Origin of the sequence: Rhodococcus sp. 05-2255-3B1 (assembly GCF_002258545.1) — a bacterium.
Lineage (GTDB): Bacteria > Actinomycetota > Actinomycetes > Mycobacteriales > Mycobacteriaceae > Rhodococcoides.
Window position 1 is genome coordinate 1 of sequence record NZ_NOZC01000021.1, and the last position, 56,694, is coordinate 56,694.

A 56,694-nucleotide genomic window follows, 5' to 3' on the forward strand; every position below is an offset into this window, starting at 1 on the left:
AAGGGTGGCCCTTGTCGTGGGCGAGTTACGACAGGACTCGCCGAGCACCTACATATGAGGTTGTACGGGGACCATCACGTGAGGGTGTACACCGATACCACGCTCCAAACCGATCATCAAGCTGCGCCGAGCACCGCTCAAATTCTGTGCGACGTGATGATGCTCGAGCGAACGTGCATTGTTCTTGCAGAGCTGTTCGATGCCCTGGACCACGGCGCAAACGGCACCCAGAAGCGCGGGAGCCCACTCGGGAGCAGGCGTCACGAGCAAGACGGGTACTGCCGCCGCAGAAGCGATCGAAATGCAGGAAGAGGAGACGTAGAGCCTCCGGCACCTGCGCCCCAATCTGCTGTGAGTGACCAGCGCGACATCCACGAGCGCTTTGTAAGCCTCGAAGGTCGGATTTGGCGGTATAGGTAGTGGGGGACGTCTAACTGCACCACCGAACTCTCCCTCCTCCTCTCCCTCTTCCTCCTCGGTGAGGAATAACGTTCGGGCTATCGCAGCGATGGTGGCGAATCTCAAAAGGCGGCTTACCAGGTGGTTCAGCACATTCACTATTCTTCTGCCAGCAGCGCGCAAGCGATTCATGGGACAGATTGTCACATCAGGGTCAACTTGCGGTCGGAGCCGACGGGTGTGATGTCAGTTGGGCGAGGTTGGGGTCTGCGAGGTACCGGTAGGCGGTGGACAATGAGCAACCCAGCATGTTGGCGATTTCCTGCGTGGAGATGCCCTTGGACCTGAGTTCACGTGCCCTTAAGGCGTGAACGTTGTCGACCTTGCGAGGGCGACCACCTCGCCGGCCATTCTTGGCTGCCGCGGTCAGTCCAGCACGGGTTCGTTCGATCATCGTGTCTCGCTCAAGTTGAGCGAACGCAGCCATGATGGTGAGCATTGCTCTACCCATGGGTCCATCCGTGTGGAGGCCCTCCGTGATGCTTCGGAAGTCAATCTTTCTTGCCGTGAGTTCGGAGATGACGTCGAGCACATGCCGAGTGTCTCGACCCAAACGATCAAGCTTCCACACTGTGAGCATGTCTCCTTCTCGAAGGTGGTCGAGACATGCAGAGAGCTCGGGTCGATCGGTCTTGCTGCCACTGACCCCGTGGTCTGTGAAGACGCGTGTGGCTCCGGCTCCGGACAAGGCGTCCAGCTGTAGTTGTGGGTCTTGGTCAGTTGTACTCACCCTTGCGTATCCAATGATGGCCATCCTGCTCCAATTCTCAAAAACCCATGTCCGTCTGGGTTTTGAGAATATAGCTTTTGAGACGGGATTTCAAGAATCTGCCACCGCTGGTCCGGACGGGGTCGAGCTTCACGGACCCCGATCGCAGTCGTTCTCATAAACCCATCGTTTTTGAGACAGCTAGCCCGAGGCTTTTGGGGATTGTTTTTGAAGCAGTGTCGTTCAACTGAATGATTTACTCTCTTGACGGCAGACCGAGGCCATCGGCTGGTTTATCGCTGCGCTTGGTTCTGCCACAGGCAGTTCCCGGTGCAGAGGTGAAGCCGAGGCAGTGTGATCGTGAAACGGCCGTCACCAGGGTCGCACGCGGGAGGCGGCTTTTTGAGCTAGAACGATCACGAGCCCGTCGCAGGCGGATTGGGGCCACCACAGCTTGGGTCATCCCCGAATAGCGGCACTTTGTCGGTCATACCCGCTAATGTCCTGTCGTGCCCGACACCGAACCGATCCCAGCAGATATATACGGCGCAGATCCGATGATCTTGGTTACTGGCGATGCTCACATGGCCGCCCGCAGGATCGGGGTGGTGGCTGCCTTCGCGAACACAAACCTATGGACGACGCTCGGCAGAAGCACAACAACCCACTCCAAAGGTGATCTTGCGAGTCCTGCGGACCCAACCTGTCAGCTGGACAAGCCCGGCTGGTGGTCGGAGAGGTTCCAGCACACGATTGATGGAGCAACCTTCGGAGACGACGTGCTCTGTCCGTTCTACGGGCACCTGCAGGAGCCTGCACGGAGCGCATTTCTCGACTTCTGCGAGCGTATTGGATACTGATCCGAAACGGTTTTTCTGGTGTACCAGCACACTGACAAGAAGGAACGTATGCAACACCTGAGCCTGGACAAGGCTCCAGACCTAATCCCACTTCAGGGCCGCCGCGCCTGGGAGGTCGGAAGCACTCCCCAACCAAGCGTAGGGGAGCTCTGGCTGCTCAGCTGGGATGGTGCTGCCGTGGGTCTGGTGCTGATTTCCCGAGTTCGGGACGACTACGTCCTTGCCTGGCCGGTGACGGTTCTTCCTGATCCCGCGGCGTGGCCAGCACTCAGATTGCCGAGTGCCGATCTCCACGCGGAACTCGCACTCTGGCCTGTCGCTGAGACCGGCCTCGGACGACATCTGCTGCATCGGCGCGTCGGACTCGGTCTTTCAACCGAAATGGTCGAGGAAGTACGGACGGCGGTCCGCGCTGGTCATACGCCCCCGCTCGAGGCCTTCGGAGGGGAGCAGCCCGTCCAACCCTCCTTCATCGCTGAACTGCTGCGCCAGTACCAACATCTCTGCTTCAACGAGTGGCCTACTGATCTGCCCGGCTACGGCGTGCTCAGGCGGGACGTTCTATTGGAGCAGGGTGCCAACCTGAGCCAAGTCCGAGAATCGCTTGGTGTGACTGTTCCCGATGCGGCCAGTTTGTTGAAGCAGGACCGCGTCCCCACCAAAATGCAGGCTGAGTTGCTTGCGGACGCATGGGGTCTCGATGTGCGAGAGATTCTTGAGCCCGCATCGGGCGAGTGGGTGAGAGAGTTGCGAAAGCCCCATTACAAGGACGACCTCAAGGCTGTCGGCGAGGCCCGCAACCTGCCTGAGCTGGATGTCCGGCTTGCGCTGCAGTCAGAGTTCGCTCTGGCCGCTCGCACGGCAACGGGCACCAATCGAACTGCCGAGTTGATGGAGGACGCAGTACGTCGCATGAAGGAGGGGCAATGACCTTGATTCCGGTGGTGGAGTCCAATGACATGTGGCGTCGGCAGGACATCTTGGAGCAGCTCGCCGCTCGGCTTCGAGAGCGTTCCCTATCGGTTGATGGCATCCCAAGCGACGCACTTTTCGAGAATCCCGTCAATGCGATTACTGAGAACTCGACGATCCGAGTTAAGACCACGGACCGGAGTCTCAAGGGGTGTTCGGTCGATGGGTTATATCGCCCCGATCCACCGACCATCACTCTGGCGCGAACCGGAAGTGGACGCGACAACTTCACCGTCCTGCACGAATTTGCCCACCACCTGCAGGCGTACGACGAAGAGTGGCAGGACATCCTCTGGCAAGTCGGTCGGCCTTTACGTGGGTGGATCGAAGAGAGCCTCTGCGATGTCTATGCCTCCACCGTGCTGATACCTGACCAACTCTTAGACCCAACTGCAGAGTTGTCGTCTCAGGCCTTGTCATCCCTCTTCGACAGAACGCAGGCATCGCGGCAGGCTGTACTGACACGGGTCGTTCGTTCCTACGGTGACGGTGGGCAGCTTTTCGCGGTGGTTTGCGATCTGTCGGGCCGCGTCGAGTTTGGGATGTCGACGAACGATGCTCTTGCCCAGCCGCCTCGAGGCTTGGTGCAACCTGACATAGGGCGCTTAATCTCCAAGGTCTTGGAGGATGGTTCCAGCAGTGGTCGTACCAACACCACCTCTGAGATCGTCTACTCCACCGGAGCCACCCGCGATGATGTCTTGCTCGATGTCTCTCTAGCGGGAGGAACGTACGCTTTCGTTGTGGGGCGCAAGTTCGAGCGCTATGCGGACGACAGATGGTCGGTGTCGGAGCGGGTGTGCCCCTCCGACGCCTGCAACGAGGAATTTGCTGTGACGGCGGGATCCGAGCGATGCCTAACGTGTACCGAACCGATCTGTCCGTCCTGCCGCCGATGTGACTGCGCCTCTGAACGTGCACCTGCTGGCATATGCCCTCGCTGCCGCATCGCCCTGTACCCCGCAGATGTTGCCGCTGGGCGCTCCGAACACGATGAGTGTTTCTAGTTCCTGGTAACCCTTAGCTGCAGCGCTGTTTGCTAAGTCCCTCGGTGTCATGCTTCATGCCGGGACGTGGAGCGCATCTAGCGGGCCCAGAGGTTGGTGTACCTGCCGTCGCCATTCCAATGAATTGTTGGTGGTTGTCATGGCTCCCGCGGCCTACGGAAGTGAAGTAAGCACTTTTACGGCGGTGGTGCCGAGCGCACGTGCCACGTGCTCAAGCTCGATCACATCTAGTCTGCGTTCGCCCGATTCGTACTTGCTTACGAATGATTGGGGGACGCCGAGTTTTGCTGCGACGTTGACCTGCGTCAGTCCTGCTTCGACCCTCAGCTTGCGGAGCGTCAGACAGAGCTGCCTGTACTCATCTGAGTAGATCGATTTCTCCACCCCGATAGGGCACCGTTGTAACGATCTATATCCCAACTTCGGATAATCAGATGGCCTGCCTACTAGCCGAGTCCGTTGGACTCCGGGCACGTCTGCTTCGGAGGGAGTCTCTTCATATGGCGTTCGACGAATCTCGCAACCGATGGTCGAAACGCACAATTCTGTGGGTCGCGCTGGGCTTGGTCGGGGCCCTGGCGGTAGTAGTGATCGTCGGTGTGTATAGAACAACCTCTGGTGGCCCACCAAAAGTTGAACCAGACCTGTCCGTGCTTCCACTGAGTTTGCATTGCGAGATTGAGCCCTACGCGACTCCGGACACCGATCTCGGTGAGACGAATCTGCGTCCTCCGTATGTTGCTCAGAGCGCCGGAGTGCAGGGCTTCGACAACGGCACCGTCAGCTTCTCTGTCGCGTTTCGGGGAGTGCTCCCGTCGGGACCACAGGAGACATCCTCTGCCCGGCTAGGAACGTTTTTGGTGGGCAGCGATTTTGGCGTCACGGTGCTGCTGCAGGGCAGCGAGGGCCCTGCAATCTCGGTCGATCGAGACACAGGTTCGCCTGCGGGGTGGTCGTTCACAGAGACTACGGATGACGGCACTCAAGCCGTGACCTCCAAACGGTCGTCTGTCACCGTTAACCCAAGCTCGCTCATCGTGGTCATCGCCCTTGATGACTTCACGCTTACCGGTCCCCAGATCGAGCCGTCGATCGAGGTCAGCGCGTTCGAGTTTCGTCCTCCAACTTCCAAATCGAGTCAGATAATGTACCCGTATCAGGTGTGTTCCTGACCTAGAGCGGCAAAGTGATCGCCAGGTGTTCTCTGCTTGCGGAGCCAGTTTGCAACCTCGGCTGGCCTTCTGGGGTCATGTGCTCAGTGCGTGACTTGGTTGGAACGATTCCGGAGATGCGAAATCGATGGCAGCCGGGCTTGATGAGTTTGGCAAGACGGGAGTATCCCGGAATTGACATCCGACCTGTGACGATCGCTTCTCACGGTGGAAGGATGTACCCATGCCGAAAGCAATCAGCGAGAAGTGCGCCAGATGACCCCGTCGACAATCCCAGAGTCAGGTGAACCTTTCCTTCGCGACTTCTTCTACGTGGATGCAGATCGAGTGCGCTCGCTTCTTGCACAGCTGTACGAGGGGGTTCCCGAACAAGTAAAGCAGTCAGAGGAGAGCCATAAGAAATGGATGGTCGGATTGCGCGGTCTCGGAACTGTCCTCCGTGAAAGTGACTCATCTGCCGCCGCTGAAGAGACGCGAGCACTTTCCGATCTGCATTTCGCGATGTTCGAGGAAGCTGCGGAGGCAACTGGGTTCCTGACGGACGTGACCGATATTGCGAGCGACCCCAAACGGTGGAAGCGGAGCAAACTCCATAGGGTCCTCCACGAGGGCGACCTCGTAAGGTTCAGTGCCCCGACAAGGATCATCGATCCTCGTCACATCACGTCCACTCTGCAGCGACAGGATGCTGCGTTCGGTGGAACAAACCCGAAGCCTGGCGGCGTGGAGTTCTCGCAGGTCAACAAGTTCGTAGAAGCCCTTTACGGCCCTGGAGTCGTAGTTCGCAGCTTCCCAGCCGGACTTGAGGAACCTGAGTGCAATTTCGTGGGCACACTCCTGGACGATCCCCGCTACATCGAGCAGGAGAGGACTTCGCTCTTCGTCCGACATGGAGTGGATGCGCAGCAGTGGACCGTTGTGGGCCAGATTGCACGGCTTCCTGTTCAAGGCCCGTCAAGCCAGTTCGCTCTCGGTAGCTTTCAGGACATGTTCTCACAGGGCACCCAAAGTCTCGGACGAGCGAAGCTTGAAGAGTTTCTCTCCCAAGTCGTAGGGATGATTGAGAGGACCGGTCTGTCAGAAGCGCCGCAACATCCCGGGATAGTGATCACGCCCTTGGCCGTCTATCGGGAGATTCAGGTACCAACTCACCGAACTTCCCTTGGCGACGCGGACTAATACACAGAAGCCTTTAGATGCGGCAACCTAACGGTCCGCGGTTCGCGAACTCCTGCCTGGTTGTGTCCGAACCCCATGCCAGGGCACTGCGACGGTACGTTCGAGTGCCCTGGAAGTCGCGCTCAGATTCAAGCTCCGCTCGACGTCACGGTTGAGGCCGAATGGGGCCCAGCGGAACCGATTCCGACGACGTGGAGTTCGACTACAGCTACGTGAATGGCCAGCGCCACCTCATGCACCGCCTGCAGCTCCACCACCCGTCGACTGATCATGCCAAGGCCGTATCTCAAGCCTTCGACGCACGCGAAAAAGGTGCACGGAGCGCTGGTGCAGCGATGAGCTTCGTTGCGTTTACTCTGCTGAGGCCGTGGATGTCATGGGCGACGGCGTCCTGACACCAGCCTGGCGTGTCGCAGAGACAATTGATGTTGACCACCCCGAGGAAGCCGCTGATCGACTACGTCAGATTGTGAGCTGAGCGCACCAGGCTGTGGTGGCGATCGTGACGGTACCAATATCCCTATGTGCCTTATCAATCGTCCACACCTGGGCGGGCTACGCTGCATTCGGAACAGTATCGAGCAACCTTTGGTAATTGTGCTCTATGTATAACCGGATTGTAATGATTTCGGACAGTTCTGGTACACAATGAAGTCCAGTCGTGCACGTCGAAGGTCGCTGCAAAGTCCGCAGCGATTCGGCAATTATCGAGCAACGGATTGGTGGCCTAGGAACACCAGAAACCGCATCTTCAGACAACAACTGAGGGGATTGGTCAATCCGTGTTTTCTTGCATCGACCATGTTGCACCCCGCTGTAATCGGCCACCGGATCGACGAACCTCTCGGTTGCAACGCACACCACCTGAGACGGACCAGCGTGGGGCATGAGCAGCGGAACACCCATAGTGTTCCACACCGGAGCCTCTGGGAGTAGTGGCTGTCGACGGTCACCCGAGCTTCCGTGAAGGCATGCAGAGTCCGTTTAGCTGGCGAGGCTAGCTATTTAGGTCGCCTTGTAATAGAACTGTATAAGAGCTGTACCTAAGGTGTAGCAATCGCCGTACAATCTCCGGTCTTTCTGGCTATTGATCGATGGTTGTTTTATGATTGGTACAGCTCTCCAGCCGCCAAATTTCTTTCCCTTGGGCACTTCGGCTGGAGAGCACTTCGATGTCTTGCATGTACCGATTTTCAGGTGTAACTTCGTTCTTAAGTGCTTAAGGGATGCAATTCCCTTCGTTAACGAAACCTAGCTCGTAGGACAACAGCAAGACGTCCTTGGGCCAGGTAGTGCTGCCACAAAATTCCACAGAGTACTCGTCGAGGTCGCGGCTCAATGCTTTTCATAGCTCCTACGGAGCTACCATAAAGCTCTACTCACTGCGTTCGTAAAGAGCTAATGACTGAAGGTCGTAAGAGCACTCCTTCGTCGCTCCGCTCCTCAGTCGGCTCTCACTCCCAAGACCTCGGACCTACGGTCCTCGGAAGAACAGTCCAGACAAGAGCAAACGCTCCGCTCTGTACCAAGGGATAACAAGAGAAAACAGTCAGTACTTCTAAGTGCTTCAACCTGTATGCGCGCCTGCGTATTACGCGTGAGAGGCGGCGCAGAAGTTCCACACTGTCTCTGGTGACAGCGGTTAGGTCTCGGTCATCAGCCGGAATGCTCAGACATCTGAACCCCAGGGCCCGAAATTCTCGATGCGCCCACAGAATTGACGTCATACGATCGGGGGATTGCCCGGCAGTGCCTTCCGCTCATAGGCTCTTGTGGTCCAAGTTGCTAGACCGCAACCATCGGAGACGGCATGTTCGCAATCCCGTGGTTCGGGACAGTCTCGGACTTGTCCGATCGAATGACCACTTCGTACATGCCAGGCTCGCTGACGATGGTGGCCTTCTTGGTGCGACCGGTGGTGTCTTGGATGGGGTATGTCTGGCATACCCAATCATCCAGCCGTTCCTTGAGTTGGGTGACGTTTTGGATAACGAGCACCTGCAAAAGTCAGCAAGAACAAGCCGTGGCTCTCCGTCGATCAGGAGGTTCCGCATGGTGGCTCGCTGCAGTCAGCCCAGAGGGGCGTCCGACGGAAGCTCGTCTTGTCCGTCTGGGTCGTCTTCTGCCACGTCCTCGGCACCGACGGAACTTTGGGCCTTGTAGTCTGCCAGGGCATCAACGGGTGCTTGGTTGAAGTGGTTGTTGCTGCACTCTGGCAAATAGAGCTGCGAAGGCCACCCCTCACTGGTGTAGCACGCCATACAGAGTGTGTACAGATGATTGGGCACTGGGCTTGGATTGATGGTTCGAAGAGCCGTGTGTACTGCATCGTCATGTTGGGTGTCGATGGCGAATATTGGATACTCCCGACCCCGCCACACCCCCTTGAGTTCGATGGTCCGATGCAACACCAGATCGTCTACTGTGAAGTCTTCTTGCCCGAGATCGGGGGTGAGTTGCCTACTCAGCATCGCCAGCGCAACTTCCACGGACAGTGTGAAATAACGTGAGTCGCACTGACTCGTCACTCGGAAGCCTGTGTCGATGCTCGGCCCAAAATAGTCGTAGAGGTATTGGTCGTGGTCACGTTGTCCATCGAGAGCCTGACGGTTGAGCATCACGACATCGGCATCGGAACTCTCGATTGTGGGATTGCGGGGAACGGTCGATTCGCTGTCGGGGCCTGGAAACGTCGCGACAAACGCACCTCCTTTGGTCCCCATCGAGGTGTCATCTTTGAGGGTCCCCTCGTAGTAGTCCTTCATCGCCCGCGTCCATATACGCACGGCTTCGTAGATGTCTCGCTCGGACCGCACATCACACGTGTAGATCAGCTCGTCGCCAACCGGCTTCCAGAGATCGAACTGAGGTCTTGAGAACCCGAGTTCATGTTGGGCAGTCGCCACTGCCTGGGGGAACTCTCGGTAGAAGCTGAGAAACACCTTCTGCCAGGGTGCCTTGGCGTTGGGCTTCAGATTCTGCTTGAAATTGGTGGACCCCGTCAGATCGCATGAGAGGAACAGTCTTGAGACCGGGTTGCCGCTACTGGAAGGCTGCACGCGTCCCCAGAACCTCAGCGCGGACATCGGCGGCCTTCGGAGAAACACCGAAAATCGATGCTAGAGACCACGTGTCGCCGTTGCACAGGTGGAACTGCCGCTTGAAGTATTCTTCGGGCATAAGCAGCGCTGATGCGAATACGTTGGCTTCAGTCTCCGCACGGTCCCGGCCACCTCGCCCGAAGGCTTTCGCCGCAGTCTCTCGTTTGTACACATAGTGAAGGAAGTAGTGGCCGAGTTCGTGTGCCAGCGTGAAACGATCTCGTCTGGACGAGGTGAACTGGGGAATGTAGACGGTGAAGTTACCCGGCTCGAACACATGGAGCGATTCGTCATCCATGGCGTACTCGATCCGGCCACCGAGCATCTTCAAAAGACCGTCGACGTCGGCGTGGCCATCGACCGAGTAGATCTGGTGATGTTCGCCAATGCGTTCGGCATACTTTTGTATGGCTGCGTTGGTGAGCCCGGCTGGCTCGGCGGTGAACCCGTTCACAGCACTTGACCTCTGATCTCCCTTACGGCGTGGGCTTGGACTACATCATCCATAGTAGGCGGCAGTACATCGGTCCTTGACAAGGCGTGCCGCAGCTGAATCAACAGTAGTGCCATGGTTTCCCTCTCAAGACGTCAGACGAACGTGCCTGCCCCACGCATAGATTGTAGCATTTGTAGAACATTCGTTCGAACAATTTGAGGTAACTCCGTCGGCTTGTTGCAATCGTCGGTCATGCCGTGCATCGGCGCATCACTTCTGAGGCGAGTGCGGCAGGTCGGTGTGATCGATCAACCCCGGAATGAGCGCGGAGATGGCAGAGTGAGGCACGTGGCAATTGGTGGAACCTATCTAAAGCAGTTCGTGGACAAAGCAAATGAGGTGTCTGAGCGAATCGAGGCGCATCTGAAGGGCGGCGGTCTCGACGGCGCAGCGACGGGTGGTTCCGAAGGAATCGATAGTGCGCCTGTGGACGAATCGAAGCAACGGCTGCTAGTTGACGATTTGCATCAAGCTCGTCGCTTGGCCCAGGCGCAACACTATCCACCGTTCCCTCAGTCGGAGCTGCATCGACTTCGTGACTTGTGTGCAAGGTATGGAATCGAGCAGTTGCGACCACCTGATGGTGCAAGCTAGCTCGACCCAACGCTTTCCCAACACTTTGCCCCCCGATCGGGCCCGAAAACAGGCGACTAGGCGCGATCGTCTGCAACCACTCGAACCGCATTTAATTGCAGCTCAGAGTGGGTAAGGACGAACGTTTGCGATCAGTAGAAAATCGTGGAAGCAGCTACGAAGGGTTCCTGGTTCGAGTCCAGGTGGGGGAGCGCAGTCCCCGTCCGGTTCGCCGGGTGGGGATTTTTGCTGTCGGGGGTAGGCCACCGGAGCCAAGGCGCGGCGCAGGAACGTACCGGACATGTGGTACCGCGAGTTCGAGCTAGATAACAGATCGTGACGGTTATTTCTGTATATCGAATGAATGAATCCCGTCGACCGATGTCAGTTTTGTCGGTCGTCCGCGACATACTGAACGAGCGATCCCGGTGGCTCGACAGTGCTGTTAAAAACCGGGTCGGTCGGTTTTAAGGGGCTTCATGAGTTTGAGTTACGCAGCAACCGTTCCACGACACCTCGTGCATCGGCGGTCTCCGGCCGACGTTCTGTTGACCGATTACGAGACCGTCGACGGCACCCATCGGGCGGCGGTCCAGTTCCCCACATCGCATCGCATGTTCGCGCCGGTTCGCCGAACCCACGACTCGTTGATGGTGGCCGAGGCTCTACGCCAGGCAATCAGCCTCTTCTCTCACGTCAACCACGGCGTGCCACTCGATCACGTGGTGTTCATCGAGCACTCTCGCTTCGAGATCCTGGACCCGCTGTCGGTCGACGACATCGAAGACTCGCTCGTCGCAGAGTCGATCACGACCGACGTGACGTTCGAGAACGAGTCGCTGGACAACATGAAGCTCTCGGCCCGACTCCTGAACGGCACCCACCTCGTCGCGTCGGGGACGGCGTCGGTCCGGACCATCGGACCCGAGGTGTATTCGCAGGTTCGGAAGTCGACCGTTGCCGACCCCCACTTCCGTTTCCTGCCGGCCGGAACCGAGGTGGTCCCGCCGTCCTCCGTCGGACGCCTCGATCCGTCCGACGTGGTGCTGGCGCGGCACACATCCGACGGAACCATCGTCGTCGCGCCGGATCCGCGCAACCTGGCGATGTTCGACCATTCGGTCGAGTACCTGCCGGGCGTCACGATGCTCGAGGCGGCCCGTCAGGCTCTACGCTTGGCCACCGGAACACCGGCCTTGGATTTCACCTCCTGCGAGGTGAGGTTCATGGGATTCGCCGAGTGGACCAACCCGTGCTCGGTGATCGTCGACACGGACTCCACCGACGGCGTCTTCCGTATTCAGTTCGAGCACGACGGCGCGGTGCTGTCGGCGATGTCCGTCACGGCGACGTCCGAACCGTGGTTGGCTCCTACCGATCGCTCCAGTCGATAAGGGCGTCCTCGGCAACTGACATCGCCCGCGGGAGGCGTCGGCGCGGCACCACAGCGGGCAGCAACATCTGCCACATCTCGGTCAGCCGCTGCTGTAGATCGGCACGTCCGGTCAGCATCTCCGAGACCGTCTGCACGCCGGTGAACGACGCGACGATGTAGCGGCCGAGCGTGAGTGCGTCCATACCGTCGACGATGTCGCCCTCGGCCTGAGCGCGTGCGGCCAGATCGCCCATCTTGCCGACCCAGTCCTCGAACGCTTGCGCATTGGGACTGCCCACGATGGCCGACTCCAAAGTCAACCGCATACCCCCGCGGGCGATCGATTCGGTCTGCAGTTGGCGTCCCAACTCCTTGCTCACCAGGATCAAGGCGTCCAACGCTTTCGGCGTCCGCTCGATGACGATGGCGCTCGCACTCGCCGCCATGGCCAGTTGCGCGTCGATCACGGCCTGCGCCAGATCTTCCTTGGACGAGAAATGGAAATACATCGCGCCTTTGCTGACCCCGGCATGGGCGATGATGGTGCTCAAACTTGCTGTGCCGTAACCGAACTTCTCGAAACTGGCGGCAGCACCTTCGAGTACGGCCTGCCTGGTGGACGCTGCACGCTCCTGCATCGGTCGACAATAACTGTTACCCGGGTTCGCGGCACGGCGTGCAGCAAGACATTCTCCTCCGGATTGATGGCAGGCTGAGACCGTGGTCGATACGAGCGCAGGAATTCTGTTGTACCGCGTCGGAGTCGACGGTCCGGATGTGCTGATCGCTCACCCCGGCGGACCGTTCTGGGCTCGCAAGGACGACGGAGCCTGGTCGATCGTCAAAGGTCTGATCACCGACGGCGAAGACCCGTGGACGGCGGCGCAGCGAGAATTTCGCGAGGAAGTCGGGATCGACGTTCCGGCGGGAGATCACATCGAACTCGGCACGGTCACGCAGCGCGGCGGGAAGATCGTCACCGCGTTCGGCGTCGAGTCCGATCTGGATGTGTCGAATGCGGTGAGCAACACATTCGAGATCGAATGGCCTCCGAAATCCGGCATCATGACATCGTTTCCCGAGGTCGACCGCGTCGAGTGGTTTCCACTCGCTCAGGCGAGAACGAAGTTGCTCGCCTCGCAGCACCCATTTCTGGACGCGCTGGAGGCGGTTGTCGCGGCACGGTAGTTTCGGCGCGGGTTCCCAGGGTATCCACCGGCCGGAAATGACGAGGGTCGCGGATGCAGGGTGGGAATCGAATCATGACGACGATGGATACGGCGGGCGCGAAAACTGTCTCGGAGGGAACTCGTGCCGAGACTTCGGTCGTGGATACATCTGTCGTGGAGACATCCCTCGTGGAGACTCAGTGGGGTGGCCGAATCGTCGCATCGGCGTTCGTGGTTCTGGCCGGCGGACTGTCGTGGGTCTTCGTCGCAACGGCAATGATCGGCCAGTGACCGAGGATCGGTCGGCCGATACCGCCCGGCGACAACGACGAAGGACAACACAGTGACCGACGGCATCGCCTCTGCAACCCCACCGGCAACAGAGGTTCCCAAACGCGCCTGGCAGGCGCTCGTGGTCCTTCTGCTCGGAATGTTCATGGCGTTGCTCGACACCACCATCGTCAACGTGGCGCTCCCGACGATCAGCACCACGTTGGAAGCGTCGGAATCGGTTCTGTCGTGGATCATCTCGGGGTACGCACTCGCCTTCGGCCTGGCTCTCATCCCGGCAGGCAAGGTGGGCGACCGGATCGGCCACAAGTGGGTCTTCTTCACCGGGCTCGCCCTCTTCACCCTCGCGAGTTTCGCGTGTGGGCTGGCTCAGGACGACCTGCAGCTGGTCGTCGCGCGAGTCGTGCAGGGTCTGGCCGGCGGTATGTTCGTCCCCGCGGTCACGGCGTTCATTCAACTGCTGTTTCCAGGTCCGGTGCGAGGCAAGGCATTCGCCATCATGGGCGCGGTCATCGGCGTCTCGACTGCGCTCGGACCGATCGCGGGCGGCCTCATCATCCAGGCTTTCGGCGACGAGAACGGCTGGCGGCTGGTCTTCTGGGTCAACCTACCGATCGGAATCGTCGGTCTCGTCGCGGCTGCAGTGCTGCTCCCGAGCAAGACCGACACCGAACCGACGGCCCGCCCCGGAATCGACTGGCTCGGACTGTTGCTCATCTCGGCAGGTCTCATCGCCCTGCTCGTTCCGCTGATCGAGGGCCAGGAATCGGGCTGGCCGATGTGGACCTACCTGACGATCGCCGCAGGCCTCGGCCTCATCGCGCTGTTCGGCCGATGGGAAGTGATCCGGAGCGGCCGCGGACAGAATCCATTGGTGCCGCCTCGATTGTTCACCCGTCCGGCGTTCACCGGAGGTGTGATCCTCGCGCTCGTCTACTTCGCCGCCTTCACGAGCATCTTCTTCACCATCTCGCTGCTGTGGCAGACCGGGCTGGGCAATACGGCACTGGAATCGGGACTGGTGTCCATACCGTTCGCCATCGGCAGCATCATTGCCGCCTCACAGAGCAACAGGCTGACGATCCGGCTCGGTCGTACCGTTCTCGTACTCGGGGCCTCGCTCGTCTCGATCGGGCTGATCTGGCTGTGGATCATCCTCGCGAGCAGCTCCGCCGACACGATCTCGCACTGGACGCTGCTGGTTCCACTGTTCATCGCGGGTCTGGGCAACGGCGCGTTCATCGCACCCAACGCGCAGTTCATCGTCGCCACCGTCGATCGCGACGACGCGGGAGCCGCGAGCGGGGTCATCTCCACCATGCAGCGCGTCGGCTCCGCGATCGGCATCGCCGTCATCGGCAGTGTGCTGTTCGGATCTCTGAACATCACCGGCCCCGATACCGTCGGCTCCGGCTTTCTGCACGGCGCGGCCATGGCGATGGCCGTGAGTGCCGCGTTCAGTCTCGTGGCACTGGCGTTGGTGTTCGCGCTCCCCAAGAAGGTCCAGAGTGGGCACTGAGCGCACAGCTCAGGACTCCAAGCCCTTGCTGTGCCGATCGACCACGGTTGCTGCGAGGTCGGCGATCTTGACGTTCAGGTCCTGAGAGGATTTACGCAACAGGGCGAACGCCTCGTCGCCGGACACATCGTGCAAAGCCATGATCAGGCCGATCGCCTTGCCGATCTCACGGTTGCTCTCGAGTCCGTCACGCAGAGTCGACGCCTCCTGACCGTTCATGACCGCTGCAACGGCGACGGCTGTGAACGCCGTCAGAATGATCGCCTTGCTCGCGCTGTCGGAGTCGAACACACCCGGCTCGTCGGTGAACAGGTTGAGCGCGCCCACCTTCTGATCGTCCACCTTCAGGCGAAATCCCATGGCCCCTCGCACCGGCGTGCGGTTCAACACACCGCGTGCCATCGCGGGCCACTGCGTCGGTGTCCGGAAGTCGGCCTCGAGCTGCGCCGCCTCGCTGGTGATCGCATCCAGACACGGGCCTTCGCCGGTGGCGCGCTCGATGTCGTCGATGACACGAGCGACGTCGTCGGAGGCCGCAACGGTGACGGGCTTTCCATGACGCATCAGCATCAGGCTGGCGTGATCGCAGTGGGGAACGATCAGCACGGCGGCATTGCAGATCGCGGTGTAGATCTCTTCCGCGCTGCTACCTCGGTACACGATGTCGGCAAGCGCGGCGAACACGGTGGCCGGGTCGGTCACCGGGCCGTCGGTGGAGCCTGCAGGAACGGCTGGAGGTCCGCTCGGCTGCGATTCGTCGTTCATTGGTTACTTCCGTCCAGTGTGTGAGCATCGAGTGACCGGGACTCGGAGTGCATCAACCGTACCGTCACCGGATCGGGTGGCCGATAGGACGGGTCTCGGCAGTAGCCTCGACTGGTGAGCGACGCACAAGGATCCACCGGTTTCGAGTACGGCCACGACGGTCCGAAGTCGATCGTGGTGGGTGTCGACGGTTCCGATTCGTCCTGGCGCGCCGCCGCCTATGCGGCAGGGCTCGCGCGTAGACAGCGGTCTCTGCTGGTGCTGGTGTACGTGCAACCCATTGCGACGGCGTCGTGGGGCCAGGCCGGCATCTCTCTCGTCGAAACCGGCCAGCAGATCGCCGACGAGTTGCTCGAGTACGTCCGTGCCTCCGCTGCACGATTCGGGGATCGGGAACACGTGCGGTGGGAGTTCCGGACCGCGCAGGGCGACCCGTACAACGGGCTGATCGCCGTGGCAGAGCAACTGCGCACCGACGCGGTCGTAGTGGGGGCGTCCGAGACTGCGGGCCACCGAATCGCAGGTTCGGTGGCGGTGCGGTTGGTCAAGGCGGGCCGCTGGCCGGTGACCGTGGTGCCCTGAACGATCCGAAAACGAGCCTGTCTGCCGTCGGCCCTGTAAAAATAGGCAGTCACCTCGTCGGATGCGAGGCGGACGTGGTGCCGTTCTCGAGGATCCGAGGAGTTCCATGGCTGGGCTGTCGCGTCGACACTTCATCGCTCGGGTGGGCGCGCTCGCGGCGGCCTGGGGAATTGCACCCCACGTGCTGGGTCAGGCTCTCGTTGCGCACGCCCAACCTGTGGAGGCGGACGGGACCGGAACACTGGCGCAGACGATCCTGCGAACCTCGACCGGGCCGGGCAAGTACCGCGTACTCGGTATTGGACCGGGGGAGCCCTACGTTGCTCGACTGGACGTCCTCGGACGAGCGCCGAGTCCGTCGAGGGTGCAGTCCCGACGGTCGTTGCTCTACCTCGGACACCTCTCGGACATGCACGTCATCGACGCGCAGTCGCCCGGACGGATCGAGCCGATGATCGTCTCCGACCATGCCGCCTGGGGCTCGGCGTTCCATCCGCAGGATCCGCTGACCGTGCACGTCACCGCGGCGATGGTGAAGGCGTTCGCGGATGCGCGGATCAGCCCGGTCACCGGCGCACCGATGGGAGCGGCCGTGGTCACCGGGGACAGTGCCGACATGCATTCTCATCTCGAACTACGCTGGTACATAGACGTTCTCGACGGAGTCCCGGTTCGGCCGGCGAGCGGGGCCGCGAACGTCTTCGAGGGTGTTCAGGCCTGGCCGGAGGCGCAGTGGGCCTATCGGCCCGGTGACCCGTCGGGAGGATCGTTCGGCGACTACGGATTCCCGACGCTTCCCGACCTTCTCGACCAGGCGATATCGGGCACCGTCGAATCGGTGGGTCTACCCGTGCCGTGGTACTCGGTGTACGGCAACCACGACACCCTGTTGCTCGGCACCTTCGATCTGTCCTCGCAACTCCACGCGCTCGCTGTCGGTGGTCGCAAGGCGTACACGCTCGAGGCGACAGCCACCTCGGCCCTTGCCGGCTATGCCTCGACCGCGAGTCCGCTGCAACGAATGGTCGATGCGCTCGGCGTGGGATCCGGTGCGCGACCGGGGTTTCGCGCGGTGTCCGCCGATCCGGCTCGATATCTGTTCGAGCAACGCGAGTTCATGGCGGAGCACTTCGAGACCACCCCGACGCCGGGTCCGATCGGTCACGGCTTCACCCAACACAACCTCGACTCCGGCGAGACCTGGTGGACCGCAGACCCCACCCCGAACATTCGCACGTTCGGGCTCGACACGTGCAATGCCGTCGCCGGCCCCGACGGTGCGGTTCCGGAGAACCAGTTCGAATGGCTCACCCAGCAATTGGAGCGGGCGCAGGCAGAGAACAAGCTCGTGCTGATCTACACGCACCACAACAGCCTGACACTGGAGAACCGAGCACAGCGGCCAGGGCAATCGGTGAAGCTCTACGGCGCAGACGAATTCGTCGATCTGCTGCTGAAGTATCCGGTGGTGATCGGCTGGCTCAACGGCCACACCCACCAGAACCAAATTCTGGCGCACTCGCGAGACGGACGAGGATTCTGGGAGATCACGACCGCGTCGTGCATCGATTTCCCGCAGCAGCAGCAGGTGGTCGAGATCGTCGACAACCGAGACGGGACACTGTCGCTGTTCACCACCGTTCTCGATCACGCATCTCCGGTCACGCCCGGAAACAGTGGCAGCTACCTGGATCTGGCGTCCCGTAGCCGTGAGTTGGCGGCCAACGACTGGGCCGAGAATCCGCTGATGCGGAGGGGTTCGCGCCTCGATCGCAACACCGAGCTGCTCCTGCCTGCACCGTTCGATCTGAGCAGCATCACCGACGCCGCGCTCGAGCAGCAACACCTGGACGAGCACGCGAGACTGATCGCCTACGAGACGAGGCAGGGCCGATGAACAGTGTTCGCAGGACGATCCTGCTGTTGTCTGTGCTGGTGGCGTGCGCGGGGTGCTCGCAGACCGCCGCACTCGCCCCGGTCGGTGGTGCCGAGCTCGGTGACCTCCGCTACGCAGTGAACGACGTCTTGTTCGAGAAGGGGATCGAGATCCTGGTCGCACCGGTGTGCTCGGGTACCGGAGCCGATATCGAATGTGCCGGGGAGACAACCGACAACGAGGCGATCACCGGTTCGGCCACCTCGGACGACGCGAGCACCGTCGAGATCAAGGTCGGTACGGAGGTCCTCTACTCGGGGTCGGTGCAGGACGTGCTCGATCGCAATTCGACGGTCGGTGCACCGTGAGGGGGAGTGTGGTTCTCGCTGCCGTGGTGGTCGTGTCGGCACTGGTTCAGGCGCTGACCGTACTGGGGGATCCGGTTCCGACGTCGTCCCTCGGTTTCGCGGGGCTGGTTGCGGCCTCCGCCGCGGCACTGGTGATCGCACTGTGGATCACCGCATCGACGGCACTCGACGTGGCGGACGGCAAAGCGTCCGATGCACTGGGTCGGGCGTGGCGACGGCCGCGTGTCCTGATGTGGTGCGTGGCGTTGACTCTGGTGGCCGTTGCGCTGGCGATTCTGTTCCCACTGCTTCCGATCATCGTGATTCTGGTTGCGCTGCTGGTGCTTCCGGCCGTGGCCGACGGGCAACAAAATCCGTTCCGCGCAGCGTCGGCGACTGTCCGGCAGTCCCCGGGGCGGTGCGCAATCGCGGCAGTCGTCACGATTGTTGCCTACGTCCTCGCCTGGGTCGTGGCACTGGTACTGGGCTTCTTCGTCACCGGTGTTGTGGCCGCGTTCGTCACGTGGCTGTGGTTCGGGGCGAATACCGCTGCGTTGCTAATCCTTTGGTCGCGGCTGTATCGAAGGGCGGCGATGCTTCGACGGCACTCAGCCGCGGGCTCGCCGACCGGCCGCGGCCTCGGCGACGATGTGCGCGATTCGAGCTGAGCGAGTGGCGTCTCGCGCAGCGCTGACGACCCACCACAGCATCTGTTTGCGGGCACCGGGCGGAAAACCGTCCCAGGTGCTCCGAACGTTCGGGTCTCGGTTCAGGGCAGTTGCCAGTTCGAGTGGTTCCTCGAGGTCTTCGACCTGATCGGCAATCGTCCACCAGCCGTTGGCCTTCGCGGCAGCGATGGCACGTCGGCCTGCTTCGGTCATGAGGCCGCTGTCTTCCATATCGGCTGCGCGTTTTCGGTTGAGCCGGGTCCACGGACTCTTGGGCCTGCGTGGCGTGAACATCTGCAGGCTGCGCTCGTCGTCGAAGTTGCTGCCGGTGGAATCGATCCAACCGAAGCAGATGGCTTCCTCGACGGCGTCCGGGTACGGGCACCATGGCCGGGTGGTGGTGTTGCGCCACGAACACAGCCACACGCCACGGGTGGATGCATGATGGAGCTCGAGCCAAGTACGCCACTGTGTCCGAGTCTCGGCGTGAAAAATCGGGTACTCGAACTTCCACGTCGGCGGGTGGTCGGATGCCGTCGGCGGCTCCGGTGACGTCACGTGCTCGCGCCATCTACTGCTGCCGGTGCCACCTCGCCGCGGTTCCACATTGCTTCAGTGTGCTCGCCGTCGAGGAAATCTGCTGTCCCATTGTCGGGTGAAGATCGCGAACACCGGACCTCGTCGTGGGGCGGGCGGGGCTCGAACCCGCGACCAATGGATTATGAGTCCACGGCTCTAACCGACTGAGCTACCGCCCCATGCCCGTACCAGGTACGAGCCTGCAGAATCGTACAGAATCGCGTCGCCTCGACGGTTCATCGGGGCGCTATTTCGCCCTCACCTGCACCGGGACCCCGTTCAGGATCGCATTGGCCGAGACGGCGTCGACCCGGCCCGGGTCGGTGATGTCGTTGACACTGGGGCCCGTCACCGTCGTGGCAACGGACAGCTCCACGCCGGGGCGCTGATGCCCGAAGCCGTGCGGCATGCTCACCACGCCCGGCATCATCTTGTCCGATGCCGCCACCTCGATGTCGACGGTTCCGGCGGCGGAGGTCACCGACACCATCGCCCCGTCCTCGATGCCGCGGTGTTCCAGGTCGTCCGGGTGGGCCAGAAGCTGATGTCGCGCTTTGCCTTTGGTGAGCCGGGCGGTGTTGTGCATCCAGGAGTTGTTGCTGCGCAGGTGTCGCCGACCGATCAGCAACAACTCGTCACCGGTCGCAACGGCGCTCGAGTGCATCAGGTCCACCAACGCGGGAAGTTCGGTAACAACGATGTCCTGAATCAGCTGTACCCGCTTGTCCCGCGTCTTCAGCTTCTGCGGGAAGCCGGGCCGCAGGGGTCCGAGATCGACACCGTGGGGGTTGGCTCGAAGCTTCTTCAGCGACAAGCCTTTTCGTTGGCTGCGGAGCAGGATGTCCAGGGTGCGCGCGGGGGACAGGCGCAGGCGCGCCTCGCTGATCACGCTCTTCGGAGTCAATCGCGACTTCACTCGACCGATCGTCGAACCGGCCATCGCGCTCTTGTAGCGGAGTGACAGGTCTCGGAATATCTCCCAATCATGCTTTGCGTCGGCCTTCTTGGGCAGGACCGCCGGCATGTACTTGGCAGTGTTGTGTACCGCGAAGGAATTGAAAATCAGATCGTAGTGGTCGCGTTCGAGAGACATCGTCGGCGGCAGAATCACGTGGGCGTGACGTGAGGTCTCGTTGATGTACAAGTCGAACGACACCATGAAATCGAGACCCGCGAACGCGTCGTTCAGGGTGGTACCGCCGGGCATCGACAGCACCGGGTTGCCGGACAGAACCGCCATCGCGCGGATCTGGTCCTTGCCCTCGGTGGTGATCTCGTCGACGAGCGTCGAGCAGGGGTATTCGCCTGCGAACTCGGGCAGGTCGCGAACGCGGCTGCGCCACTTGTCGAAATGTCCGCGGCCGACGATGCCCTGCTTGATCAAATCGATCGCAGGATCGGTCACCATGGCACCGCCGGGGCGGTCGAGATTGCCGGTGATGATGTTCAGTACCTGAATCGCCCACTGGCACACGGTGCCGAACTGCTGGGTCGAGACCCCCATTCGGCCGTATGCCACCGCGGACTTCGCCGACGCGAAATCACGTGCCAGGGCCGAGATGTCCTCCGCGGCGATCCCCACGACCGGAGCAACGGATTCGGGGGTGAATTCGGCGACGAGGTCGGCGATGCGATCGGCGCCGTCGATGTAGTCGGCCACGCGCACGGTGCCGTCGGCGACGATGACGTGGATCATCGCGAGCAGGAGCAATGCATCGGTGCCGGGACGCACGAAGAAGTGCGTGTCGGCGATGTCGGCGGTCTCGGTCTTGCGCGGATCGATTACGACCAGGCGTCCGCCGCGTTTACGCAGTGCCCGCGCTCTCTTGGCGAAATCGGGGACGGTCATCATGGAGCCGTTCGACGCCATCGGGTTGCCGCCGAGTACGAGAAAGAAGTCGGTGCGGTCGATGTCGGGGATGGGCAGCAGCAGTTGATGCCCGTACAGCAGGTGATCGACGAGCTGATGCGGGAGCTGATCCAGCGAGGTGGCGGAGTATCGATTACGCGTTCGCAGGAGCGAGGTGAAGGGAATGCCGTGGGTCATCGCACCCATCGAATGCACGTTGGGGTTGCCCTGATAGAGACCGACCGCATTGCGCCCGTACTTCTTGCGCGTCGAGATCAGGCCGTCGATCACGAGGTCGTATGCCTCGTCCCAGCCGATCTTCTCCCACTTCTCACCCACACGTTTGACCGGTGTGGTGAGTCGATCGGTATCGGCGTGCAGGTCGATCAGCGACAGAGCCTTCGGGCAGATGTGACCGCGCGAGAGCGGGTCCTTCTCGTCACCGCGGACGGACGTGACCGCATCGTTCTCCACCGTGAACTCGAGCCCACAGATCGCTTCGCACAGATTGCACGAGCCATACACAACCGACATCGCATTCCTCCCACTCATGTGCTGCGAGCGTAGCCCGGCGGGGGACCGGGGCACCGTCATCGACAGACAATTAGGCTCGTGAATCGTGACCACCCTCGATCTCACGTCCTCCTGGCCCGTCGACCACGTCAGTGCAGCAGTCGTCACCGACTCCGGAGTTCGTGAGGAGGTCGGCGACACCGATCGCGTCTACGAGCTGGCCTCGGTCACCAAACTGCTCAGTGCGTACGCCGTCCTCGTCGCCGTCGAGGAAGGTGCGGTGGAGCTCGATCAAACCGCAGGGCCGGAAGGGTCGACGGTGCGTCACCTGCTGGCACACGCGTCGGGCCTGGCGTTCGGCGACCGCACGGTCCAGGCACCGGCCGGCACCAAGCGGATCTATTCGAGCTCCGGGTTCGAGGTACTGGCCGAACTGATCGAGACCGAAGCAGGCATCGCCTTCCCGGACTACCTCGACGAGGCCGTGTGCCGGCCACTGCAGATGACGAACACCGCGCTACCGGGATCGGCAGGCCACGGTGCCAGCTCCACCCTGGCGGACCTGAAGAAGTTCGCGGCGGAGTTGTTGGAACCCACGCTCCTCGCGTCGCAGACCCTCTCGTCGGCGACGGCCGTGCAGTTCCCCGGCCTCAACGGCATCGTGCCCGGGTACGGATCGCACAGGCCGTGCGACTGGGGACTCGGGTTCGAGCTGCGGGGTGAGAAGAGCCCGCACTGGACCGGAAGCGGCAACTCGTCGGCCACGTTCGGTCACTTCGGTCAGGCCGGAACGTTCCTGTGGGTGGACCCGTCCGTGCGGACGGCATGCGTGGTGTTGACCGACCGGGCCTTCGGAGACTGGGCGAAACCGCTGTGGCCGGAACTCTCCGATGCCGTTCTTGCAGGGTGAATGCCGATCGTTCACAGATTGCACTGGCGCAACAGGGGTAACTCGGGGCACACTAGTACACATACGTGTTGATTGACTGCAGCCAGCCGAAGCATGTCGAGGTCGTTGGGGAAGACGTCCCTCGTCGAAGCTGGAGGTAGTGCAATGCGTGGATCGAATCAGTTCGCAGAAGCGACGTCGGGTGTCGTGTACATCCACTCGTCGCCCGCTGCGTTGTGCCCGCATGTCGAATGGGCGTTGTCCGACGCCCTCGATTGCCGTGCGAATTTGAAGTGGTCTGCGCAGCCGGCCTCCGACGGGCAGCTGCGCGCCACCACCGACTGGGTAGGCCCGGTCGGCACCGGAGCGACCCTCGCCGGCATCCTGCGCTCGTGGCAGATGCTGCGCTTCGAGGTGACCGAAGACCCCAGCGAAGGCGTCGACGGCGAACGATTCTCGCACGTACCCGGTCTGGGGCTGTGGCGTGGATCGACGAGCGCGAACGGTGACGTGGTCCTCGGCGAGATGCGTTTGCGCGCCCTCATGGAGAACAACCAGGGCAACCTCACCGCGGCCGTGGAGCACGCTCTCGGGTCGGACTGGGACGCCGCCCTCGAGCCGTACCGCACCGGGGGAGCCGGAGCCGAAGTGACGTGGTTGAGCCGCAACGTGGGCTAGTGGTGAGAGTTGCTGGGGGTTCGGTGTCGCGGTAGTTTCGCGGGCGTGCCTGGGGTAGGCATGTGGGAACGACCGTGGAGTGGTGAGTTCGATGTTGTCGACCGGAAAAGTGATTCGATTCGACGAATTCAAGGGGTACGGATTCGTAGCGCCGGACGAGGGCGGCGAGGACGTGTTCATTCACGTCAACGATCTGGATTTCGACAAGAGGCTGTTGGCACCGGGTGTTCGCGTCGAGTACGTCGCCGTCGACGGTGACCGAGGGCTCAAGGCCACCCAGGTACAGATAATCGACGGTCCGGCATCGACCGCGCTGGTGACCCGACACAAGCCCGACGTGCCGTACCACCACACCGTGCCGGTGACCGACCATCAGAACCTCGAAGACGTCATCTGCGACGTCCTGTCCGAGGCGGACTTCACTGCCGAGGTGACCGAGGCACTGCTGACGTCCAACGGAACCGTGACGGCAGCGCAGATTCTCGACATCCGATCAGCGATGCTGCGAGTGGCTCACGATCACAAGTGGATCGAGAACTGACCGACGCGTAGCCCCTTCATCCCGCCCTGCAGCCCGCTCGGTTCCGGATGAATGTGGCTTCGTTGCACTCGGAGCGCTACTGATCCACACCGTGAATGGACCATTACATACGTCTGGGCGCTGCAAGGGTCCATTCACGCGGCCGGGGGAGGACGGGGCGGGGGCTGAGTCAGGGCCGCAAGCGAGGGCGGTTGATCAGAGCGGAATGTTCTTGTGGTTGCCGCGTGCCGCGGGCGCGGCCGCGAGAGCCTTGGCGACGGTGCTGCGGGTCTTGCTCGGTTCGATGACCTCGTCGACGACACCGATGGCCACAGCACGCTCGACGCCACCGGCGATGCTTTCGTGCTCGACTGTAAGCCGATCGTGCAGTGCTTCGCGCTCCTCCTCGGGAGCGGCCGCGAGAGCCTTCTTGTGCAGGATGCCGACGGCTGCCTTCGCGCCCATCACGGCGACCTCGGAGCCGGGCCAGGCGTAGACCGCAGTGGCACCGAGCGCGCGAGCGTTCATTGCGATGTACGCACCGCCGTAGATCTTGCGGGTCACGAGGGTGACGCGGGGGACCGTGGCTTCGGCGAAGGCGTGCAACAGCTTTGCGCCACGACGCACGACACCTTCCCATTCCATGCTGACGCCGGGGAGGTATCCGGGTACGTCGACCACCACGACGAGCGGGATGCCGAACGAATCGCACAACCGAACGAAACGTGCTGCCTTCTCGGCGCTTTCGGAGTTCAGGCAACCACCGAGTCGGATGGGGTTGTTGGCGATGACACCGACGGTGCGGCCACTGATACGACCGAGGCCGATCACGATGCTGCGAGCCCAGCCGCCCTGGAATTCCTCGAACGTCGATTCGCCTTCGACGTTGTCGAGCAACTCGTGCACGATCGGGTGGACGTCGTATGCGCGACGGTTCGATTCGGGCATCAGAGCCCGGAGGTCGGTGTCACCGTGTTCGGCAGCGGCGATATCGAAGTCGCCCTGCTCGCAGAACATGGACACCAGACGGCGGGCGCGGGTGAACGCGTCCATCTCGCTGTCGGCGACGATGTGGCACACGCCGGACTTCTTGTGGTGGGTGTCGGGGCCGCCGAGCGAGGCCATGTCGACCTGCTCGCCGGTGACGCTGCGGACGACGTCGGGACCGGTGACGAAGACACGTCCCTCGGGAGCCATGATGACGACGTCGGTCAACGCAGGACCGTAGGCGGCGCCGCCGGCTGCGAAGCCGAGGACGACGGAAACTTGGGGGACGAGGCCGGACGCTCGGACCATGGCCTCGAAGACGAGTCCGACGGCGTGGAGAGCTTCGACGCCCTCGGCGAGGCGAGCGCCTCCGGAGTGCCAGACGCCGACGATCGGAGCGCGCTGCTCGATGGCCGTGTCGATGGCGGCGACGATGTGCTTGCAGCCGTCGACGCCCATGGCACCGCCCATGACGGTGGCGTCGGAGCAGTACGCGATGGTGTGGACGCCGTCGATCTCGCCGGACGCTGCGAGGATGCCGGATTTGTCCCGATCGTGCAGCGGGACAGTGGTTCCGGCGTCGAACAGATTCTCGAGGCGGGCGAGTGGATCGCGGGGATCGGTCGAGGTACCGGATCGTGTGACAGGGGCCAGAATAGTCATCGCTTGTCCTTCTTCAGGGCCCCTGAGGGGGCGAGGCCCGAACCGGAACCGTTCCCTGAGAACGGCCCCGGTCCGGATCATGCACTGCGAGAGCGAGATCGGCTGAGTCGAAGAAACGACTCAGTGAATCACGCCTTTCCGAAGGCGAGCGCGACGTTGTGCCCACCGAATCCGAACGAGTTGTTGATCGCGTAATCGATCTGTCCGACGCGGGGCTCGCCCTTGACGACGTCGAGATCGATCTCGGGATCCTGGTTCTCCAAATTCAGTGTGGGAGGGATGATTCCCTCACGCACTGCCAGCACCGTCAGTACCGACTCGAGAGCGCCGACGGCACCGATCGAGTGGCCCAGAGCGGATTTCGGTGCGTACACCGCTGCGTGATTTCCGACTGCCTTGTTGATCGCCAGCGCCTCGGCGGTGTCTCCGATGGGAGTTGCCGTTGCGTGGGCGTTCACGTGGGTGATGTCGGACTTCTGCAGGCCTGCGGTCTCGATGGCGCGCTGCATCGCACGCGCGGCACCCTTGCCCTCCGGATCGGGAGCCACCAGGTGGAACCCGTCGGAGGTGATTCCGGCACCGAGCAGGCGGGCATGAATCGTTGCGCCGCGAGCCTTGGCGTGCTCTTCGGTCTCGATGACCATGAGCGCACCCGCTTCACCGAAGACGAAGCCGTCACGGTCCTTGTCGAACGGACGTGACGCACCCTTCGGGTTGTCGTTGTTGGTGCTCATCGCCCGCATCATGGAGAAGCTGGCGATCGGAACTGCGTCGATGTAGCCCTCGACGCCGCCGGTGACGACCATGTCCGCATCGCCCATCACGATCATCCGCCACGCGTGTGCGATGGCTTCCGATCCCGAGGAGCAGGCGGAGACGGGAGTGATGACACCGGCCTGTGCTTTGAGCTCGAGTCCGACGACCGCTGCGGGGCCGTTCGGCATGACCATCTGAACGGCGAGCGGAGACACCTTGCGGTAGCCGCCTGCCTTCATCTTGTCGTTGGCGTCGATCAGCGAATCTCCGCCACCGAGGCCGGTACCGATCGACACACCGAGGCGAAGGGGATCGACGTCGGGGGTTCCGGCGTTCTTCCAGACCTCGCGGCCGAGGACCGTCGACAGTTGCTCGACATAGCTCAGGCGACGAATCTCGACCCGCGAGAGCAGGCTCTGCGGGTTCACCGCGAGGTGTCCGCCGATCCGCACAGGCAGGTCGTACTCGGCGACGAAATCGTCTTCGAGCTTCGCGATTCCGCTGTCGCCGTTCAGCAGACCCTTCCACGTGGCATCGACGTCACCCGCAAGTGACGTGGTCGCAGCGAGGCTGGTGACGACGACACTGGGGAAGCGTCCGTTGGCGGTGGATGGGTTGGTCATGGGCCCTGTCACTCGCTCGCGGAGTCGTCGAGCTTGGCCTTGATAGCTTCTGCGGCTTCGGGGTTCTCCGCTTCGAGCTTCTGGATGTAGTTGACGGCGTCACCGACGGTGCGCAGACCTGCGAGGTCCTCGTCGGGGATCTTCACGCCGTACTTGTCCTCGGTCTGCACTGCGATCTCGACCATGGAGAGCGAGTCGATGTCGAGGTCGTCCACGAAGGACTTCTCGATGGTCACCTCGGACGGTTCGATGCCCGTGACCTCCTCGATGATCTCTGCAAGTCCGGCGATGAGGTCTTCCTGGCTGGCCACTGTTGTGGCTCCCTTCTCTTCTGTGTAGAACGCCGAAGTCATGTGCTTCGAGACGCGATTGTGCATTTCTGCCACTCGGGGAGTGGAAGTGCGATCCGCAGTGCGTGACGGCGGAGTGTGTGGGGCGAGCTAACCGAGCTCGGCCATTGCGGAGATGTCCGCCGGTGTCTTCAGGCCGAGGTTGGCAACGCCACGCAGTTCGCGTTTGGCGATGCCGACCAGTGCGCCTGCCGGGGGCAGTTCCACAAGTCCGGTGACCTGCGCGGTACGCAGGTAGGCAGTGCACAGATCCCATCGCACGGGGCGAGTGACCTGAGCAGCAAGCTTGTTCAGTGCGTCGGCACCCGAGGCGACCGGCTGACCGTCCGAGTTGGACAGCAGCGTCCGCGTCGGCTCCGACGGAGTGATCGCGGCAGCGGCTGCGGCAACGGTGTCGCCGGCAGACGCCATGTATCTGGTGTGGAACGCGCCTGCGACCGGCAGTGCGCGAACCCGAGCCTTCTCGGGCGCGCTCTCGGCCAGCTCGGCAAGTTTGGTGAGCAGGCCGGCCGCGACGATCTGGCCTGCAGCGTTGACGTTGGCCGGCGCGAGGTCGAGTTCTTCGAGGCGGGCCAGGACGGCAGCTTCGTCTCCGCCGAGCACGGCGGACATGCCGGTCGGTTCGAGTGCACACGCCTTGGCCATTGCTGCGCCACGGACGGCGGCGAGTGACACGGCGTCGTCGGAGGAGATGACGCCGGCGATGGCAGCGGCGGCGAGTTCGCCCACGGAGTGTCCGGCGACGACGGCGTCCTCGGGGAACAGGCCCCGCGATGCGATCTCCTCGAAGGCGAGCAGGGCCGACGCCACGACCAGGGGCTGGGTCACCGCGGTGTCGGTGATCTCCTCGGCGGTTGCTGTGGTGCCGAGGCGGACGAGGTCGAGACCGGAGGCCTTCGACCACAGTGCGAGTCGGTCTGCCGCACCTGGCAATTCGAGCCAAGGCAACAGCATGCCGGGAGTCTGAGAGCCCTGACCGGGCGCAAGCAACGCAATCACAGGGTTAAGAGAACACTGTCGGGTGCCGAATGAGTGATGTCGCGCTCGATGAACTCTCGACAGGCAATTTGTGGGAACCCTACAAATCGCCTCGTGGGGACTCGCTATCGCCGGAGGGTGGTGGAGCGTTACGTAACCACTTCTCCGAATGTGACCTGTGTGACATATGGGGCTGGATGTGCCGGTTCGTGATGCGTTCGAGCCAACCTACCTACCGTTGCCGCGACCCTGAGCACGTACGCGTCGCGCGGGTGAGTGGGGTCGCGACCGGTGACCTCTGCGATGCGCTTGAGCCGATACCGAACGGTATTTGGATGAACAAACAGCTGCCGTGCGCAGGTTTCGACGGCTCCGCCACAGTCGAGATACGCATCGAGGGTGTCGGCAAGTCCAGAACCCGCCGCCGCCAATGGAACGACCACGTGATCGTTCAACGCCGATATCGCCGCACTGTCGTTGAGCAGTGCGCGTTCGGGCAACAACTCGCCTGCGTGCACCGGACGCGGTGCACCACGCCAGCCGGCGACGGCCTGCATGCCGGCGAAGGCTTCCACCGCGCTCGAGTGCGCCGCGCCCAGGGTGCGAGTGGTCGGGCCGATGACCACGGGCCCGTCGGAGAAGTTCTGCAACATGTCCTCGATGAACGCGTGGTGGGCCGGCGTGTCCTCGATCTGGCCGCTGACCACCATCACCAGCCGAGTGCCTTGCACCACGGCGAGTGCCGCGCGGCCGTGCTTCTGCGCCACGGCGTGCACTGTTCCGACCACCGACACGCCCCGATCGTCCGGGGGAGTACCGACCAACACCGTCGCGGGGGCCGTGGCGTCCCAGTTCAGCGTTGCGGCACGCGAGAGCATGTCCGAGCCGGTGTCCCCACGCACGACGGCATCGACGACGAGAGCTTCGAGGCGGGTGTCCCAGGCACCGCGAGATTCGGCCGCACTGGCGTAGACCGACGCGGCCGCGAAGCCGAGCTCGCGGCCGTACCGTAGGACGGCCTCGGTCAGGGCCACCAGCTGCTGATCGTTGCGAGCCAGCGCCGGAAGCCACTGCTCGAAGAACTCCATCGCCACTCGGACCATGTCGACGGTCTGGCGCAGAGTGAGGCGGCGGGCCAGGTCTTGGGGGATGACCTGGAATGCGTCGAGGCTGAAGCGGATATCGCTGTTGGGGTTCTTGAGCCATTCGAGAAAGTTGTCGACGGCTGTCTGAATCAACAACTGCACGCTTGCGCGTTGGGCCGCGTCGAGATCGCCGAAGAACGGCAACTGGCCCTGCATCGTGGTGACGGCTTCTGTCGAGAGTCGGCCGGAGAACTGTTTGACCCGCCGCAGCAGGGCATCGGGCAGGGGATCGCGCTTCTGGCGTGAGGGAGCCAGTGAGGCGACCGGAAGATGCACTTCGTTGTCCGAGGTCAACGACTCACGCAACGCCTCACGATAGGCGTCGCGTCGGGACACTTCGCGTGTGGACGCACTGTCCGGGGAACCGGGCTTCGCATCGGACATAAGGAGAACCTACGCCCGACCCCCGCCCACCTCGCGCTGGACGTGCCGCGCGAGGTGGAACGTGGGTCGGGTGATCAGGGGTCGAACCTACGCCGAACCGGTATCGGCGTACGACGTGGGAGCGGCGGTGACGTCGTCGATCTTGTACTTCTCCGCGGCCTCGACGGCCTTGGAGCGGTCGACCTCACCGGATGCCGCCAGAGCCGACAACGTGGCGACGACGATCGACTCGGCGTCGACGTTGAACACTCGACGCGCGGCCGGACGGGTATCGGAGAATCCGAATCCGTCGGTACCGAGAGTGACGTAATCGCCCGGAACCCACTGACGGATCTGGTCCGGAACCGCACGCATCCAATCCGAGGACGCGATGACCGGGCCGTTGGTGTCGGCCAGGGCCGAGGTGACGAACGGAACGCGCTTGTCGGCACCGGGGTTGCGCAGGGACTCCTGCTCGGCCTCGACACCGTCGCGGCGCAGTTCGCCCCACGAGGTCACCGACCAGACGGCCGAACGAACGCCCCACTCCTCGAACAGCAATTCGCGGGCCTTACGGGCCGACACGATGCCGACGCCGGACGCCAGCAGCTGCGCCTCGGGTCCGTCGCCCTCCTGCGGCTCGGCGAACCGGTAGATGCCCTTGAGCAGACCCTCGACGTCGAGGTTCTCCGGCTCGGCCGGCTGTACGTACGGCTCGTTGTAGAGGGTGATGTAGTAGAAGATGTTCTCGCCGCCGAAGCCCTCGACACCTTCGGTTCCGCCGTACATCCGTCGCAGACCGTCCTTGACGATGTGCGCGATCTCGTACGAGAACGCCGGGTCGTAGGCCACGGCCGCCGGGTTGGTCGAGGCCAACAGCAGTGAATGACCGTCGGCGTGCTGCAGACCCTCACCGGTGAGCGTGGTGCGACCTGCGGTGGCACCGAGCACGAATCCGCGAGCCATCTGGTCTGCTGCCGCCCAGAGACCGTCGCCGGTGCGCTGGAAGCCGAACATCGAGTAGAAGATGTACAGCGGGATCATGACCTCGCCGTGCGTGGCGTACGAGGTACCGACCGCGGTGAACGACGACGTCGAACCGGCCTCGTTGATGCCCTCGTGCAGGATCTGGCCGACCGAGCTCTCCTTGTAGGCGAGCATCAGCTCCGAGTCCACCGAGGTGTATAGCTGGCCGTTGCGGTTGTAGATCTTCAGCGACGGGAACCACGAGTCCATACCGAACGTGCGGGCCTCGTCGGGGATGATCGGCACGATTCGGTGGCCGATCTCCTTGTCTCGCAACAACTCCTTCATGACGCGCACGAGCGCCATGGTGGTGGCGACTTCCTGCTTGCCGGAGCCCTTGCGGAGCGTCTTGTACGTGTCGTCGCCGGGCTGCGGGAGCGGCTTGACGTCGACCCGCCGCTCGGGGACGAATCCGCCGAGCTTGTTGCGGCGATCGAGCATGTACTGGATCTCGGGAGCATCCGGGCCGGGGTGGTAGTACGGCGGCATGTACGGATCCTTCTCGAGCTCTTCGTCCGAGATCGGGATGTGCTGGAGATCGCGGAACGTCTTGAGATCGTCGAGCGTGAGCTTTTTCATCTGGTGCGTGGCATTGCGGCCCTCGAAGTGCTTGCCGAGGGTGTAGCCCTTGATGGTGTGCGCCAGGATGACCGTAGGCTGGCCCTTGTGCGACATCGCCGCCGCGTAGGCAGCGTGCACCTTGCGGTAGTCGTGGCCACCGCGCTTGAGGTTCCAGATCTCGTCGTCGGACAGATCCTTGACCAGTTCCTTGGTGCGCGGATCGCGACCGAAGAAGTGATCGCGGACGTACCCGCCGTCGTTGGCCTTGTACGTCTGGAAGTCACCATCGGGAGTGGTGTTCATCAGGTTCACGAGCGCGCCGTCGCGGTCTGCGTGCAGCAGTGAATCCCACTCGCGGCCCCAGACGACCTTGATGACGTTCCAGCCCGCGCCGCGGAAGAACGACTCCAGCTCCTGAATGATCTTGCCGTTGCCGCGGACCGGGCCGTCGAGGCGCTGCAGGTTGCAGTTGACGACGAACGTCAGGTTGTCCAGACCCTCGGTGGCGGCCACGTGCGCGAGTCCACGCGACTCCGGCTCGTCCATCTCGCCGTCGCCCAGGAATGCCCAGACGTGCTGATCGGAGGTGTCCTTGACGCCGCGGTCGTTGAGGTAGTGGTTGAAGCGGGCCTGGTAGATGGCGTTCATCGGCCCGAGACCCATCGACACCGTCGGGAACTCCCAGAAGTCCTGCATCAGGCGGGGGTGCGGGTACGACGGCAGTCCGCCGCCCTCGTTCACGTGACTGGCCTCCTGACGGAAGCCGTCCATGCGCTCGGCCGGGATGCGGCCCTCGAGGAAGGCGCGGGCGTAGATGCCGGGGGAGGCGTGACCCTGGATGAAGATGTGGTCGCCGCCGCCCGGGTGGTCCTTGCCGCGGAAGAAGTGGTTGAAGCCGACCTCGTACAGCGCAGCCGACGAGGCGTACGTGGAGATGTGGCCACCGACGCCGACGCCGGGGCGCTGCGCGCGGTGCACCATGATGGCTGCGTTCCAGCGGATCCAGGCGCGGTAGCGGCGTTCCATCGACTCGTCGCCGGGGAACCACGGCTCGTTCTCGGTGGGAATGGTGTTGACGTAATCCGTCGACGTCAGCGACGGCAGCGCGACGCGGCGCTCACCGGCGCGCTCGAGCAACCTGAGCATCAGGTAGCGAGCGCGGTTGGGGCCGGACCTCTCCAACAAGCCGTCGAACGACTCGATCCATTCGTTGGTCTCGTCGTTGTCGATATCGGGCAGGTACGACGCGACACCCTCGCGGATGACGCGGACCCGGCCGTCAGAGCCCTTCTTGCCTGCAGACGATGTGTTCTGCCGTTCGCCGCTGTTCACTTCGGACAACGTGTGCACTCCTCAATGTGGCGGACGCTCGGTGTGGCGTCCGGTCCGGTAGCGCGCCCCTGTGACGGCGCTCTACTTTCCTCGTTCTCGTGATTCCTCCCAATCCTGCTACATCTTCTCGGTTCTGGTAGTACAGAGGTCCGATACCCACCAGTAGAAATTTATGTACGCAATTTCGGCGCGGTCAGCTTGCGCGAACGGCTCCGACCCTGTTCGCTTTGTCTACTGCACCCACAATTCAAGGAGGTCACCACCGTGGTCGCCGCGGCGGACGCTCAGAACTACGCTCAGAAACTTGGCATCACTCGCGACATGGTCGTACAGGAGCTGGGCTGGGACGAGGACACCGACGATGATCTGCGCGCCGACGTAGAAGATGCGATCGGTGGCGAGACCCTCGACGAGGATTCCGACGAGGTGATCGATGTCGTACTGCTGTGGTGGCGCGACGGAGACGGTGACCTGGTCGACGCACTCATGGATGCCATCGGGCCACTCTCGGACGATGGAATCGTGTGGGTCCTCAGCCCCAAGACCGGCCTGTCCGGTCACGTCGAACCCAGCGAGATCGCCGAGTCCGCCCCGACCGCAGGATTGACGCAGACCTCTGCGGCAAACCTCGGTGACTGGATCGGAAGTCGTCTGGTTCAGCCCAAGACCCCTGCCACCAAGCGGTAGGTCGATGCTCGATACAGGAAGACGGTTCTAGATGCCGATCGAGGTTGGCGCGGTTGCGCCCGACTTCACTCTGAAGGATCAGAACAACCAACTGGTCACGTTGTCGTCGTACAGGAACGTGAAAAACGTTCTGCTCGTGTTCTATCCACTGGCCTTCACCGGCACGTGCCAGGGCGAGCTGTGCAAAGTGCGCGACGAGTTACCGACCTTCGAGAACGACGAGACTGCGATCTTGGCAATCTCGGTGGGTCCGCCTCCGACCCACAAGATCTGGGCTGCAGAGCAGGGTTACACCTTTCCGCTGCTGTCGGACTTCTGGCCGCACGGCGAGGTTGCTCAGGCGTACGGCGTGTTCAACGACAGCGCCGGCTTCGCCAATCGTGGAACGTTCGTGGTCGACAAATCCGGAATCATCCGGTTCGCCGAAATGAACGGACCCGGTGAGGCTCGCGACAGTTCATCGTGGGCCGAGGCTCTCGCACAAGTGAGCTGACCTGCGGAATTGTAGTTAGAGATCAGACACGATAAATTTCTCCAAGCGTTCCGGTGGCCCGGGGTTGTACCCAGGCCACCGGTACTCGGGCGTATAGCTCAGCGGTAGAGCTCTGGTTTTACACACCAGCGGTCGGGGGTTCGAACCCCTCTGCGCCCACCCTCGATTCAACTGCCACAGGTGTCTCGGTGCCCTGATTCGGCCGGCCGGTCGTCATCGGTAACGGTGAATTTCGTTCATGTTCGGCATGCGCTCTTCTGGCTTGCCCGTCCACTCTCGCTATGGTTCACAGCCCGTTCGTCATCGCCGTGAGGTGACGGTTACGCGTCGACGCATCACGTGCAACGGTCCGGAAACGACTGCGCAGCATCATCGGTGGGACCAGCGCGAACTTCGATACCGGCGGGGCTTGACCATGGAGCATTGGACGACCGAAGATCTGCCGGTGCCGGATCAATTCGGCTACTGGCGCGACGCGATCTGCGACGCGTTCACACCGTTGTTTCCCCGCCGCCCCGCCGCACACGCCACGGCGTCGTCACCGGGCGGGATGACCGGATGGGTTCGCGCTGCACCGGTGGGTTCCATCCGGCTCGCGGAAATCGCGTCGGAGCCCCAGCTCCATCTTCACGGCCGATCGGAGGTAGCAAGAACCACGGAGGACGTGACGTTCGTGAACTTGGTCCTCGAAGGCACCTGCGTCGGGCGGCAAGCAGGCCGGACGTGTGTCGTGAACGCGGGCGACTTCGCGTTGTTCGATGCGACTCGACCGTTCGGACTCGATTACCGGAGCACATGGCGAGTGCTGTCGATGAAGGTCCCCAACGGCATGTTGACGCCACTGATCACGGATTCGGACGGGAGAACCGCAGTATCGTTCTCGCCGACCAATGCGTCCGCGCATGTTGCCAGTGCCGCGATGAGTGCAGTGTGGCAACGGGCCGATCGAATGGAGCGCGCGGATGTCCTCGCCACCAATTCGGCCTTGCTCACACTGATCGCATCAGCGGCCGGATCGAGCGAGAACGAACGGACCTGCGACAGCCGAAGCCTTCGGGCCGAGATGAGAGCCGCGATCAACGCCTATGTGGCAGAACAGATTCGATGTGGGTCGGTGCCTGCCGAGCAAACTGCGCGGCGTTTTTCCATCTCGGTACGCAAGCTCCACCAGCTGTACGAGGAGACCGAACTCTCGTACGCCCGAACCGTCATGAAGTCGCGAGTCGAGGCGTGCGCAGCAGATCTCGACTCGGCGACCCGGCCGACGTCGATGTCCACCCTTGCAGCTCGGTGGGGCTTCGCAGACCTGTCGCATCTCAATCGCGTCTTCAGAACGCAGAAAGGTTGCCTGCCTTCGGAATACCTCGGTCGAAGGATCACGTCTGCGTCGTCCTGACGTCGGCGGACGTGCTCACCGCCCGGTACAGCATGCCCTGCAGGGCGGTGAGTGTCCGTCGGCTACATCCCGGTCATGCCGCCATCCGCAGTGAAGATGCTGCCGGTGACATACGACGCCTTGTTCGAGGCCAGGAAGAGCACGACATGTGCGATCTCCTCGGGCTCGGCGTACCGCTTGATCGCGGTGCTGTCGGCGAACTGAGACTTCGCTGCCTCGGGGTTGCCGGCCGACATGCCGTTTTCGATTCCTCGCATCATCCGAGTGTTCACCGGACCGGGACACACTGCGTTCACTCGGACACCGCTGTCTGCAGCTTCCAACGCGGCCACGCGCGTCAGGCCGATGACAGCGTGCTTCGAGGCGGTGTAGACGCCGAGGGCGGGAAAGCCGATCAACCCTGCCATCGAGGACGTATTGACGATGGCACCCGACTTCTGTGTGATCATCGTCGACAGGACGTGTTTGATGCCGAAGAACGATCCCTTCACGTTCACGTCGAGGATCGTGTCCACGGTCTCGGCGTCGGTATCGACCAAGGCTCCGGTCTTACCTTCCACGCCCGCATTGTTGAAGAAGACGTCGATCCTGCCGAACCGCGTCATGGCACTGGCGACGTATCCTTCGACCTCTTTTTCGCTCCTGACATCGGCTGCCACGAGTAGCAATCGGTTCTCGGGGAGGCCCAGATCGGCGGCGATCTTCTCCAGCGCCGACAGTGACAGATCCACCAACACCAGCGTCGCGCCCTGTTCGGCGAACGCCTTTGTCGCAGCATGGCCGATGCCGCCGGCTGCACCGGTGATCAGAACGACCTTGTCTTCGAAATCCATGATTGTCCCTCTTCGTTTCGCGAGTGGTCAGACGTTTTCTGTGACGGCGGTGAAGTCAGCGATCTTGGTGTGCGCGGTGACGTCTCTGCGCGAGTACTTCCACCCGCTGTCCGTCTTTTCCAGTGCGTCGTTGTACTCGCAGATCGTCCCTTCGGTGCGTCCGTCTTTCGCCGAGAAGAAGAGGAGATAGCACTTCTGAGTGGCTTCGTTGCCGTTCACCGTGATGATCTCGTTGGTCGTGAGGTGGTGCATTCGTCCGAATGCCTCGGTGACGATCGGCATGAAACCGAGCAATTCCTCCGTGCCAGTGGGGGTCTGGCCCGGAAGGAGGGCGTTGAACACGTCCGTGGCGGTGAAACAGTCTGCCCAGGCAGGACCGTCGGTTTCGTCCACCGCAAAGTTGTACCGAGCGTTCAGTTCTTGGATGGCGTGCACGTCTTCTACCGATGAAACGGTCATGGCGCTCCTGTCGAAATGGCTGAGCCGCCGATGCGCGGCGGCACTGAGACTCGGAGGGCGACAGTGACCTCGCGAGGTACCCCCACGAGCGAGAGTCGTTCTCGTCCGAGTGGGGCGACAGAATTCATCCAAGCGCGAGATCGGCGAACAGCATCGAACGAGCGTGCAGATGTTCTGGTACGGATGCGCACACATCCCGACGCGTCCGGTCGTGGGTCACGCCTGCGCGCGACGACTCCTGACTCCCCGTACGATCTGCTGCGCCCGATGCTCCTCGGGCAGTCGATCACCGTTACCGAAGAGCTTGTGACGCAACGTGCCCGGCGTGTATTCGGTGCGATAGACACCCCGCCGCTGCAATTCGGGGACGACGAATCGAACGACGTCCTCGAACGTTCCCGGGGTGATGGCGTACGCGAGATTGAAGCCGTCGACGTCGGTCTCGTCCACCCACTCCTGCAGTTGATCCGCGACTTCGCCGGGGGAGCCGACGATGCGCGGACCGGCACCACCGATGCCGCCCCACTCGGCGATATCGCGCACCGTCCACTCCTTGCCATCGGCACCGATGGACTGGAACGACGCGACGAACGACTGAATCGCATTGCTCTCGACATTGCCGAGCGGCTCGTCGAGCGCGTACCGCGACAGGTCGACGCCCATCCAGCCCGACATGAACACCAACGCACCTTCGGCACTGGCATACGACCGATACTCGTCGTGCTTGGCATGGGCGAGTTCGGATGTCTCATCGGTGACGATGGTGAGCAACTGATAGATGCGCGCCGAGTACGGATCGCGGCCGGCATCTCGCAATGCTCGACGAACATTCGAAACCGTCTGCGCCAGAATCTCCTTGGTGGGTGCACCGACGAAGATCGCTTCGGCGTTCTGCGCCGCGAACCGTACGCCACGCGGCGACGCGCCGGCCTGGAAGATCACCGGCGTCCGCTGCGGCGACGGCTCGGCCAGATGAATGCCCGGCACCGTGAAGTGCTTGCCGCGGTGTTCGATTCGATGCACCTTGGTGGGATCGGTGAATACACCGGTCTCACGATCGCGGACCACCGCGTCGTCGTCCCACGACGCCTCCCACAGCTTGTAGAGCACCTCGAGATATTCGTCGGCGTGGTCGTAACGATCGTCGTGCTTCAGCTGATCGTCGTGTCCCATGTTCTGCGCCGCCGACGGTAGATAGCCGGTCACCACGTTCCATCCGATCCGGCCGTTGGTGAGGTGATCGAGCGTGGAGAGCCGTCGCGCGAACGGATACGGATGCTCGAATCCGGTACCCGCAGTGATCCCGAAGCCCAGATGCTCGGTGACCGCGGCCTGCGCACTGACGAGCAAGAGGGGGTCCGACACCGGAATCTGCGCGCCGTGCCGAATGGCGGCGTCGTGATTACCGCCGTACACGTCGTACGTGCCGAGGACGTCGGCGACGAACAGACCGTCGAACAGGCCGCGCTCCAACAGCTTCGCCAGATCGGTCCAGTAGCCGAGTTCCTTGTATCGCCACGATTGATCCAGCGGATGACGCCAGAGACCGGGGGACTGATGCGCGACGCAGTTCATGTCGAAGGCATTGAAACGGATCTCGCGTGACACGGGGGAACTCCTTCGGCGGGACGATCTGTCTTCGATATCGACAGCGGTGCGACGCTACCGACGACCTAGGCCGGTGGGAACAGTTCGGATCGTGATGAGTCGATAGCTGGTCATCGAGTCGCCGGTAGCTCATCGTTGCGCCGTCACATCAGCGAAAAGAGCGTCGGAGCATGATCGAAATAGCGCAATTGACCAAGACGTACGGGACGGGGGAGAACACGACCGTCGTCCTCGACCGGCTGGATTTCACGGTGCAGTCCGGCGAGATCCTGGCCGTCGTCGGGCCCAGTGGTGCCGGCAAAAGCACGCTGGCCCAATGTATCAACCTGTTGACGCGGCCCACCTCGGGCTCGGTGATCGTCAACGGGGACGATCTGGCGCAGTTGAATGCCAAGCAGCTTCGGGTCGCGCGCCGGCGCATCGGCACCGTGCTTCAGTCGTCGAGTCTGCTCTCGCGTCGAACCGTGGCCGAGAACGTCGCATTGCCCCTCGACTTCCTGGGGGCCACGAAAGCCGAGACGGGCCGGAGGGTGGGTGAGCTTCTCGACCGAGTAGGACTGTCCGACAAAGCCGCTCGCTATCCGTTTCAACTCTCGGGCGGGCAACGTCAAAGAGTGGGAATCGCGCGAGCACTGGCGCTTCGGCCGTCGGTGTTGCTGTCCGACGAGGCGACATCCGGCTTGGATCCGCAGACCACCGAATCGGTGGTCGAGTTGCTGCGTGAACTGCGTCGTGATCTCGACCTCGCCATCGTGTTCATCACCCACGAAATGGATACCGTTCTGCGAGCTGCAGATTCGGTGGCCAGGCTCGATCACGGTCGTATCGTCGAATCGGGGAAGCTGGTCGATCTGTTGACCGACCACCGCTCGCGGCTCGGCAACGAGCTGCGCCCTCGGCGTGACGACGCACAGGCTGCAGCCGGCGACGTGCACTGGAAGGTCACCTACGATTCGCCCGATGTTCCGCAGGACTGGATCGGGAGGCTGGGTCAGGATCTGGGCGCGCCGGTCGCGTTGTTGGGCGCGTCCGTGCAGGTTGTGGCCGGAGTGACGGTCGGCAGCGCGTCGATCGGCATCGGTGGCCACCTGAGTGCACGCGTCCCTGATGCACTCACGGCGCTGGGGTTGTCCGGCTCCGTCGACGGGAATCATCCGGTATTGGAAGTCGCGTCGTGATCGCGGTACTCGCGGCAGGAAACAAGGTTCCGGTCGAAGAACTGCCGGCTCTACTGTTGCCCGCGTTGGGCGACACCCTCACGATGGTCGGGATCGTGATGTCCATCGTGGTGATCGTCGGTGTTCCACTCGGAGCGGTGCTGTTCAACCTCGGTCCCGGCGGACTGTTCGAGAACCCGGTGCTGCACACGCCGGTCAGCTGGATCGTCAGCATCGGACGATCGTTGCCGTTCCTGATCCTGATGGCCGCGCTGGTTCCGGTGACCCGATGGATCACCGGAACCAACATCGGCATCGCAGCGGCAGTGGTACCGATGTCGTTGGCAGGCATCGCCTTCTTCACCCGCATCGTGGAGAACTCTCTGCGCTCGGTTCCGACGTCGGTGGTCGACGTCGCTCGGGCATCCGGTGGTTCCACACTGCAGGTCACCACCACGCAGCTGTCCGAGGCGGTTCCGTCGATCATCGGCGGGCTGACCATCAACGTCATTGCCATGATCGAATACTCGGCCATCGCCGGCACCATCGGCGCAGGCGGAATCGGTTATGTCGCAGTTACATACGGATACCAACGATTCGATCACACCGTCATGATCGCCACGATCGTCATCCTGATTCTCACCGTCGCCGTCGTACAGCTCGTCGGCGATGCACTCGTTCGCTTCACCACACCTCATCAGCGCGCTGTGCGCACTGCCTGAACCACACCCGAAAGGTTCCATCCACCATGACAACGTCCACCGAAGCGCACGGCTTCGAGCTGAAGAACCGCCGGAAAGCGCCCTGGATCATCGCCGCAGTCGTCGTGCTGATCGCCCTCGCCGTGATCGTCCGCATCGCGTTCTTCGGCGACACCGCATCGGCCAACGACACCGAGGGAGCAACACTCGTCGTCGCCACAGCAGAGGGCAATGCGTCCGAACAGGCGCTCGTCGAATTCGTCGCAGACCAGGTTGCCCCCAAATACGGCATCACGGTCGCATTCCGCGGACTCGCAGACAGCAACACCATCAACCGCGCCGTCAGCGAAGGTGAGGTGGCCGCAACCGTCTACCAACACAAGCTGTGGCTCGGTCAGGTCCTCGAAGCGAACCCCGACTTCCAGGAGGAGGCCGCAACCCCGGTGTTCCGGTGGGGATTCGGCCTGTGGTCCGACAAGTACTCGGACCCAGCTCAATTGCCCGACGGCGCAACGGTTTCGCTGTACTCCGACCCGGCCAACGAGGCCCAAGGCCTGTGGGTGCTCGAGCGAGCCGGCCTGATCACGCTCGATCCCGCTGTCGACAAGTCGACGGCCACGCAGAAGGACATCGTCGGAAACCCGAAGAATCTGAAGTTCACGCTGCTGGACTTCGCTGCGCAATCGAGGGCACTGCCGGATCTCGATGCGGCGGTGGGCTACACCGAGTACTACCTCGCCGCAGGCATTCCCGTCGAAAAGCAGATCTTCGCCCCGCCGGCACCGGACGAGTTCACAGGCCAGCTGACCATCGGTAGCCGGTGGGCAGATACGGACAACATCAAGAATCTCGTCGCCGCATTCAAGGACCCGGCGGTGCAGGAATTCCTGGCGACCGACCCGCGCGTGAAGGACATCCTGCTTCCTCTCCAGTAGACCGGGCCGCGCCCGACAGTCCAGCACATGACCGTCGGGCGCAGCCGTGGTGTTACCTTCGACCCGCACCCGACAGCACTGACACGAGGCGGACGACGTGACCCGGTACGACGCGCTGACAGAACTACTCGACGAGCGGTACTCGTGCCGGCAGTTCCTGCCGAAGCCGGTCCCTCACGAGGTCCTCGAGCAGCTCCTCACGGCCGCCCAGCGAACTCCCTCCTGGTCCAACACCCAGTCGTGGCAGATCATCGTCACCGAGGGCGATGCCACCCGAAAGTTCTCCGAGGCATTGGTGGAGCACGTGGCGTCCGGGGCACCGCAACCGGACTTCCCGTTCCCGGCGAACTACAACGCCCTGCACCGAGCCAGACGACGCGAATGCGGTGGCGCACTCTACGAGAGCATCGGGGTGGTCAAGTCCGACACCGAGGCAACGACGCGTCAGTTCATCCGCAACTACGAGTTGTTCGACGCACCGCACGCGGCCATCATCACCACCGACGCCGATCTGGGCACGTACGGGGCCGTCGACTGCGGGTTGTACCTCCAAACCTTTCTGCTTGCCGCGCAGAGTCTCGGTCTCGGCGCCATCGCGCAGGCAGCACTGGCCGCGTACTCACCGTTTCTGCACGAATGGTTCGACATCCCGGACACCCGAAAAGTGGTGGCCGGCATCTCCTTCGGTTACCCCGACGAGACACATCCGATCAACGGATTCCGTACCAGCCGAGCGCCTCTGGACGAGACGGTGACATTCGTCAGCAGCTAGGGAGCGAGTTGCGGGCCGAACTTCGTCTCGATCTCGGCGAAGAACGCATCGGCCAATGCGACGAACTGCTTCTCGTCGAGCGCGATTCGATCGCCGACGGCGTATCCGAGAATGCTTTTCGCAGGATCGAGATTTATGGTCGGATCGCTGGTCATGATGTCGTCGGCAGTCGTCATCGACGCCGCCAGGACTCGGACCTCGTTGAGTGGATTGCCGTTCTTCTTCTCCTGGCCGCGCATGCGGTGCAAAAAATAGACCTCGAGCGTCAGGACGAGATTGTTGAAGAAGGCGACGTCGAATGCCTCGTCCACGGCAGTCGTCGTCGTTCGATTCGACGCGACCGCACGGTATGCGGCGAGCTGAGAATCGAGGCGCGCACGGCAGGCGTCGATGTATTCGCGGGAGTACGACTTCACGGACAGCACGCGGGCGATCCTAATCCGGCTCGTGGTTCGACGCCGGGCAAACGTCAGTGCGAATGGCGTCGCACGAGTTCTCTGCCCACGTCCGTTCCCGAACGCCAGGCGCTCTCGACCCGGGGCACTCCGGATTCGCACCACTGATCGCCGGCCAGTCCGACGAGTCGTCCATCCTGGTGCTGGAGCTGGAAGTTGGAATCGTGTTGCGCCGCAGGCTTGGCGAATGTCCACCTGTGGGCGTGGGTCCACGCGGGGTCCGCCGAGACGACGGACAATTCGCGTAGCGCGTCGAGAACCGGGGCGATCGCCCCGTCGGGGTTGTCCAGATGCTGCTGCGCGCGCCGCGACGTCGTGTGCACCACGAGAACCGGAGCGCCGTCGCCGCGCCGGGCACCGTCGTCGACGACGAAGTCGATATCGGGATGATCGTTGACGAACGCTGCGTCTCGAAAGGGAATGTCGAGTCCGTCGAATCCACACGCCACCGCGATGACCGGGTCGTAGTCGACGGCATCGGGAACGGCGGTCAGTCGCGTCGCCTGCGGATCCGGCATCGCCACCACGACGTGGCCGTCGGGAAGGTCGGTCAGCTCCGTGGAATGTTCGATGTCGAAGCCGTCGAGCATGTTTCGTACCAAGGATCGAAGCCCGTTCGGGGTCGCCCAGCGAACCGGGCCGGTCGTCGTGCACGGAACCGTTTCGGGTTTGAGAATGCCGAACGTGTTGGCCCACTGACGCGCCAATCCACCCGACTCCCAGTCGGCCACGACCGTCGCAAATTCTTGATCTCGGACGGTGAAGTAGCCCGCTCCCAGATCGACGCGACGGCCGTGCAACTCGGGCGAGGACATCCGCCCACCCGGAGCGCGGCCTCGGTCGACGATGCGAAACGGTACGTCCGCGTCGCGGAGAACCCGCGCGCAGGCCGCGCCTGCTATGCCGGCACCGATGATGGTGACCGGATCGGAGATGATGTCCGCTTCGGAGTTCATCCGTCCAGTATGCCGGGATTCGTCCGAATATCTCTGTACCACCGGCTGTCTGGACATATCGGTCACCCGCTGCGTCTGCGTTCACTTTGTGTTCGACTACAGGGATGGCCATTACGGAGAAGCCGGATACCGGCGAGAACGGACTCGGCACCAGCCTCAAGCCACGGCACGTGACGATGATCTCGATAGCCGGAGTCATCGGCGCAGGTCTGTTCGTGGGTTCGGCCAACGCCATTGCGACGGCAGGCCCAGCGGTGCTGCTGGCGTACCTGTTCGCGGGAACACTCGTGATCCTGGTGATGCGCATGCTGGGGGAGATGGCGACGGCCAATCCCGACACCGGCTCGTTCTCCACCTATGCCACTCGCGCCCTGGGGCATTGGGCCGGATTCTCGGTCGGATGGCTGTACTGGTGGTTCTGGGTGTTGGTGATCCCGGTCGAAGCCACCGCGGCTGCATCCATTCTCACGAACTGGCTCGGCGGCGCGCAATGGATGTGGGCACTGCTCATCGTCGTTGCCCTCACCGCGACCAACCTGATCAGCGTCGGCAACTACGGCGAGTTCGAGTTCTGGTTCGCCCTGGTGAAGGTCGTGGCCATCATCGCGTTCATCGGCCTCGGGATCGCGGCGATCTTCGGGTTGCTACCCGACTCGGAAGTCAGTGGTGTCGACCAACTCTGGGCCTCGGGTGGTTTCATGCCGCTGGGCTTCGGCGCGGTGATCGCGGCCATGCTGACGACGATGTTCTCGTTCATGGGCTCGGAGATCGTCACCATCGCCGCTGCCGAATCCAAGGATCCGGCCAAGGGAATCACCCGCGCCACCAACTCGGTGATCTGGCGAATCTCGATCTTCTACTTCGGTTCCATCTTCGTCATCGTCGCATTGGTGCCCTGGAACGAACTGGATCCCAACACGGGCTCGTACCAATTCGTCCTGTCCAAGATGGGGATCCCGCACGCCGAGACCATCATGGACATCGTCATTCTGACCGCGGTTGCGTCGTGCCTGAATTCGGCGCTCTACACAGCGTCGCGCATGCTGTATTCGCTCGGCGATCGAGGTGACGCACCGAGGGCGGTCAAGAAGATCACGACGAACGGGGTGCCGTGGGTTGCGGTGATCGCCTCGATGGTGCTCGGGTTCCTCGCGGTGGTCGGAAACTACATCCTGCCCGAGAAGCTCTTCACCTACCTGCTGGCGACCACCGGCGCCGTCGCGCTGTTCGTCTACCTGGCCATCGCCAGTAGCCAGCTGGTGCTGCGGCGTCACCTCGACCGCGACGGCGAACGCCCCGCCGTTCGGATGTGGCTCTACCCGTGGCTGACGTACCTTGCCATCGGGTTCATCGTCTTCGTGCTGGTGATGATGGTGGTGCGGCCGGAGCAGCGGTCGTCCATTCTGCTGTCGGCAGTGCTGGCGGCCGTGACCGTGATCGGTGGAATTGCGGTGCAACGCCGAAATACGCGGCGCGACACCGTGGCCGCCCGCGCATCCGGTTCTCCCGACTAGATTCCCGCGTACACCTGCCGGTACAGGTCGACGATCTGCTCGGCTGTCGGCACCACCGGATTGTTGCCGGGGCTACCCGAGGCGAGCGCCTGCTCGGCCATCAGCGGCAACAGCTGGTCCCACTTCGCCTTCTCGATCCCGAAGGTCTCCGGCGTCGGAACCTCCACCTCACGGCACAGCGTGACGATCGCATCCTGCAACTTGCCACCGGCAAGCTGATCCGAATCGCTTTCCGACGCCGCGCCCAGTGCGCGGGCGCAATCGGCGTAACGCGCCTGGGCCCCGTCGATCGAGAATGCCGTGACGGCAGGCAACAGCATCGCGTTGGAAAGCCCGTGTGCAACATGGAAATGCGCGCCGATGGGTCGACTCATACCGTGCACCAAACAGACGCTCGCATTGGAGAAAGCCATTCCCGCCTGCGTCGAGGCATGCATCATCGCCTCGCGCGCCTGCCGGTCGTCGCCGTCCCGATAGGCCCGCAGCAACGACGTCCCGATCGTGCGAATCGCACTGAGGGCCAAACCGTCGGAAATGGGGTTGGCCTTCTTGCTCACGTACGCCTCGATGGCATGAGTGAGCGCATCGACGCCGGTATCGGCCGTCAAGCGCGCCGGCATCGACATCGTCAACTCGAAGTCGATGATCGAAGCAATCGGCAGGAACGACAGCCCGGGGCACAACATCTTCTCGTCCGATGCCACGTCGGTGATGATGGTGAACTGAGTTGCCTCCGAACCACTTCCGGCCGTGGTAGGGATAGCGATGATCGGTAGCGCGGGGCCGGTCGACAGCACCGGGGCCTTGAAGTCCCGCATCGTGCCGCCCTGCACCGCGAGAATCGCCAGCGCCTTGGCCGTATCCATCGGACTGCCGCCGCCGAACCCGATGATCGAATCGGCCGAATGCTGCTGCACCGCGTCGAGGCCCGCGACCAACGAATCGGTCGTCGGATCGGGAACGGTGCCCGAGAACAGAGCCGGTGTCTTCCCGGCCTCGGTCATGATCTTCATCAAACGATCCGCCGAGCCGTTACCGGCCATGAACGCATCGGTGACGAGCAACGGCCGTGACACGTCGAGATCGGTCAGCACCGTCCCCAGCTCTTCGACGGCACCGCCGCCCAGCTTGAGGAACCGAGGAAACGAGATGTTGGAAACCATGGTGTGCTCCTTCGCGAGGTGACCATGTGCGCGGAACTTCGTAACCTGCTACGAAGTTCCGCGCACATGGGCTGGCTGTTTTCGGAACTCAGCTATTCTCAGGGAAGCCGAGGTTGATGCCGCCGTGGCTCGGGTCGAGCCAGCGGCTGGTGACGGCCTTTCCTCGGGTGAAGAAGTGCACTCCCTCGGTCCCGTGGGCGTGGCTGTCGCCGAAGAGCGAGTTCTTCCAACCGCCGAAGCTGTAGTAGGACATCGGAACCGGGATGGGGACGTTGATGCCGATCATGCCGACCTCGACCTCGTTCTGGAAGCGTCGAGCCGCGCCGCCGTCGTTGGTGAAGATGGCGGTGCCGTTGCCGTAGGGATTGTCGTTGATCAGCTGCAGCGCGTCGTCGTAGGTGTCGACGCGAACGACCGACAGGACGGGTCCGAAGATCTCGTCGGTGTAGATGCTCATGTCGGGAGTCACGTGGTCGATCAGGGTGGGGCCGAGCCAGAATCCGTCGGTGCCACCGTCGGGCTGGACGGTGCGGCCGTCGACGACGAGGGTGGCGCCTGCCGCTTCGCCTGCATCGACGTACGAGGCGACCTTGTCACGGTGTGCCTTGGTGACGAGCGGACCCATGTCCGCCCCTCGGGTGCCGTCGCCGGTGACCAACGGTGTTGTCCGCTCGGCGATCTTGGCGACGAGTTCGTCGGCGATGCTGCCGACGGCGACGAGGGCGGAGATGGCCATGCAGCGTTCGCCTGCGGAACCGAAGCCCGCGTTGACCATGGCGTCGGCGGCGAGATCGAGATCTGCATCGGGGAGGACGACGGCGTGATTCTTGGCACCGCCCAGGGCCTGGACGCGTTTTCCGTGGGCGGTGCCGGTGGCGTAGACGTACTGGGCGATGGGGGTGGAGCCGACGAAGGAGATCGACTTGATCTTCTTGTTCTCGAGGAGCTCGTCGACGGCCACCTTGTCGCCCTGCAGGACGTTGAAGACGCCATCGGGTAGGCCTGCCTCGGCCCAGAGCTCGGCGAGCCAGATACTGGCGCTCGGGTCCTTTTCGGACGGTTTGAGGACGACGGTGTTGCCGGCCGCGATGGCGATGGGGAAGAACCACATCGGGACCATGGCGGGGAAGTTGAAGGGCGAGATGATGCCGACCGGTCCGAGCGGTTGACGGATGGAGTAGACGTCGACGCCGGTCGACGCGTTCTCGGTGTATCCGCCCTTGAGCAGATGTGCCATGCCGCAGGCGAATTCGACGACCTCCTGGCCGCGGCCGATCTCACCCAGGGCGTCGGAGAGAACCTTGCCGTGTTCGGCGGTGATGATCGCGGCGAGCTCGTTCTTCTTGGCGTTCAACAGCTCTCGGAAGGAGAACAGGATGGAGGTGCGCTTGGCCAGCGAGGTGTCGCGCCACGCCGGGAATGCGGCTGCGGCGGCGTCGATGACCGCACGGGCATCGTCTGTGTCGGCCAGGGTGAGCGTTCCGGTGACCTCGCCGGTGGCGGGGTTGGTGACGGGGGCGGTCCGGTCGGAGACGCCGGAATAGGTCTTTCCATCGAGCCAGTGCGTGATGACGTCGGTCACGTTCGATCCTTCCATCGGTGTGTCTCGAGTCTCACTTGTACGGATGCACATGTCAAAGGCCAAAACCGCAGATCGCTGTGCAGAAATGCACAACGGCGATAGTCTCGGTGGGTGTTCAACGCAGACCATCTTCGCTATTTCCTCGAAGTGTCGAGGACCGGGCGTTTGACCGACGCCTCGCACACTCTCGGTGTCGACCACACCACCGTCGGTCGGCGCATCACGGCTCTCGAGAAGTCGGCCGGGCAGCGCCTGTTCGACAGAACGCCGTCGGGTTGGCGACTGACCGAGGCGGGTCGACGCCTCGTCGCATACGCCGAGACCGTCGAGTCGACGCTCATCGCGGCGTTCGAGGATCAGACCTCGGACACCGGCTCCCTGCGAGGAACCGTGCGGATCGCGGCCCCGGACGGTTTCGGAGCGTTCGTGCTGACACCGAAATTGGGAGTACTCCGAGACAAGCACCCCGATCTCGACATCGAACTGGTCACCGCCACCGAGCACAACTCGCTGGCCACCAGGGAGTTCGACATCGCAATCACGTTGGAGCGGCCGTCACCGAGGTTCGTCACTACCCGCAGGTTGGCGACGTACTCCCTCGAGCTCTATGCGTCCGCCGAGTATCTCGCCGCGATGGCACCGATCAGGACCGTCGACGATCTGCGTGAACACACACTGATCTCGTACGTGGACGCGCTGCTCGATGTGGCACCGCTGCGCATCCTGGATGCGATCCTGCCGGAGGGCCGCGCGCAGATTCAGACCAACAACATCACCGGGCAGTGGATCGCGGCGAGATCCGGTGTGGGGATTGCGCCCCTGCCCAGCTATATCGGTGAGCCGGACGGGGCCCTCGTGTCGGTGCTGCCCGGTGTCGTCTCCGTCGAGCGCACGTATTGGACGGTGGTACCGCGAGAGCTGACCGGACTCGCGCGGGTAAAAGCCGTCGACGAATTTCTCCGGTCGTTCGTGACCGACGAACAGCATCTGTTTCCTGTGCCGCAGTAACGACGGGACAAACGCACATCCCGAGAGTGTCGGTGGCCGTTGATATTTGGACGATCCGATGAGACCGACGTCTCGTGACCACGGACACACGTGACGCCGACCTCAAAGGCGTGGGAATCGCCTTACTCGCGGGTAACAATCTGTTACGCCCACATCCGCTCGGCGGATCCACACGAGATTCTGGGGGAATCATGACGATGTTCGTAATGGCAGCAGTCGGCTTCGTAGGAATGGCAATCGCCTTGCTCAACGACGGAAGCGACATCGACTTCCGCAACCGTCAACTGGCAGGTGCGTACCGTCACCGCTGGGCCTGACAGTCCGGTGTCCTGAGCCCGGTGTGCAGTTGGCAAGATTCGTGGGATGTGGACACACCCCCGAGCGATCGGCTTACTGGTCGGCTACGGCCTCGATCGAGTGTTCGCAGACCCGAGACGCTGGCACCCGGTCGCAGGATTCGGGACCACGGCACTGCGCGTCGAACGCGCCCTCTACCGCGACAGTCGAGCCTCGGGCGTCGTCCATGCGACCGCGCTGATCGGCTCGATGACCGCACTCGGCGTCGCGTCGAGTCGCGTGGCCGCCCGTGTGGGTGCACCTGCTGAAGTTGCTCTGGTCGCGGCGGCTACCTGGGCCGCGCTCGGAGGCACGTCACTGTCGAAGGTGGGCCGGCAGATGGCCGACCATCTCGACAACGACGACCTCGAGGGCGCACGCGCACTCCTGCCGTCACTGTGCGGTCGAGATCCGGAACCACTCGACTCCGACGGTCTTGCACGCGCCGCCCTCGAGTCCATCGCAGAGAACACCTCCGATGCGACGGTCGGCGTGTTGGTGTGGGGAGCGCTGGCCGGGGTGCCGGGAATTCTGGCCTACCGAGCGAGCAACACGCTCGACGCGATGGTCGGCTACCGCTCGCCGAAGTATCTGCGCTTCGGTTGGGCCGCAGCACGAATCGACGACGTTCTTAACCTGCTGCCGGCCCGCGTCACCGGCCTGGCGACGGTCGTCGCAGCTCTTTCGGTGCAGGGTTCGCCCACCCGAGCCCTGAAGATGTGGCGACGCGACGCCGCGCAGCACCCCAGCCCCAACGCAGGTGTCGCGGAGGCGTCGGCTGCCGGGGCACTGGGGCTGCAACTGGGTGGCAGAACGCAGTACCGACACGGCGTCGAGATCAGGCCGACACTCGGTGACGGACACGCGCCGACCGCACGCGATCTTCGCCGATCGGTCGCACTGTCGAGCCGAGTGCAAGAACTGTCTGCGGTCGCTTCAGCGATTCTTTCCGTAGCGATCGGCCAGGCGAGGATCCGACGGCGTCGTCTGGCGTGACGCCGCTCGCGCCCTGGCTCGCTTCTCGCGACGCGTGGGCAAGGTGAACTCTTCCTCGTCCGGACCGGCCTGATCCGGACCGGCCTCGTTCTCGCCCTCGGGCTCGGTATCCGGCTCGCCGGGGATCGCGTCCGCGAGTTGTGCACGCGCATTGCGGCGTTCCCGTATCTCCGCGCGAGCGAAATACGCCAGACCCAACGGTGCCATGATGCCGAACGCCAGCCACTGCAGACCGTAGGACAGATAGGGGCCTGCGTCGGTCTGCGGCAGTTCGATCAAGCCGAGACCGCCCGGCTGACCGTCGTCGAGCTGGAGATATCCGTCGATGGCGTCGACTCCTACCGCCGCGCCGATCTGTTCCGGGTTGATGTTGTAGACCTGCAGTCGACCGTCGTCCTCGACGGGCTCGCGCGAGGTGCCCTCTGCTTGTCGTACCCGTGCGTTCAGTGTCACGTCACCGGTGGGGGCCGCCTCGAACTCGGGCGCTCTGGTTCCTTCCACCGGCAGTACGTATCCGCGGTTGACGAGCACGGTGGGCCCGCCGTCGATCACGAACGGGGTGATGACCTCGTATGCGGGCTGATCACGGATGCTGCGCAGCCGCACCAGCACGTCGGAATCTGCGACGTAGGACCCGGGGGCGATGACCCGACGCCACTCGTCCTCGGCCGGAAACCCGTCGGCGGTGAGAACGTCCGAGATCGGTACCGGATCCGCGTCGACGGATCGGGTGATCAGATCGTTGCGCTCGGACGTCGAGGTGTTCTTTCCCAACTGCCACGGAGCGAGCACGCTGAAGCACAGGAACGCGAAGGCCAGCACCACCGCAGCCAGCACCAACCACTTGGGTCGCAGCAAGAACGCTAACTTGTCCACGCCACCACGGTAGCCGGGTCAGCGAGGGAGCCGAGACCGTGCCCAGTCCAGCAAGCCGGGCACGGCACCTTCGATCTGCTCGCGCACCTCGGTGAATGCCGAATCGGATGAGTAGTACGGATCGGCCACCGACGAGTCGTCGGCATCGGGGTCGAACGACCGCAGCAAGGAGACACGATCGGCCGGAGCACCGAGCTGCAGCAGGGCGCGAGCATGGCCGGTATCGAGTGCGACGATCAGATCCGCTGCCAGATGATCCGGCCCGACCTGCGCCGCCGCGTGCTCGCTGTCGTATCCGTGGGCATCGAGCTCGGCGACGGTTCGAGGATCCGCGCCGTCGCCCACATGCCAACCGCCGGTCCCGGCGCTCGAGACGCGCACCGCCTCGCTCAGACCGGCGTCGCGCAGATGACCGGCGAAGACCTTCTCGGCCATCGGCGATCGGCAGATGTTGCCGGTGCACACGAATGTCACGTGCAGTGGCTCGGTCATCGCACGGCCGCCGTGTTCTGCTCGAGCACGGTGGCCAGCTCGTCCATGCTCGACGCGGTGAACGCGGCGTCGTCGCTCTCGCCGTCGACGCCGTAGCCCCACTCGACGTACACCGTGGGAATGCCGAATCGGGCGGCGCCGTGCACGTCGTGATCACGATCACCGATCATGATCACCCCGGCGGTGCCGCCGTCCGCGGACTCCACCGGGTCGATGCCGAGGTTGGTCAGCGAGTGCGCGATCACGTCGGACTTCGCCCGTCGGGTGCCGTCGTTGCTGGCACCGCCGATGAACTCGAAGTACCGCGACAGGCCGAAGTGGTCCAGAATCCGGACCGCGAATCGCTCCGACTTCGACGTCGCCACACCGAGCCGGACGCCGCGATCCTGCAATCGCGTCAACACCGACTCGATGCCGTCGAACGCGGTGTTCTCGGCCCAGCCCCGCTCGTCGTAACGCTGGAAGTACGCCGCCAGGGCACGCTGCGCCGCATCCTCGTCCAGGCCGAGGCCGCGCAACGTGTCGATCAGTGGTGGTCCGACGACCATCGACAGCTGTTCCTCGGTCGGTTCGGGGGCATCCACCGACGCCAGTGCGTGGCGAAAACCGGCGTGAATTCCCGGTGCGGAATCGGTCAACGTCCCATCGAGATCGAACAGGACAACGGACGCGGGAGCATCGACAGACATGGTCGGAGCCTATCGGTGCGGGCTGTTCGGTGACGGCGCGGCTACGCTCGTCGCGATGTCCGACACAGCTGCCGATCCCGATGCGCTCCTCCGTCACCACGGAGACGTCGAGGTCGATTCCGGATTCGTCGACTTCGCCGTCAACGTACGCGGCGACGGACCGCCGGCATGGCTTCGCGATCGGCTCGGCGCGGCACTGAGTTCGTTGGGTTCGTACCCGAGCGCGGCCGCCGAGACGGCCGCGCGAGAACAGGTGGCCGAACACCACGGCCGCTCACCGGACGAGGTACTGCTGCTCAGCGGCGGGGCCGAGGGTTTCTCGATGCTGCCGCGGCTTCGGCCCCAGCTAGTGGCGACGATCCACCCGTCGTTCACCGAGCCCGACTGGGTGCTGGAGCAGGCAGGCATTGCGGTGCACCGAGTGATCCTGCCGCCACCCTTCGAGCTCGACCCGACGCTCGTACCCGACACCGCCGACATGGTGATCCTCGGCAACCCGACCAACCCCACATCGGTTCTGCACCCCCGTGAGGCGGTCCTGAGTCTGCGTGGATCCGGACGCATGCTGGTGATCGACGAGGCCTTCGCCGACGCAGTGCTCGGGGAGGGGGAATCGGTGGCGTCACAGAGCCTGGACGATGTGCTGGTTCTGCGCAGTCTGACCAAGACGTGGGCGTTGGCGGGATTGCGGTGTGGATACGCACTGGGGCACCCCGACGTCCTCGCGCGACTGCAGTACGGCCGTGCGCACTGGCCCCTGGGGAGTCTGCAGATCGAAGCGATACGCGCCTGCACCGAACCGTTCGCCGTCGATCGGGCACGCGTCGAATCGGAGCGCATCCACCGCGAACGCACCGCGATGACCCAGCGCCTCGAGGCCTTGGGCCTGGACATCACCGGCCCGGCCCGTGCGCCGTTTCTGCTGCTGCGCGTCGACGGAGCCGATGTTGTTCGAGAACGTCTGCGCACGATGGGTATCGCGGTGCGGCGCGCGGACACGTTCCCGGGGCTCGACCGGCACCACCTGCGCGTCGCGGTACGGGACTCGCAGCGGGTCGACATACTGGTGGACGCGTTGAAGACCGTTCTGTGAGGAGAGCAGCGAACATGGCAGTGACACTGGCCGACGTCATCGAGGTGCTCGACGACGCGTACCCACCCCGTCTTGCGGAGAGCTGGGACTCGGTGGGCCTGGTGTGCGGAGATCCGAAAGCTGTTGTGCAGCAGGTCGTGTACACGGTCGACGTCACCGACGCCGTGGTCGACGACGCCATCGCCCGCGGTGCCGATCTCATCGTCGCCCACCATCCCTTGCTGCTCAAAGGCGTCGACACCGTCGCGGCCGACACCGCGAAAGGATCGGTGATCCACCGCCTGATCAAGGCCGACTGCGCGCTGTTCACCGCCCACACCAACGCCGACTCCGCAGATCCCGGAGTCTCCGACGCACTCGCATCCGCGCTCGGGGTGATCGACACCCGGCCACTCGATCCCATTCCGTCTCCCGCACACGACAAGTGGGTGGTCTTCGTGCCCACCGCCGACTCGGCGGCGGTGCGACAGGCCCTGTTCGACGCCGGAGCCGGGCAGATCGGCGAGTACAGCGAAGCGAGCTGGCAGAGTGCGGGTCTCGGCCGATTCCGTCCGGGCCCGAACGCACACCCGACACTCGGCGTTCTCGGCGAGGTGCACACCGAGGCGGAGGATCGCATCGAAGTCGTGGCCCCCAAAGGGCTACGTGCTCAGGTACTTTCGGCGATGCGTCGGGCACACCCGTACGAGGAGCCCGCGTTCGACGTATTCGAATCCGCGGCTCTACCGTCGTGCACCGGCCTGGGCCGCATCGGAAAACTACCGAATCCGATGACAGTGGCCGAGTTCACCGAGGTCGTCCGCGAGGCGTTGCCCGCCACGACGTGGGGAGTACGCGCAGCGGGAAACCCCGCCGCCATGGTTTCGGTGGTTGCGATGTGCGGGGGAGCGGGTGACTCGTTCCTCTCCGCGGTGGCGCGCACCGACGCCGATGTGTACGTCACCTCCGATCTGCGGCACCACCCGGTCGACGAGCACCTGCGCGCCGGCGGCCCCGCGGTGATCGACACCGCACACTGGGCCTCGGAGTTCCCGTGGTGCGCACAGGCGCGAGGCATCGTCGACGCCGCGTTCGGTGACACCGAGGGATGGAACAGCTGGGTCACCGAGGTGCGTACCGACCCGTGGACACTGTGATCATCGAACCCGCGACCTGCCATCGAGTGGATCCGGCTCACTCATTTTCCTGCAGCCGGTAGGGTAATCCGAATCAACTTCCATAGTCGCAGGAGTCATCAAGCGTGAACGTCGATCCCAAAGTCCAGGCCTCGCTGCTCGAATTGGCCGGTGTGGATACCGAACTCTCGCAGATCGCCCACCGCCGCAAGAGCCTCCCCGAACAGCAGGAGGTGGACAAGCTCGAGACCGAGCGCACCACGCGCAAGGATGCCGCGGTGACGGTGCAGATCTCGATGGACGACCTCGACCGGGACATTCGCAAACTCGAAGGCGAGGTCGACGCGGTTCGGCAACGCGAAGCCCGCGACAAGAAGATGCTCGAGAGCGGCACCATCGCACCGAAGCAGATGACCGAACTGCAGCACGAGCTCGGCAGCCTCGAACGTCGTCAGGGCATCCTCGAAGAGGAACTGCTCGAGGTCATGGAGCAGCGTGAGGCCAGCGAGCGCGACTACGAGCACGCCGGTGCGCAACTGACGCAGATCGAGGACGAGTTGGTCGACGCCGGCCGCCGCCGTGACGACGCCGTCGCAGACCTCGATGTCGCCGAGAAGCGCAGCGCCGAGCGCCGCGAATCGTTGGCCTCGGGATTGCCCGCGGATCTGCTTGCGCTCTACGAGAAGCAGCGAGCGCTCACCGGCCGCGGTGCGGCACTGCTGCAGGCTCGTCGATGTGGAGCGTGCCGGATCGAACTCGATCGCAACGAGATCGCGAGCATTGCCAACAAGCCCGCGGATGCTCTGATTCGTTGCTCCGAGTGCAACGCAATCCTGGTGCGCACCAAGGAATCCGGAATTTGAGTCAGGTGTCGAGAGTCGTTGCCGAGGCCGACGGTGGATCGCGTGGAAATCCTGGGCCCGCCGGCTACGGCGCGGTGGTGCTCAGTGCAGATCGCTCGCAGGTGCTCGCCGAGCGTCGGGCGTCGCTGGGCGTGGCGACCAACAACGTGGCCGAGTACAACGGACTGATCGCCGCACTGACCGCGGCCCGCGATGTCGGGGCCCGTGAGGTTGCCGTCCGCATGGACTCCAAACTCGTCGTCGAACAGATGTCCGGACGCTGGAAAGTGAAGCACCCGGACATGATTCCGCTTCAGCGACAAGCGGCCGAACTCGCCCGCGGCTTCGATTCCGTCACCTACGAGTGGATTCCGCGTGCACAGAACTCGCACGCGGATGCGCTGGCCAACGAGGCGATGGACGCGGCGGCCGAGGGCGTGGACCTGTCGGATCGGCCCGACGCCGAGCCGGTAGCAGCGAAGCCCGCGTCGCCTGGATGGACCGGTGCGATGGGGGAGCCGACCCGCCTGCTGCTGTTGCGACACGGCCAGACCCCCATGTCGGTCGACCGTCGATACTCCGGCCGGGGCAATCCCGACCTGACCGAACTGGGTCGACGCCAAGCAGATTCTGCCGCAACGGTTCTCGGTGCACGGACGGATATCGACGCCATCGTTGCCTCGCCGCTCGCGCGCGCCCAACAGACTGCTGCGGCGACAGCCGACCGTCTCGGTTTGCCCGTCACCACGGTCGACGGTCTCATCGAAACCGACTTCGGCGACTGGGAAGGGCTCACCTTCACCGAGGCCATGGAACGTCACCCCGAGGTCCACAAGGCGTGGCGAGGCGACACCTCCGTTGCACCGCCGAACGGTGAGAGCTTCGACGCAGTACGCTCGCGCATCGAAGCGACCCGCGATCGATTGCTCGCCGAGTACGCCGGGAAGACCGTTCTGGTGGTCACCCACGTGACACCGATCAAGATGCTGTTGCAACTCGCACTCGACGTCGGCCCGTCGCTGCTGTACCGACTGCACTTGGATCTCGCGTCGCTGAGCATCGCCGAGTTCTACCCCGACGGCGGGGCTTCGGTGCGCTTGGTGAACGACACCTCGCACCTGGCCTCGTCGGCCTGAATCGCGGCTAGGTTCCGTTAACGGGATCCGGGCGACAACAGCGACAACAGTCTCGACTCGTCTCGCGAGCCGGGTGCTGCGGTGTAGACGATCACCCGCACGTCTGAGCCGGCAGGCCGAAACACGTCTCCATCGAGGACCATCGACCCAACCAGGGGATGGTCGATGCTCTTGCGTGCTCCCCGGTAGACGGTCGGACGTGCAGAGCGCCAGCGATCGGAGAATTCGTTGCTGCGGGCCCGAAGGTCACGGACCAGACTGTCGAGCTCTGCGTCGTCGGGATGCGATATCTGTGCCACACGGAGGTCCCCGACCAGCGCGTCCCGATACTGCTCTCGTTGTGCGGGATCGACCCACATCGACGACGTGTCCTCGGTCATCTCGAACCAGACCTGGTTGCGTGAATGTCCGGACAGGTCCATCGGATCGCCCATCAGCGCGGACCACGCCGCGTTCCATCTCAGCAGC

At 63.3% G+C, this 56,694-nt stretch carries 57 protein-coding genes and 2 tRNA genes (1 of these 59 only partly in view); 33 read left to right on the top strand and 26 right to left on the bottom strand.

The features are described from left to right. Positions 1-613: 613 nt before the first annotated feature. Positions 614-1,213, bottom strand: a complete 600-nt coding sequence (locus CH249_RS12515) for a recombinase family protein (protein WP_094682240.1) — start codon at positions 1,211-1,213, stop codon at positions 614-616. Between the two features lie 464 nt (positions 1,214-1,677). Here CH249_RS12515 and CH249_RS12520 point away from each other — a divergent pair, with 464 nt between their 5' ends. The 3 genes from CH249_RS12520 (at position 1,678) to CH249_RS12535 (ending at position 4,007) form a co-directional block, all read left to right on the top strand. Continuing rightward, entirely contained in the window at positions 1,678-2,028 is a 351-nt protein-coding gene (locus tag CH249_RS12520; protein ID WP_143544449.1) for a hypothetical protein, read from the top strand. A 177-nt stretch (positions 2,029-2,205) separates the two neighbouring features. Continuing rightward, positions 2,206-2,958 (top strand): hypothetical protein, encoded by a 753-nt coding sequence (locus CH249_RS12530; RefSeq protein WP_143544450.1) that lies wholly within the window; start codon positions 2,206-2,208, stop codon positions 2,956-2,958. Then, complete coding sequence (locus CH249_RS12535) at positions 2,955-4,007, top strand: ImmA/IrrE family metallo-endopeptidase (RefSeq protein WP_094682244.1); 1,053 nt, start codon at positions 2,955-2,957, stop codon at positions 4,005-4,007. The genes CH249_RS12530 and CH249_RS12535 overlap by 4 nt, the downstream gene beginning before the upstream one ends. A 153-nt stretch (positions 4,008-4,160) precedes the next feature. Here the strand turns inward: CH249_RS12535 and CH249_RS12540 are convergent, their stop codons facing one another. Next, on the bottom strand, positions 4,161-4,391 hold the full coding sequence (locus tag CH249_RS12540) for a helix-turn-helix domain-containing protein (protein ID WP_094682245.1): 231 nt from the start codon (positions 4,389-4,391) through the stop codon (positions 4,161-4,163). A 116-nt stretch (positions 4,392-4,507) separates the two neighbouring features. Between CH249_RS12540 and CH249_RS27570 the strand changes: the two genes are divergently transcribed. Both CH249_RS27570 and CH249_RS12550 read left to right on the top strand, forming a co-directional pair. Then, positions 4,508-5,179 (top strand): hypothetical protein, encoded by a 672-nt coding sequence (locus CH249_RS27570; RefSeq protein ID WP_143544452.1) that lies wholly within the window; start codon positions 4,508-4,510, stop codon positions 5,177-5,179. 255 nt (positions 5,180-5,434) lie between these two features. After that, positions 5,435-6,358: a hypothetical protein gene (locus tag CH249_RS12550; protein WP_143544454.1), complete on the top strand. Its 924-nt coding sequence runs from the start codon at positions 5,435-5,437 to the stop codon at positions 6,356-6,358. A 2,069-nt stretch (positions 6,359-8,427) separates the two neighbouring features. Here CH249_RS12550 and CH249_RS12565 read toward each other — a convergent pair. Together CH249_RS12565 and CH249_RS12570 are read right to left on the bottom strand one after the other, a co-directional pair. Next, positions 8,428-9,417: a hypothetical protein gene (locus tag CH249_RS12565; RefSeq protein ID WP_143544456.1), complete on the bottom strand. Its 990-nt coding sequence runs from the start codon at positions 9,415-9,417 to the stop codon at positions 8,428-8,430. Then, complete coding sequence (locus CH249_RS12570) at positions 9,401-9,913, bottom strand: ImmA/IrrE family metallo-endopeptidase (protein ID WP_094682251.1); 513 nt, start codon at positions 9,911-9,913, stop codon at positions 9,401-9,403. The genes CH249_RS12565 and CH249_RS12570 overlap by 17 nt, the downstream gene beginning before the upstream one ends. A gap of 330 nt (positions 9,914-10,243) precedes the next feature. On the opposite strand from CH249_RS12570, the gene CH249_RS27575 reads away from it, so the two are divergent. Together CH249_RS27575 and CH249_RS12575 are read left to right on the top strand one after the other, a co-directional pair. Then, a complete protein-coding gene (locus CH249_RS27575) occupies positions 10,244-10,549 on the top strand; it encodes a hypothetical protein (RefSeq protein WP_143544458.1) in 306 nt (101 codons plus the stop codon). Between the two features lie 458 nt (positions 10,550-11,007). Continuing rightward, positions 11,008-11,922 (top strand): ScbA/BarX family gamma-butyrolactone biosynthesis protein, encoded by a 915-nt coding sequence (locus CH249_RS12575; protein WP_045194788.1) that lies wholly within the window; start codon positions 11,008-11,010, stop codon positions 11,920-11,922. Here the strand turns inward: CH249_RS12575 and CH249_RS12580 are convergent. Continuing rightward, entirely contained in the window at positions 11,900-12,541 is a 642-nt protein-coding gene (locus CH249_RS12580) for a ScbR family autoregulator-binding transcription factor (protein WP_032394476.1), read from the bottom strand. The genes CH249_RS12575 and CH249_RS12580 overlap by 23 nt on opposite strands. A gap of 82 nt (positions 12,542-12,623) precedes the next feature. Between CH249_RS12580 and CH249_RS12585 the strand changes: the two genes are divergently transcribed. From CH249_RS12585 to CH249_RS12595, 3 genes are all read left to right on the top strand, one after another. Then, positions 12,624-13,091, top strand: coding sequence for an NUDIX domain-containing protein (locus CH249_RS12585; protein ID WP_094682252.1), 468 nt, complete (start codon positions 12,624-12,626; stop codon positions 13,089-13,091). Positions 13,092-13,231: 140 nt separating this feature from the next. Next, positions 13,232-13,363, top strand: a complete 132-nt coding sequence (locus tag CH249_RS28390; RefSeq protein ID WP_256988301.1) for a hypothetical protein — start codon at positions 13,232-13,234, stop codon at positions 13,361-13,363. A 52-nt stretch (positions 13,364-13,415) separates the two neighbouring features. Further along, on the top strand, positions 13,416-14,882 hold the full coding sequence (locus tag CH249_RS12595; protein WP_094682253.1) for an MFS transporter: 1,467 nt from the start codon (positions 13,416-13,418) through the stop codon (positions 14,880-14,882). A gap of 9 nt (positions 14,883-14,891) precedes the next feature. On the opposite strand, the gene CH249_RS12600 is transcribed toward CH249_RS12595, so the two are convergent. Continuing rightward, positions 14,892-15,647 (bottom strand): GAF and ANTAR domain-containing protein, encoded by a 756-nt coding sequence (locus tag CH249_RS12600; RefSeq protein WP_094682254.1) that lies wholly within the window; start codon positions 15,645-15,647, stop codon positions 14,892-14,894. A gap of 114 nt (positions 15,648-15,761) precedes the next feature. Here CH249_RS12600 and CH249_RS12605 point away from each other — a divergent pair, with 114 nt between their 5' ends. From CH249_RS12605 to CH249_RS12620, 4 genes are all read left to right on the top strand, one after another. After that, positions 15,762-16,229: a universal stress protein gene (locus tag CH249_RS12605; RefSeq protein ID WP_032394471.1), complete on the top strand. Its 468-nt coding sequence runs from the start codon at positions 15,762-15,764 to the stop codon at positions 16,227-16,229. A 106-nt stretch (positions 16,230-16,335) separates the two neighbouring features. Then, positions 16,336-18,126 carry a TIGR03767 family metallophosphoesterase gene (locus CH249_RS12610; RefSeq protein WP_094682316.1) on the top strand — a complete coding sequence of 597 codons (1,791 nt, stop codon included), beginning with the start codon at positions 16,336-16,338 and terminating at the stop codon, positions 18,124-18,126. Further along, positions 18,123-18,473 carry a hypothetical protein gene (locus CH249_RS12615; RefSeq protein ID WP_094682255.1) on the top strand — a complete coding sequence of 117 codons (351 nt, stop codon included), beginning with the start codon at positions 18,123-18,125 and terminating at the stop codon, positions 18,471-18,473. Before CH249_RS12610 ends, CH249_RS12615 begins: the two co-directional genes overlap by 4 nt. Beyond that, positions 18,470-19,120 carry an EI24 domain-containing protein gene (locus CH249_RS12620; protein ID WP_143544460.1) on the top strand — a complete coding sequence of 217 codons (651 nt, stop codon included), beginning with the start codon at positions 18,470-18,472 and terminating at the stop codon, positions 19,118-19,120. The genes CH249_RS12615 and CH249_RS12620 overlap by 4 nt, the downstream gene beginning before the upstream one ends. Here the strand turns inward: CH249_RS12620 and CH249_RS12625 are convergent. The 3 genes from CH249_RS12625 to CH249_RS12635 form a co-directional block, all read right to left on the bottom strand. Beyond that, on the bottom strand, positions 19,061-19,678 hold the full coding sequence (locus CH249_RS12625) for a YdeI family protein (protein ID WP_094682317.1): 618 nt from the start codon (positions 19,676-19,678) through the stop codon (positions 19,061-19,063). The genes CH249_RS12620 and CH249_RS12625 overlap by 60 nt on opposite strands. A 126-nt stretch (positions 19,679-19,804) precedes the next feature. Continuing rightward, positions 19,805-19,878: transfer RNA gene (locus CH249_RS12630), tRNA-Ile, on the bottom strand. A 68-nt stretch (positions 19,879-19,946) separates the two neighbouring features. Next, entirely contained in the window at positions 19,947-22,082 is a 2,136-nt protein-coding gene (locus CH249_RS12635; protein ID WP_094682257.1) for a molybdopterin-dependent oxidoreductase, read from the bottom strand. 85 nt (positions 22,083-22,167) lie between these two features. On the opposite strand from CH249_RS12635, the gene CH249_RS12640 reads away from it, so the two are divergent. The 3 genes from CH249_RS12640 to CH249_RS12650 all read left to right on the top strand — a co-directional run bounded on the left by CH249_RS12640 (position 22,168) and on the right by CH249_RS12650 (position 24,169). Continuing rightward, entirely contained in the window at positions 22,168-22,971 is an 804-nt protein-coding gene (locus CH249_RS12640; protein WP_094647599.1) for a serine hydrolase, read from the top strand. Positions 22,972-23,115: 144 nt separating this feature from the next. Beyond that, positions 23,116-23,628, top strand: coding sequence for a DUF3145 domain-containing protein (locus CH249_RS12645; RefSeq protein WP_032394465.1), 513 nt, complete (start codon positions 23,116-23,118; stop codon positions 23,626-23,628). 91 nt (positions 23,629-23,719) lie between these two features. Then, complete coding sequence (locus tag CH249_RS12650) at positions 23,720-24,169, top strand: cold-shock protein (protein ID WP_094629932.1); 450 nt, start codon at positions 23,720-23,722, stop codon at positions 24,167-24,169. A gap of 195 nt (positions 24,170-24,364) precedes the next feature. Here CH249_RS12650 and CH249_RS12655 read toward each other — a convergent pair whose 3' ends face one another. The 6 genes from CH249_RS12655 to aceE form a co-directional block, all read right to left on the bottom strand. Next, positions 24,365-25,798, bottom strand: coding sequence for an acyl-CoA carboxylase subunit beta (locus tag CH249_RS12655; protein WP_032394463.1), 1,434 nt, complete (start codon positions 25,796-25,798; stop codon positions 24,365-24,367). 128 nt (positions 25,799-25,926) lie between these two features. After that, positions 25,927-27,177, bottom strand: coding sequence for a KasA/KasB family beta-ketoacyl-ACP synthase (locus CH249_RS12660; RefSeq protein ID WP_032394462.1), 1,251 nt, complete (start codon positions 27,175-27,177; stop codon positions 25,927-25,929). Positions 27,178-27,185: 8 nt separating this feature from the next. Further along, the gene (gene acpM / locus CH249_RS12665) at positions 27,186-27,530 is read right to left on the bottom strand and encodes a meromycolate extension acyl carrier protein AcpM (protein WP_045199610.1); all 345 of its coding nucleotides are present in this window, start codon (positions 27,528-27,530) and stop codon (positions 27,186-27,188) included. Between the two features lie 87 nt (positions 27,531-27,617). Beyond that, positions 27,618-28,526 carry an ACP S-malonyltransferase gene (locus tag CH249_RS12670; RefSeq protein ID WP_032394461.1) on the bottom strand — a complete coding sequence of 303 codons (909 nt, stop codon included), beginning with the start codon at positions 28,524-28,526 and terminating at the stop codon, positions 27,618-27,620. Between the two features lie 128 nt (positions 28,527-28,654). Then, positions 28,655-30,034 (bottom strand): CdaR family transcriptional regulator, encoded by a 1,380-nt coding sequence (locus CH249_RS12675; RefSeq protein WP_230596653.1) that lies wholly within the window; start codon positions 30,032-30,034, stop codon positions 28,655-28,657. 87 nt (positions 30,035-30,121) lie between these two features. Further along, positions 30,122-32,941 carry a pyruvate dehydrogenase (acetyl-transferring), homodimeric type gene (gene aceE / locus CH249_RS12680; protein ID WP_094658024.1) on the bottom strand — a complete coding sequence of 940 codons (2,820 nt, stop codon included), beginning with the start codon at positions 32,939-32,941 and terminating at the stop codon, positions 30,122-30,124. 255 nt (positions 32,942-33,196) lie between these two features. Between aceE and CH249_RS12685 the strand changes: the two genes are divergently transcribed. From CH249_RS12685 to CH249_RS12700, 4 genes are all read left to right on the top strand, one after another. Then, on the top strand, positions 33,197-33,619 hold the full coding sequence (locus tag CH249_RS12685) for a DUF3052 domain-containing protein (protein ID WP_032394460.1): 423 nt from the start codon (positions 33,197-33,199) through the stop codon (positions 33,617-33,619). A 31-nt stretch (positions 33,620-33,650) separates the two neighbouring features. Next, a complete protein-coding gene (locus CH249_RS12690; RefSeq protein ID WP_032394459.1) occupies positions 33,651-34,112 on the top strand; it encodes a peroxiredoxin in 462 nt (153 codons plus the stop codon). A gap of 87 nt (positions 34,113-34,199) precedes the next feature. Next, positions 34,200-34,271 (top strand) — tRNA-Val (locus CH249_RS12695). Positions 34,272-34,527: 256 nt separating this feature from the next. After that, a complete protein-coding gene (locus tag CH249_RS12700) occupies positions 34,528-35,508 on the top strand; it encodes a helix-turn-helix domain-containing protein (RefSeq protein ID WP_256988305.1) in 981 nt (326 codons plus the stop codon). Between the two features lie 62 nt (positions 35,509-35,570). Here the strand turns inward: CH249_RS12700 and CH249_RS12705 are convergent, their stop codons facing one another. The 3 genes from CH249_RS12705 to CH249_RS12715 all read right to left on the bottom strand — a co-directional run bounded on the left by CH249_RS12705 (position 35,571) and on the right by CH249_RS12715 (position 38,408). Further along, entirely contained in the window at positions 35,571-36,341 is a 771-nt protein-coding gene (locus CH249_RS12705; RefSeq protein ID WP_094682259.1) for an SDR family NAD(P)-dependent oxidoreductase, read from the bottom strand. Positions 36,342-36,368: 27 nt separating this feature from the next. Continuing rightward, entirely contained in the window at positions 36,369-36,800 is a 432-nt protein-coding gene (locus CH249_RS12710) for a nuclear transport factor 2 family protein (protein ID WP_094682260.1), read from the bottom strand. Between the two features lie 216 nt (positions 36,801-37,016). Continuing rightward, positions 37,017-38,408: an LLM class flavin-dependent oxidoreductase gene (locus CH249_RS12715; protein ID WP_094682261.1), complete on the bottom strand. Its 1,392-nt coding sequence runs from the start codon at positions 38,406-38,408 to the stop codon at positions 37,017-37,019. 170 nt (positions 38,409-38,578) lie between these two features. Between CH249_RS12715 and CH249_RS12720 the strand changes: the two genes are divergently transcribed. From CH249_RS12720 to CH249_RS12735, 4 genes are all read left to right on the top strand, one after another. Next, a complete protein-coding gene (locus CH249_RS12720) occupies positions 38,579-39,586 on the top strand; it encodes a methionine ABC transporter ATP-binding protein (RefSeq protein WP_094682262.1) in 1,008 nt (335 codons plus the stop codon). An 83-nt stretch (positions 39,587-39,669) separates the two neighbouring features. After that, complete coding sequence (locus tag CH249_RS12725) at positions 39,670-40,287, top strand: methionine ABC transporter permease (RefSeq protein ID WP_217901425.1); 618 nt, start codon at positions 39,670-39,672, stop codon at positions 40,285-40,287. Between the two features lie 26 nt (positions 40,288-40,313). Next, positions 40,314-41,201, top strand: coding sequence for a MetQ/NlpA family ABC transporter substrate-binding protein (locus CH249_RS12730; protein ID WP_094682264.1), 888 nt, complete (start codon positions 40,314-40,316; stop codon positions 41,199-41,201). A 97-nt stretch (positions 41,202-41,298) separates the two neighbouring features. Then, a complete protein-coding gene (locus CH249_RS12735) occupies positions 41,299-41,973 on the top strand; it encodes a nitroreductase (RefSeq protein ID WP_094682265.1) in 675 nt (224 codons plus the stop codon). Here the strand turns inward: CH249_RS12735 and CH249_RS12740 are convergent. Together CH249_RS12740 and CH249_RS12745 are read right to left on the bottom strand one after the other, a co-directional pair. After that, complete coding sequence (locus CH249_RS12740) at positions 41,970-42,398, bottom strand: hypothetical protein (RefSeq protein ID WP_032394455.1); 429 nt, start codon at positions 42,396-42,398, stop codon at positions 41,970-41,972. The two genes, CH249_RS12735 and CH249_RS12740, sit on opposite strands and share 4 nt — an antisense overlap. Before the next feature lie 44 nt (positions 42,399-42,442). Beyond that, positions 42,443-43,384, bottom strand: a complete 942-nt coding sequence (locus CH249_RS12745; protein ID WP_094682266.1) for an NAD(P)/FAD-dependent oxidoreductase — start codon at positions 43,382-43,384, stop codon at positions 42,443-42,445. Positions 43,385-43,488: 104 nt separating this feature from the next. On the opposite strand from CH249_RS12745, the gene CH249_RS12750 reads away from it, so the two are divergent. Further along, positions 43,489-44,898, top strand: coding sequence for an amino acid permease (locus CH249_RS12750; RefSeq protein WP_094682267.1), 1,410 nt, complete (start codon positions 43,489-43,491; stop codon positions 44,896-44,898). Here CH249_RS12750 and CH249_RS12755 read toward each other — a convergent pair. Both CH249_RS12755 and CH249_RS12760 read right to left on the bottom strand, forming a co-directional pair. After that, positions 44,895-46,061: an iron-containing alcohol dehydrogenase gene (locus CH249_RS12755; protein ID WP_094631640.1), complete on the bottom strand. Its 1,167-nt coding sequence runs from the start codon at positions 46,059-46,061 to the stop codon at positions 44,895-44,897. The genes CH249_RS12750 and CH249_RS12755 overlap by 4 nt on opposite strands. Positions 46,062-46,149: 88 nt before the next feature. Beyond that, positions 46,150-47,658 (bottom strand): CoA-acylating methylmalonate-semialdehyde dehydrogenase, encoded by a 1,509-nt coding sequence (locus CH249_RS12760; protein ID WP_094682268.1) that lies wholly within the window; start codon positions 47,656-47,658, stop codon positions 46,150-46,152. A 96-nt stretch (positions 47,659-47,754) separates the two neighbouring features. Between CH249_RS12760 and CH249_RS12765 the strand changes: the two genes are divergently transcribed. The 3 genes from CH249_RS12765 (at position 47,755) to CH249_RS12775 (ending at position 49,983) form a co-directional block, all read left to right on the top strand. Further along, positions 47,755-48,651, top strand: coding sequence for a LysR family transcriptional regulator (locus CH249_RS12765; protein WP_094682269.1), 897 nt, complete (start codon positions 47,755-47,757; stop codon positions 48,649-48,651). A 191-nt stretch (positions 48,652-48,842) separates the two neighbouring features. Next, positions 48,843-48,968, top strand: a complete 126-nt coding sequence (locus tag CH249_RS28395) for a hypothetical protein (protein ID WP_256978899.1) — start codon at positions 48,843-48,845, stop codon at positions 48,966-48,968. 46 nt (positions 48,969-49,014) lie between these two features. After that, positions 49,015-49,983, top strand: a complete 969-nt coding sequence (locus CH249_RS12775) for a cobalamin biosynthesis protein (protein WP_094647630.1) — start codon at positions 49,015-49,017, stop codon at positions 49,981-49,983. On the opposite strand, the gene CH249_RS12780 is transcribed toward CH249_RS12775, so the two are convergent. The 3 genes from CH249_RS12780 to CH249_RS12790 are packed head-to-tail and all read right to left on the bottom strand — an operon-like array spanning position 49,924 to position 52,040. Further along, positions 49,924-50,859 carry an SURF1 family protein gene (locus tag CH249_RS12780; RefSeq protein ID WP_094647632.1) on the bottom strand — a complete coding sequence of 312 codons (936 nt, stop codon included), beginning with the start codon at positions 50,857-50,859 and terminating at the stop codon, positions 49,924-49,926. The two genes, CH249_RS12775 and CH249_RS12780, sit on opposite strands and share 60 nt — an antisense overlap. A gap of 18 nt (positions 50,860-50,877) precedes the next feature. After that, positions 50,878-51,351 (bottom strand): low molecular weight protein-tyrosine-phosphatase, encoded by a 474-nt coding sequence (locus tag CH249_RS12785; protein WP_179273236.1) that lies wholly within the window; start codon positions 51,349-51,351, stop codon positions 50,878-50,880. Further along, complete coding sequence (locus CH249_RS12790) at positions 51,348-52,040, bottom strand: HAD-IA family hydrolase (protein WP_032394447.1); 693 nt, start codon at positions 52,038-52,040, stop codon at positions 51,348-51,350. The genes CH249_RS12785 and CH249_RS12790 overlap by 4 nt, the downstream gene beginning before the upstream one ends. A gap of 55 nt (positions 52,041-52,095) precedes the next feature. Between CH249_RS12790 and cobC the strand changes: the two genes are divergently transcribed. The 4 genes from cobC to CH249_RS12810 all read left to right on the top strand — a co-directional run bounded on the left by cobC (position 52,096) and on the right by CH249_RS12810 (position 56,226). After that, on the top strand, positions 52,096-53,133 hold the full coding sequence (gene cobC / locus CH249_RS12795; protein ID WP_094631709.1) for an Rv2231c family pyridoxal phosphate-dependent protein CobC: 1,038 nt from the start codon (positions 52,096-52,098) through the stop codon (positions 53,131-53,133). A 14-nt stretch (positions 53,134-53,147) separates the two neighbouring features. Then, positions 53,148-54,269, top strand: a complete 1,122-nt coding sequence (locus tag CH249_RS12800; RefSeq protein ID WP_094682319.1) for a Nif3-like dinuclear metal center hexameric protein — start codon at positions 53,148-53,150, stop codon at positions 54,267-54,269. A 104-nt stretch (positions 54,270-54,373) separates the two neighbouring features. Beyond that, complete coding sequence (locus tag CH249_RS12805) at positions 54,374-55,111, top strand: zinc ribbon domain-containing protein (RefSeq protein WP_032394446.1); 738 nt, start codon at positions 54,374-54,376, stop codon at positions 55,109-55,111. A 5-nt stretch (positions 55,112-55,116) separates the two neighbouring features. Next, positions 55,117-56,226 carry a bifunctional RNase H/acid phosphatase gene (locus tag CH249_RS12810; protein ID WP_094682270.1) on the top strand — a complete coding sequence of 370 codons (1,110 nt, stop codon included), beginning with the start codon at positions 55,117-55,119 and terminating at the stop codon, positions 56,224-56,226. A gap of 17 nt (positions 56,227-56,243) precedes the next feature. Here the strand turns inward: CH249_RS12810 and CH249_RS12815 are convergent, their stop codons facing one another. Beyond that, positions 56,244-56,694: the 3' portion of a helix-turn-helix transcriptional regulator gene (locus tag CH249_RS12815; RefSeq protein ID WP_094682271.1), read on the bottom strand. The gene runs 392 nt beyond the window's last position; only the last 451 of its 843 coding nucleotides appear in the window; the start codon falls outside the window, past its right edge; the stop codon is at positions 56,244-56,246.

Bases quoted from the DNA above. Each gene is read 5' to 3' on its own strand.
- CH249_RS12515 (WP_094682240.1), bottom strand. From the start codon at position 1,213: ATGGCCATCATTGGATACGCAAGGGTGAGTACAACTGACCAAGACCCA.
- CH249_RS12535 (WP_094682244.1), top strand. From the start codon at position 2,955: ATGACCTTGATTCCGGTGGTGGAGTCCAATGACATGTGGCGTCGGCAG.
- CH249_RS27570 (WP_143544452.1), top strand. From the start codon at position 4,508: ATGGCGTTCGACGAATCTCGCAACCGATGGTCGAAACGCACAATTCTG.
- CH249_RS12550 (WP_143544454.1), top strand. From the start codon at position 5,435: ATGACCCCGTCGACAATCCCAGAGTCAGGTGAACCTTTCCTTCGCGAC.
- CH249_RS12575 (WP_045194788.1), top strand. From the start codon at position 11,008: ATGAGTTTGAGTTACGCAGCAACCGTTCCACGACACCTCGTGCATCGG.
- CH249_RS12580 (WP_032394476.1), bottom strand. From the start codon at position 12,541: ATGCAGGAGCGTGCAGCGTCCACCAGGCAGGCCGTACTCGAAGGTGCT.
- CH249_RS12600 (WP_094682254.1), bottom strand. From the start codon at position 15,647: ATGAACGACGAATCGCAGCCGAGCGGACCTCCAGCCGTTCCTGCAGGC.
- CH249_RS12610 (WP_094682316.1), top strand. From the start codon at position 16,336: ATGGCTGGGCTGTCGCGTCGACACTTCATCGCTCGGGTGGGCGCGCTC.
- CH249_RS12615 (WP_094682255.1), top strand. From the start codon at position 18,123: ATGAACAGTGTTCGCAGGACGATCCTGCTGTTGTCTGTGCTGGTGGCG.
- CH249_RS12635 (WP_094682257.1), bottom strand. From the start codon at position 22,082: ATGTCGGTTGTGTATGGCTCGTGCAATCTGTGCGAAGCGATCTGTGGG.
- CH249_RS12645 (WP_032394465.1), top strand. From the start codon at position 23,116: ATGCGTGGATCGAATCAGTTCGCAGAAGCGACGTCGGGTGTCGTGTAC.
- CH249_RS12650 (WP_094629932.1), top strand. From the start codon at position 23,720: ATGTTGTCGACCGGAAAAGTGATTCGATTCGACGAATTCAAGGGGTAC.
- CH249_RS12655 (WP_032394463.1), bottom strand. From the start codon at position 25,798: ATGACTATTCTGGCCCCTGTCACACGATCCGGTACCTCGACCGATCCC.
- CH249_RS12660 (WP_032394462.1), bottom strand. From the start codon at position 27,177: ATGACCAACCCATCCACCGCCAACGGACGCTTCCCCAGTGTCGTCGTC.
- acpM (WP_045199610.1), bottom strand. From the start codon at position 27,530: ATGACTTCGGCGTTCTACACAGAAGAGAAGGGAGCCACAACAGTGGCC.
- CH249_RS12675 (WP_230596653.1), bottom strand. From the start codon at position 30,034: ATGTCCGATGCGAAGCCCGGTTCCCCGGACAGTGCGTCCACACGCGAA.
- CH249_RS12690 (WP_032394459.1), top strand. From the start codon at position 33,651: ATGCCGATCGAGGTTGGCGCGGTTGCGCCCGACTTCACTCTGAAGGAT.
- CH249_RS12700 (WP_256988305.1), top strand. From the start codon at position 34,528: ATGGAGCATTGGACGACCGAAGATCTGCCGGTGCCGGATCAATTCGGC.
- CH249_RS12705 (WP_094682259.1), bottom strand. From the start codon at position 36,341: ATGGATTTCGAAGACAAGGTCGTTCTGATCACCGGTGCAGCCGGCGGC.
- CH249_RS12710 (WP_094682260.1), bottom strand. From the start codon at position 36,800: ATGACCGTTTCATCGGTAGAAGACGTGCACGCCATCCAAGAACTGAAC.
- CH249_RS12720 (WP_094682262.1), top strand. From the start codon at position 38,579: ATGATCGAAATAGCGCAATTGACCAAGACGTACGGGACGGGGGAGAAC.
- CH249_RS12725 (WP_217901425.1), top strand. From the start codon at position 39,670: ATGGTCGGGATCGTGATGTCCATCGTGGTGATCGTCGGTGTTCCACTC.
- CH249_RS12730 (WP_094682264.1), top strand. From the start codon at position 40,314: ATGACAACGTCCACCGAAGCGCACGGCTTCGAGCTGAAGAACCGCCGG.
- CH249_RS12745 (WP_094682266.1), bottom strand. From the start codon at position 43,384: ATGAACTCCGAAGCGGACATCATCTCCGATCCGGTCACCATCATCGGT.
- CH249_RS12750 (WP_094682267.1), top strand. From the start codon at position 43,489: ATGGCCATTACGGAGAAGCCGGATACCGGCGAGAACGGACTCGGCACC.
- CH249_RS12755 (WP_094631640.1), bottom strand. From the start codon at position 46,061: ATGGTTTCCAACATCTCGTTTCCTCGGTTCCTCAAGCTGGGCGGCGGT.
- CH249_RS12760 (WP_094682268.1), bottom strand. From the start codon at position 47,658: ATGGAAGGATCGAACGTGACCGACGTCATCACGCACTGGCTCGATGGA.
- CH249_RS28395 (WP_256978899.1), top strand. From the start codon at position 48,843: ATGACGATGTTCGTAATGGCAGCAGTCGGCTTCGTAGGAATGGCAATC.
- CH249_RS12775 (WP_094647630.1), top strand. From the start codon at position 49,015: ATGTGGACACACCCCCGAGCGATCGGCTTACTGGTCGGCTACGGCCTC.
- CH249_RS12785 (WP_179273236.1), bottom strand. From the start codon at position 51,351: ATGACCGAGCCACTGCACGTGACATTCGTGTGCACCGGCAACATCTGC.
- CH249_RS12790 (WP_032394447.1), bottom strand. From the start codon at position 52,040: ATGTCTGTCGATGCTCCCGCGTCCGTTGTCCTGTTCGATCTCGATGGG.
- cobC (WP_094631709.1), top strand. From the start codon at position 52,096: ATGTCCGACACAGCTGCCGATCCCGATGCGCTCCTCCGTCACCACGGA.
- CH249_RS12800 (WP_094682319.1), top strand. From the start codon at position 53,148: ATGGCAGTGACACTGGCCGACGTCATCGAGGTGCTCGACGACGCGTAC.